Here is a 57671-nt window from a genome sequence, read left to right on the forward strand (position 1 = left end):
GCCCTACACCCCACGCCACAACGGGAAAATCGAACGCTACAACCGAATCCTGGCCGAAGAGTTCCTCTATGCCCGCGTCTGGACCAGCGAGCACCACCGCACCGCAGCCCTAGCGATCTGGAACGTGTACTACAACTACCATCGGCCACACACCGCCGCCGGAGATCAGCCACCAGCATCCCGACTCCCCACCGGCGTCACCAACGTCACGGCCTCATACAACTAGGCGACTGCTGGACGCCGAACGTCGAGGATGTTCGCCTGGTTCTCCTTGAAGCGTTCGAACAGCGCGCTCGGCCCCTCGCTGTGCACGACCCCGGCTTCACCGGAAGTGATGGGGATGAGCGAAATGATCTGCAGTTCAGGCTGATTGTTGTCTGGGAACACATCGAACGAGCCGCCGAAGAAGGGGCTTTGGTGGGCGAGGACGGCTTGAATTTCCGTGCCGTTGACGATCGGCTGGCGGTTCTCGATCACCATTCCGTATTCGAGTCCGCGACCGTTCTTCAAGATCATGGAAGCGGTCGAATCCACAAGGTACTGAGCCACGTTTTCCTGTCCGTCCCAGAGCGAGCAGGCGAGTTCTTCGGGCAGCATCGAGGTGATTGTCTGGAACCGAAGTCCATTCGTGACGATCGTGCTGATCGGCGGCTCGTCCCGGTGGAAGGAGGTCAGGTCGTATCCGCGGTTGCCTTGGTCGGACTGTGCGGACTCGACGCGCTGGACCGGCCCGAGGTGGTGTTCAAGGTGACCGAGCACTCCACTCGACCCTGTCGGCGTGCCCATGTAACTCTCCGATCGTCTCGGGTTTCGAAAGTGGCGTCCGCAAGCAACTTCAGTCTACGTGCGGACGTCCACCGGTGATCTTGTGGGCGTCAATGGCCATGTCTGGGGTCGCCCGGCTTCTTCGATCCCTTGTAAACCTCGTTCGGATCGGTTGGAGCAATATCGATCGATTTGAAGTCCGCCTCTGGGAAGAGTTGGCGGGCAAGATCCGGATAACGTCCATAACCCGGCTCGGTAGATTCATGCCCGTGTCCCTCATTTGCTGCTTTGGCTTCCAGCCGGTAGTGATCGGGGTTGTCGTAGATCGCCCGATACTGCTCCGTCGTCATCTCGTGGAAGAGTCCGAACCGCTGCTGTCGCCAGTACTCGTAGTCGTAGTCATGTCCCATGTGGGCGGATTCGGGTTCTGGAAGGGCGAACTTGGAGTGCGGCGGTGCAGGGGGCTGCTCACCGTTCAAGAACCAATCCGGGGGATCTGTCGCGGCTCGCTGTCCCTTGTCGTTGATTTCGTAGAACTGGGGGCCTGCGACCTTGTCATGCGGTGGTGGCGGGGGTTCTTCCCCCCGGGTGAACCATTCCGGTGGTTCGGTGGGAGTGCGGCGGCCATCGGCGGCCACCTCGTAGAACTGAGGTGGGGTTCCGGGCTGGACCGGGATTCGTTCGCCTGAGGTGGCACACACGTACGACCCGTCTGGGTTCATCTCTGTCCGGCTGTAGACCGTGTACCGGGTGGAGGCGGAGAAACTCGGGCGGTCTTGTCCGTAGACGAAATCAAGCATCTGCCCGTTGATGTGATCGGGTGTCACTCCAGGAATCGGCTGGAGCGGCCCATCAGGCGGCGCCACCCAATCACCGTTGCCGTTGTCGGCCGTTTGGTCCCACCGAAGTGGATTGCCTGCGTGGCCGGGATTGCCACGGGCTTCCGAATCTCCGTACATGCGGTGGGTGTCGGGCAACTTGTCCTTGCGCTGCTGCCGTTCTTCATCACTGAGGCGACCGTCGGTGTTGCGCTGCCCCCGAGCCTCAGCATCCTCCGGCCTCTGGCCTGGATCCTCCCCGTCGCGGGGCGGGTGGAAGCCGTCGTTGCTGGCTGACGTCGTGGTGCCGTCGGGGTGGTGGGTGTCCCAGCCTCCGTTCGGGGGCCAGCCGGGGCGGCCGTCGGGGCCCATGTCGGAGGCGAAGACCCGGCCGTTGCCGTCTGTCCAGGCGAGGCCTCGGGGTGCGGTGACCGGGGTGCCGAGTTCGTTGGCGAGGTCTCGGGCGAGGCCGCTGGTTCCCGCGTCGCAGGAGAGGAGGCGGACCGGTTTGCTGCCGTCGAAGTTGGGGTCGCGGCGGAGCATGTCGGCGAATTCCTTCGCGGAGAAGGTGTTGTCGCCGATGCGGACGCGGCCGTCGGGTAAGGCGTGGACGTCGACGGTGTGGTGGACGCCGTCGTCCGGGACCCGGTTGGCCAGGTCCCGCATGTTGGGGTCGTCGTGGAACGACGAGCCGGCCGGGGTTTCCTGCCGGTTGGCCTCGGCGGTGTCGATCTGCTCCTGGCGCTCCGGCGTGCCCGGATCGGCGTCCTTGGGCTGGTCGGCGTCGTCGTGGCGGTCCGGGCCGTCCTGCCTGTCGCCGTGCGGATCGGAACCGTCGTTGCCGTCGGGCTTGTCGCTGTCCGGGCGCGTGCCGTCGGTGTCGGGGCGCTGCCCGGGGCCGTCCTGACCGTTGGCGGGCTGTGCGCCCTCGGGCCGGGACGCCGGAGCGTCAGGACGCTGTGACTGGCCGCCGGGGCGCGAGGCATCGGGACGCTGGGACTGGCCGTCGGGTCGCGATGCCGGCGCATCCGGTCGCGGCGACGTGCCGTTGGGTTGCGAACCATCAGGTCGTGCCGGAGTGCTGTCCGGACGCGACGGCGTCGGGCCGGGCCTCTGCTGCGGGACGCCGCCGTCCGGCCTGGTGTTCGGGCGCGCGGGAGCGTCGGCGGAACCGCGAGGCGCGGCACCAGGTGAGCCTGCGGTGCCGGTCCATCCGCCGCTGCCGCCGGGACGGCCACCACCTGCGGAAGGCGTTGAGCCGCCCCCGCCCGCCGCGCCGGGGGAGCCGCCCATTCCGCCGCCCATCGCGCCACCGGAGGCCGGCTGGTCGCTGCGCGGTGCGGTCGGAGCAGGCCCCGCCACGCCCGGAGCGGCCGAGGCCGCAGGTGCTGCCGGAGCGTCCACGTTGGACGCTGTCGTGCCCGCGGGCGTGCTCGGCGTGCGGTCGGAGTCGTTGGGCAGCGTGCCGCTGAACGAGCCGCCACCGGAACCACCCGAGTGCGAGCTCGACGATCCCCCGCCGCCTGCGCTCGCCATTCCCGCGCCGGAAGTTCCTCCGCTGCCGGAGGATTCGCGTGATCCGGAGTCGCTCGAGTCGGTCGAGCGCGGGGAGCCGCCCCCATCGCCACCGGATGGTGCGGAACCGCCGGAGTCCGAAGGGGATGGGGCATCGCTTCGACTGGAACCGCTCTCGGACGGTGTGCCGTCGGAGCTCGACGCGGATCGGGAATCGGAGCTCGCCGAGCCGCTGTCCGAGGAGGTGGACGGCGAGTCGGAAGCCGACCGCGGCTCCGAAGGTGAAGAACCGCCGTCGGACGCGGACCTGGCATCGGGGCTGCTCGAGCTGTCCGGCGAGCCGCTGGACGAGCTCTCCGAGGAGCCGCCGGACGAGCGGTCCGAGCCGGATGAGGCCGAGCTGTCCGAGGGGCCGGAGCCGTTGGAGGAATCCGCGGTGCTCGCGGTCGAGTCCGAGGACCTGCTGGAGTCCGACGAACCGCCGGAACCCGAATCCGACGACGACCCGCCCGAGTCACCGGACGAGTCGGAACGGGAGGACCCGCTGTCGGACGAAGACGCGGACGTGCCTGAATCCGACGACGTGGAACCACCGGAATCCGACGTCGAAGAACTGCCGGAGTCGGAGGACGAACCACCCGAGTCCGAGTCGCTGGAGCCGGACGAGGACGAACCCGAGTCAGACGAGGAACCGCCCGAGTCAGACGAAGAACTGCCCGAGTCCGATGAGGAAGACGAGGAGCCGGAGCCCGACGAGCCTCCGTCGGTGTCGGGCACGTCGACGTTGCCGCCGAAGTGCTCCTTGCCCGCGCCGAGGCCGCCCATGCCGGCGCCGGTGGCGCCGCCGGACATCGCCCCGGTGCCGACATCGCCCCAGTCGATCTTGCCTTCCATGATCGCCTGCTCGGCGACGCTGCCCACCGCTCCTTGGGCGGCGCCCAGGGCGCCTTCCTTCAGAGCTTCCTTGCCGATGGACTTCGCGGCGCTCTCGGCGGCCTCACCGGCCGCGTCACCTGCGGCGTCGCCCGCCGCGCGCCCGGCGGCGGTGCCCGCGTTGCCCGCGGCGTCACCGGCCGCGTCGCCGACGGCGTCCCCGGCGCCCCTGCCGACGGACTTGCCGACGCCCTCGAAGACGCCGCCCACGGCACCGCCGATGGCGCCGCTGATCGCGGCTTCCTTGAACTTGCCGCCGTCGAGCCCGTCGCGGTTGCCCATGGCGACCTGCGTGCCCTGCACCGCGAACTCGATCGCGACCGAGGTGGCGACCTCGATGGCGACGTTCTTGAGGATGCTGAAGACCAGCTGCTTGAAGATCTGCAGCACCACCACGCGGGTGATGCCCTGAGCTGCGGCGATGCCGGCGGTGGAGGCGCCGAAGGTGACCGGCGCGGCGGCGAGCATCGCGGCGATCTGGATCGCCAGCGCGATCAGCGAGGCGATGATGGTCAGCTTGGTGTGCTCGACGTCCAGCGCCGCGTCATCGCACGACTTGGCGAGCTTCTCGCACGCCTCCTTCAGCTTCGGCAGCGCTGATTCGCCGCCGTCGCCGATGTCCTTCCACAGCTTGGTGAACGCCTCGCCGGTCTTGCCCTCCATCGCGGACTTGACCTGCTGGGCGCCACCGTTGGCGGAGCTCTGGACCCCGTCGATGCCGTCGGCGGCGGTGCGCCATGCGTCGGCCATCCGACGCATGGCGTCCTCGTCACCTTCGGGCCAGGATTGTCCGACGACGATCGGCAGCAGCCACTTGACCTCGTCGGGCATCTCGATGCTCAAGTGAAGTCAACTCCCTACCGGGGCATGTCCGAGCCGGCCTTGCCGATGCCGCCTGCGGACTGGGTGTCGCCGGACTCGGTGTCGTCGGCGGTGGCTTTGAGGTTGTCGTCGATGTCGCCGAGCGCTTTGACGACCTTCTTCAGGCTGTCCAGCACGCTGTCGCGGCCCTTGGTGTAGTCGCCGCCGAACGTCTGGCCGGCCTCATCGTTTCCCCAGCACTCGCCTTCACCGTCCAAAAAGGACTTCAGGGTGCTCAGGATCCGATCCAGGTCGTCCCCGGAGTTGCCGATCTTCTTGCCGCCCGAGCGAATCTCCTCGGGCTGCATCCGCATCTTCCCGCTCATCGGCGGCCCCCTCTGCGGTTGCTCTCCCAGTCGTCGTCCCAGTCGTCGGGTGCGGCCTGCACCTGCGGCGCGGACGCGGCCCGCCCGGTCTGGGCCTCCTCGCTGCGGCGCCGGGCGCGTTCGGCGCCGGGATCCGGCGGCTCGACCAGCGGTCCGCTGTTGAGCAGGCCCTGCAACGACGGAACCCCGGGAACCTCCGGCACGTTCGACACGTCGGCTTCCGCCGCGAAGGTGCTCTGCAGCTGCCGCTGCGCCGTCCCGGACGCCTCGCGGATCACGCTGGTGATGCTGCGCGCCAGCTTCTCCGGATTGGTGCGCTCGAACGCCTTGTCCGACAGCCGGACTTCCTGCACGGTCCCGGTCGCGTCCACCCTGACGTTGACCATGCCGTCGTCGGACGAAGCCTCGAAGGTCTGCTGAGCGGCAGCGGCCTGCTTCTCCTGGAGATCGGCGGTGCGCTTGCGCAGATCATCGAGCATGTCGTCGATCTGGCTCCGCAGCGCAGCGTTCCGCGCGACCTTCTCCTCGCTCGACCCGTCGAAGTCCCGTCCAGACATGTCCAGCCTTCCCCCGGCTCAACAGCACGTGCAGTGCGGATTTGATCGCTCCGGTCAGTTTGACGTGTGCCTCGGCGTATCGGTGCCACTGGTCCGCACAATGCGGCCGAACGATGCATCTCACTGGGCTGAACGGCCCAGCGCGACGCGGGTGGTGTCGTCCGGGAAGGGCGATCGGGCGGCCGGAAGCCGTCCTCGGCACACCTCGGCGAGGAGGGTCAGTTCCGCGTGCTGGGCGCGGACGAAGTCCGGGGTGACCGGGATGCCGTGGCCCGGGACGACGGTGGTGGGGTTCAGGGCGAGCAGGGCTTCCACCGCGGCGGGCCAGTGCTGGGGGTGGGCGTTTTCGAAGTCCGGGGGAGCGCCCTGCTCGACGAGGTCCCCGGCGAAGACGACAGCGGCGTCGGGAACCTCGACGACCAGGTCGTGGTCGGTGTGGCCGAGGCCGGGGTGGTGCAGGCGGACCGCGCGTCCGCCCAGGTCCAGCTCCGCCGCGTCCGTGACGAGGTGGTCGGGGGGTGCCGGGGTGGAGGCGGCGAGGGCGTCGGCCGTGTCGGGATCGCCCTGCTCCCGGTAGTGCTCGACCCAGTGCTCGCGCTGTGCGGAGGCGGTTCGGTCGAGGAAGTCCGGGCACCGGTGGTGGGCCCAGACGGGTGCGGGCAGGAACGCAGAAGTGCCGAAGCAGTGGTCGAAGTGCCCGTGGGTGAGGGCGATTCGCAGCGGTGCGCGCGTGATCTGGTGGACCGCCTCGGCCAGTTCGGCGCCCTGGCGGTGATCGCCCCGGGTGTCGATCAGCAGCGCGGCCTCGTCACCGACGACGAGGCCCGTGGTCAGGTCGAGTTCGGCGTGGCGGCGGGCGAAAACCCGCTCAGCCACCTCGATCCACCCGTTGCTCACGGGTGGATCCTAGTGCTGTCGCCGGATGATCTCTGGGAGACTTCGACGATGCGTCTCTACGTCGCCCTCACAGCACTGCTCGCGACCGCCGTCGGAGTCGGCGTGCTGTTCTTCGCCAACAGCGCCCTGTCCCCGATGCTGATCGGCGGTCCGGGTTCGACCTGCCCCGAGCCGGACTGCGGGCTGGGTGCGGGGCTGTGGCTCATCGCCGGCGCGGTCGCGGTGGTGCTGGTCGCGTTCCTCGCCGGATTCCTCCGCCACGTGGAGCGCCCGGTCCGTCGGGGCCTGTGGATCGCCCTGTGGTGCACGGTGATCTACCTGCTGGAATCGATCGTGGTCTGGGTCCTCATCTGAGGCTCCCCTGGCAGGGCCTTCCGGCGGCGTGTGCTTGACTTTTCTCCCGCGCACGACGAGTTCGGGAGGACGGGTTTTGCCGGAAGGCCACACGCTGCACCGGCTCGCCGGGGTGCACCACGAGCTGTTCGCGGGCACCGCGGTTCGGGTCAGCAGTCCGCAGGGACGTTTCGCCTCCAGCGCGTCGGTGCTGGACGGGGCCGTGTTCGAGCGGGCCGAGGCGCACGGCAAGCACCTGTTCCACTCCTACGGCGGCGACCGCGTCGTGCACGTCCACCTCGGGCTGTACGGCACGTTCACCGAGAGCGAGCTGCCGGTCGCCGAACCGCGCGGTCAGGTGCGGATGCGCATCGTCGGTCCCACGCACTTCACCGATCTGCGCGGACCCACCAAGTGCGAACTGCTCACCCCCGACGAGGTCACCGCCGTGCGCGACCGGCTGGGACCCGACCCGCTGCGCAACGACGCCGAGCCGGAGCGGGCGTGGGCGCGGATCTCGAAGTCGCGCACCAGCATCGCCGCCCTGCTGATGGATCAGAAGATCCTCGCCGGGGTCGGCAACGTCTACCGCGCCGAAGTCCTGTTCCGGCACGGCATCCCGCCCATGACCCCCGGCCGCGACCTCGGCAGGCAGCGCTGGGACCTCATCTGGGCCGACCTGGTGGAGCTCATGGCCGACGGCGTCAAGGTCGGCCGCATCGACACCGTTCGCCCGGAGCACCTCCCCGAAGCCACCGGCCGGGCCCCGCGCCAGGACCGCCACGGCGGCGAGGTCTACGTCTACCGCCGCGCCGGAATGCCCTGCCTGATCTGCGGAGACGAGGTCCTCACCACCGACCTCTCCGCCCGCAAGCTCTACTGGTGCCCCACCTGCCAGCCCGAGTGACCAGCGGCTCAGCCGAAACGTCGGCCCCACGCGCTCGGTAATCTGGATCACGCGCCCGCATAGGGCGAGTTCTCGGGCGGGAGGTGCGGTACCCATGACCGACGAGTCGTTCGGACGGATTTTGCGGCGGCACCGCGCGGCGTCGGGACTGACGCAGCCACAACTGGCCGAGCGCGTCCACGTTGACCAATCGGCCGTGTCCCGCTGGGAGAACGACCGCGCAGTCCCAGCTCGGGCTCTGGTCGAGCGCCTGGATGAGGTGTTGGACGGCGGCGGAGACCTCGTCCGCAGTGCCTTCCCGGCTGGACCCGCACTGCTTCCGCCCAGCGACGATCCTGTGACCGGCGACTACGTTGATCAACTGCGCGCGAGCATCGTGCACCTGGTTCAGCTCGACGGGCGGTACGGGGGTGCGGACCTCGTCCCGATGGCGACCCGCATGTTCCGGACTGCGTCCGCGCGGCTGGCAGCCGGGAAGTACCCGTCCGCGCTCGAAACCGACTTCACCGCCACCGTCGCGGAACTCGGGGAAGTCGCCGGATGGCTCGCCTTCGACGCCATGCAGCACGAGAAGGCCCGAACGCTCAACCTGGAGGCGCTTCACCTGGCCAGGCTCGCCGGAAACACCGGCATGGAACTGTTCTTGCTGGGCAACATGGCCTTGCTGGCGCAGGAGACCGGGCAAGCGCGGGAAGCCCTGCGCACGGTCGAGCTCATGGAACGGTTCCCGCTCAGCCCGCGGGTGCGAGTTATGACGGCGCTCCGCCGAGCCCGCGCCGCCGCCGATCTGGGCGACGACCGCGCGATCACGCTCATCCACCGGGCTCAAGCGGAGGTCGATTCCAGCGTCCAGAGCACGGACCCGGAATGGGCTTGGTGGGTGGACCTGCGCGAACTCACCGTTCACGAGGGCGGCATGTGGCGCGCGATCGGCCTCCCGGAACGTGCCGTGGACTGCTATGCCGCTGCGCTCGAAGGGATTCCCGCGGAGTACCGGTGGGCGTCCTACCTGGGCGCGGTGAGTCTGGTCTCCGCGCTGGTCGAAGTCCGCTCGTGGTCGGAAGCGGAACGTGCCGCGGAACAGGTCGCGAAGCTAGCAGCGGAGGTCACCTCAGCCCGAGCGAGCAAGCGATTGAGCGACGCCGCCACCACGGCGAGAAGGCTCCGCGCGCCCCACAGCCTCGAAGGCCTGCTCACCACGCTCGCCGCCCGCTAACGCATGCGGACCATGCGCGTGCCATGCGCATGACGTGCATGGCCTCCGCTCAACGCATGGCGACGACGACGTGGTGACCATGAACAGCGGCAACCCTTCTGAGAGCTCAGCGCGAATCGGGTCGCGATCGGAACGGCACTTCTGGCTGGTATCGAATCGTGAGCGGACCGGCGGAGTGCGTCACGCCTTCCGCGGAGCTCGTTGGGACGGCAAGCGCGCCGATCTCTCAGTGTGCGGCGAGCGCGTCGCCCTCGCCCAGCCCAGCGATCTCGACTGGATTCTGTTCCCAACCTGTGTCACCTGCAACGACATTCTCAAGGCCGAGAACCTGAGCCGTCATGGGTGAGGACTCAGAAGCCGAAGCCGCCGAAGTCGAAGCCGTCCATGCCTCCGGTGTCGGCGGCGCCGGGGTCTCCGCCGGGGCCGGGGGCGTCGCCTGCGGCTGAGCCGTCGGCGAAACCGTCCGCGTAGGCGGCCTCGGCCGGGACGCTGGTCATGCCCACGAACATCGCGGACATCATCACGTACGAGCCCGCGGTCCACATGCCCGCGGCCATCGCCGGCTTCCACCACGGATCGCTGTACCAGCCCTGCGGGACGGGTTTCCCGGCCACCGTGCCGCCCGGGTAGTAGTGCGGAGTGCGTTCGCTCGGCTCCGGTGAAGCCACCTGCACCTGGCCGTCGATCTCGACCTCGCGGTCCTCGCTGACGCGACCCGCGTAGCGCTGACCGGACAGCGCGGGCAGCTCAGGTCCCGGATCCATGTCCATCGCCACGCGCGCGGCGCGCACGTAGTAGAGCCCCTCCATCGCCGACTCCGAGGTCAGCCGGGCCTGCGTGGAGGTCGTGGTCTGGTCGAGCTGGGAGAGCGCGGCGCCGTGCCGCTCGGACGCGTCGGCGAGGGCCTGCTTGGCGGCCTCGTTGGTGCCGATCAGGTTGAGGACCTGACCGCCCAGACGCTCCACCCAGCGCCGGGCCTCGGCCTTGTCGTCCTCCAGCTGCTTGCGCTGGCGGGTCAGGATCTTCTGCCAGGACCACCACACGGTGGCGCCCAGCACGACGAGCACGATCAGCAGAACTACGAGTGCACTGGTCATCCCTGCCTCCCCGGGGCACCGATACCTCCGACGGTACCCGCGTGAGGGGGGCGCTAGAAGGCGTCCGGGCAGCTCGGAGCGTGATCGGTGGCCAGAGCGCGCGACGCGGCGCTCAGCGCACCCGGCTCCAGCTCGCGGACCCGCCCCGCGGCAGCGAGCTGGTGCAGCGTGCTGCCGCCCAGGTACGCGGCGGCCAGGTCGGCGACGTCCAGCGCCAGCTGAGCCGGGGCCGTGGTGGATCCGCCGTCGAGCCGCCAGCGGCCGTCGTTCCACTCGCAGAACGAGTCGTTGACCTCCACGACGACGTCGGAGCCCGTCTCGCGGGCGGCCAGGGCGGCGGGCACGTCGACCAGCCGGAGCCACAGACCGTCGACGATGCTCTGCTCGGCGGCGCGCGGGTCGGCCAGCATCCGCACGATCGGCTCGTCGAGGGCGGCCTTGTTCCACCGCACCTCGCGGACCAGGGCGAATTCCATCAGGTACCGCCACAGCGCGGCGTAGGCCTGCGGGGTCTCGGCCATCAGGTGGGTGATCTCCAGCTGGTAGTCGGGGCCGCGCTCGGTCCACTTCCGGGTCGGCCGGTAGATCACGTGTCCCTCGGGGTGCAGCGCGTAGCGGGACGAGGCGCCTCCGTTGCGGGACTGGCGCATCAGCTCCAGCGTTTCCCACGCACCGTCGCCGCGCTCGATCCACCCGATCCTGCTCGCGGCGATGCGCGCGTGCTGCTCGTGGATGACCGGCAGCGCGCTGTCCCGGTCGACCTCGCGCACCGGGCGCTCGTCGACCTCGACGTCGGGGTGGAACCGGGCGCGGGAGGGCAGGGTGAGGTGGTTCTCGAAGGTCGCCGTGCCGTAGCCGTAGCGGCCGTAGATGGCGCCCTCGGAGGCGTACAGCGCGGCCAGCGCGACGCCCGATTCGCGCAGGCCGTCGAGCTGCTCGCGCATCAGCGAGGTCAGCACGCCGCGGCGGCGGTGCCCCGGCTTGACGCCCACGAGCGTGACCCCGCCCAGCGGCGCCGCGCGCCCGCCGGGAAGCGTGATCGCGGTGCTGTAGTGACCGGCGGAACCGATCATCTCCGAGCCGTCGAAGGCCCCCAGGGCCGTGACGAACGGGACCGCCGGCCGGAACCGGGCCTGGTCCTCCTCCGCGTCCTCCAGGAACGCGGCCGCGAGCACCGCCACGAACTCGTCCAGCTCGCCGGCGCCGAGCTTCCTCGCTTCAAGATTCCCCATGAAGCATTGGTACAGCGCCGACGATCGGGAAGCGACCGGTTTTCAGCCGCCGAGCGGGACCTCGGCGATCGTCTCCCACTCGGTGCTGGAGTGGTCGCGGCTCATCTTGACCAGCGACAACGCCGAGACCTTCGCGGTGGCCGACTCGACGATCGTGGCCTGCAGGGTCGCGATGGCGAAGATCGCCGGGCCGTCGGTGGTGGAGTGGGCGAGGCTGACGTGCTTGTCGATGTCCTCGGGCTCCGACGGGACCGCGTCCGCGCCCAGCACCTCGGAGGTGGCCTCGCGGACGGCCGCGCGCAGGTCGAGCACGCTGGACTGCGGCTCGGCGGGCAGCGACAGCGACTCGGGCAGCACGACGGCGTGGTGGAACGCCAGCGTCAGCGGCAGCACCCCGGCGAGCTTCGGGCGTGCGGCCTCCAGCAGCGGTTCGATGCGGGAGGAGTCCACCTCGTCGGTGAAGCCGATCTCCTGCACGAGGATGTGCATCCATTCCAGCGGGACCAGGTCGAAACCGGGCAGATCGCGCAGCGCGTACTGGTAGTCGTTGACCAGTTTGCGCAGGCCGGCCTGGTCGGCCAGCGGCAGCACCCAGGCGTATCCGGTGCGGCCCGCGTGCCAGTCGGTGCGCCAGCGCGTGTGATTGCGAACCTGATCGGCATGTGGCATGTCGGTCACCCCTCACATAGTGCCCGGACGTGTCCGGAAGTGGGGCGCGCTTGACCTATCTCACGGTTCCGACGGCTCGGGTTCACCCTGCCGTGCTGCGGCTTTCGGGCGGTCGAGAGTGGCCGCGGCATCGGCGTCGCGCACCCGCAATGCCAGCACAATACCCAGCACCGCGAAGACCACCGAGACCAGGAACGCGCCGTGGAAGGCGCTCATCTGAGCGTCCGCCACCATCGCAGGCACGGTTGGGTCCACAGTGGATTCGCCGCGCTGCATCAGCACCGTGAGCACGGTCGCCACGACCGCGGTGCCCAGCGCCGTGGCGACCTGGCGGGTGACGTTGAACATCGAGCTGGCCATGCCCATCGCCGGGCCGGAGATGGCGGCGAACGTCGCCGTCTGCACCGGTGTCATGAGCAGGCCCATCGCCACGCCCTGGGTGGCCAGCATCAACGTCAGGACCCACAGCGGGGTGCTCAGGTTCTGCAACTGCAGCAGTCCGCCGATGATCAGCTGGACGACGAACCCGGCGATGATCAGCCGCTTCGGGCCGATGCGCCCGTAGGCGCGGCTGACGACCTGCGTCGTGGCCAGCATCGCGATGGCCTGGGGCATCAGCGTCAGCCCCGTGAACATCGGCGACACGCCGCGCAGCGTCTGCAGGTAGAGCGGGATGAGGAACAGCACGCCGAACATCGCGCCGGTCATGCACAGCAGCAGCAGGTTGCCGGTGCCGAACAGGCGGTCGGCGAGCAGCCGCAGGTCCAGCATCGGCGAGGTGACGGTGAGCTCCCGCCACACGAGGCCGCCGATGAGCAGCACCGACGCCAGGAGGCTCAGCCACACCGCAGGAGAGGTCCAGCCGATCTGCGAACCCTGGTCCAGCCCGACGAGCAGGGTGGCCAGGCCCGCGCCGGCGAGCACGAAGCCGGGCACGTCGAAGCGGCCCGGATCCCGGGTCGACTCCTCCTTGAGGAACAGGATCGTGAACAGCAGCGCGAGCGCCCCGACCGGCAGGTTGATGAAGAAGATCCACCGCCAGCTCGCGTACTCGACGAGCACGCCGCCGAGCAGCGGGCCGAGCATCGGCGCGACGGTGATCGGGATGGCCAGCACCGCTCCGGCCTTCGCGCGCTCGTGAGCGGGGAAGGCGCGGAACATCATCGCCTGCCCGACCGGGACGAGCATGCCGCCGCCGACGCCCTGGAGGATGCGGGAGCCGACCAGCATCTCCATCGACATCGCCATCCCGCACAGCATCGAGGCGAGGGTGAAGATGATCACCGCAGCCTGGAAGGTCTTCTTGCTGCCGAAGCGGTCGGCGATCCAGCCGGACGAGGGGATGAAGACCGCGAGGCTGACCATGTAACCGGTCAGCACCCACTGGAGCTGGGCGGGCTCGGCCTGGAACTCGCGCCCCAGCGTGGCCAGCGCCACGTTGAGGATCGTGACGTCCAGGATCTGCATGATCAGCGCCAGCACGAACGTGATGCCGACCAGCCACTTGTACTCGAGCCGCCGCACGTAACCCCCTGCTCGGAATCCGGATTCGCTTCCAGCATCCCCCACCCGGCGGCCAACGCCCAACGGGTTTTCCCAGCTGGTCACAAGGGCCTCGAAGGCCCACAGCCGCCTCACGCGTGCGGGGTCCGGACAAGACGAAGGGCGGAGATCCCGGTGGGCTCACCGGGGTCTCCGCCCTGTTCGGAGCGGGCGACGGGAATCGAACCCGCGTAGCCAGTTTGGAAGACTGGGGCTCTACCATTGAGCTACGCCCGCGTGCCGGTTTCACCTGGTCTTCGCGGGGTTGCCGCGGTCCGTTGGTGACCTTGCGTGCCCTAGCTTAACCGGTCGCGATAGGCTCTTCGCAACGCACCCGGTCGTCCCGGGTGCGTCGCACGTCGGACGGGGTGTGGCGCAGGTTGGTAGCGCACTCGCTTTGGGTGCGAGGGGTCGTGGGTTCAAATCCCGCCACCCCGACGTGTCGGCCGGCCGCTCGCAGGTTTCGCGAGTGGCCGGTTTCGCTTATCAGCGGAGCCCGCTCGGGAGTGATTCACACCGCAACGGGTGACTGGGCTCGGTAACGACCTGGTGAACCGGGCCGATTTCCCCTGCGTGCGTGATGCGATTCTGGCCGGGCCCGGCGTTCAGCGGTCGGCAGCCGTGGTGTGCGCGGTGCTGTGCGCCGCCGTGGTGGCGCTGATCGCCATCTCCCTGTGGGTTCCCGGCCCGCCCTCCGCTCCCGCGTCGTCTCCGGCGGCGGGCATCGTGACGGCGTCGACGCCGACGGATCTCGGTGGTCCGCCGGTTCGCTGAGCGGCTCGACGACCCAGCCCGACCCCTTTGTCGCAACCCCGGACCCCGTGCCCGGGTGGGAAGCAATAGACTCGGTGGTCAGCCCGGCATTGGACGTGGTGTTTGGCCGCGCCCTGAAGCCAGCGCCGGGGAATCAAGCACGTTCGCACTAGGAGACCACGTGAAGAGCACCGTCGAGCACCTGAGCCCGACGCGCGTCCGGATCAACGTCGAGGTGCCGTTCGACGAGCTCAAGCCGAACTTCGACCGCGCGTACAAGGCACTCGCCCAGCAGGTCCGCATTCCCGGCTTCCGGCCGGGCAAGGTCCCGGCGCGGGTGCTGGAGAGCCGCATCGGTCGTGGGCCCGTGCTCGACGAGGTCGTCAACGAGGCGGTTCCGGCCAAGTACCTGGAGGCTGTCAACAGCGACGAGCTGCGCACCCTCGGTCGCCCGGACATCGAGGTGACCAAGATCGAGGACGGCGCGGAGATCGCGTTCACCGCCGAGGTCGACGTCCGCCCCGAGATCACCGTGCCCGCCTTCGGCGAGCTGTCGGTGAGCGTTGACGACGTCGAGGTCGCGGAAGAGGACGTCAACGAGCAGCTGGACTCGCTGCGCGCTCGTTTCGGCACTCTGGCCGGCGTCGAGCGCCCGGCGCAGGAGGGCGACTTCCTCAGCATCGACCTGTCGGCCACCGTCGACGGTGAAGAGGTCGAGGACGCTCAGACCTCCGGCTTGTCCTACGAGATCGGCTCGGGTCAGCTCGTCGAGGGCATCGACGACGCGGTGATCGGCGCGACCGAGGGCGAGACCAAGACCTTCACCACGAAGCTGGTGGCGGGCGAGTACGCGGGCAAGGACGCCGAGGTCTCGGTGAAGGTGAACTCCATCAAGGAGCGCCAGCTGCCGGAGGCCGACGACGAGTTCGCGCAGATGGCCAGCGAGTTCGACACGATCGACGAGCTGATCGCCGACCTGCGCGAGCGCCTGGGCCGGGTCAAGAAGATGGAGCAGGGCATGCAGGCCCGGGACAAGGTCCTGGACGTGCTGCTGGAGACCATCGAGGTCCCGCTGCCGGAGAAGGTCGTCGAGCAGGAGATCGAGGTGCGCCAGCACGACGCGGTGCACCCGTTCGACCACGACGAGAAGGCCTTCGAGGCTTGGCTCGAGACGCAGGACAAGAACCGCGAGCAGTTCGACACCGAGACCCGCGACGAGGCTGAGAAGGCCGTCCGCACCCAGCTGGTGCTGGACACCATCGCCGATGAAGAGGGCGTGTCGGTTTCCGACGAGGAGCTGACGCAGCGGATCATCTACCAGGCGCAGCGCTTCGGCATGAGCCCGGACCAGTTCGTCCAGCAGGCCCAGGAGTCGGGCCAGATCGGCGCGCTGTTCGCCGACGTCCGCCGCAGCAAGGCGCTGTTCTCGGTGGTCCGCCAGGCCACCGTGACCGACTCGGCCGGCAACGCGCTGGACATGGACGAGCTGTTCGGCCCGCAGGAGGGCGAGGAGACCCCCGAGGTCGTCGAGGGCGAGGCCGCTGAGGCCGAGGCCACCGACGCGAAGGCGGAGTCCGCCAAGGAGTGACCCGGCTCTCGCCGAACAACTTGATATGCATGCTCTAAGCGAACGTGGGCGGTACTGGGAAGCTGGTGCCGCCCACGTTCGTTAGGGTCGGTTGTAGCGGATCACCCGAGTAGGGAAGCAGGACATCACCTGCGGTCACCGAGGACACCCGGTGGTTCGTCGGGTCCACTTTGGAAGGACTGCGACGAGCTCCGGCAAGACCCGACTGACCAGGGTGGACAAGGGCCCATTGTGGGAGAAGGCAGGGGAGACGTGACGCAGCACCTGACTGTTCCGGCGTCCAACGCGCAGGCGCCGTCCATGCGGACGGGCACGAACGGACTCTCGCTCAACGACTCGGTTTACGAGCGGCTGCTGCGGGAGCGGATCATCGTCCTCGGCTCCCAGGTCGAGGAGAACATCTCGAACCAGATCTGCTCGCAGCTGCTGCTGCTGGCGGCCGAGGACCCGGATCGCGACATTTCGCTGTACATCAACTCGCCGGGCGGTTCGGTCACCGCGGGCATGGCGATCTACGACACCATGGAACTGATCAAGCCGGACGTGGCCACGGTCGCGATGGGCATGGCGGCCTCGATGGGCCAGTTCCTGCTGTCCGCGGGCGCCAAGGGCAAGCGCTTCGCGCTGCCGCACGCGCGGATCATGATGCACCAGCCTTCGGCGGGCCTCGGTGGTACCGCGGCTGACATCGCCATCCAGGCGAAGATGTTCACCAAGCACAAGGAAGAGATGGCGGGCCTGATCGCCGGGCAGACGGGCAAGTCCGTCGAGACGATCATGACCGACTTCGACCGGGACCGGTGGTTCACCGCCGAGGAAGCCCGCGACTACGGACTCGTGGACTACGTGGCGAGCGCGGCGAACCTGCCGACCAGCTGATCACCCCTCCCGCACCCGGACCTAGTTACGAGGAGTCACCCGTCGTGAACCCTTACCAGTCTCTTCAGTCCCGGTACGTGCTGCCGTCGTTCGTCGAGCGCACCGCGTACGGGGTCAAGGAGTCCAACCCGTACAACAAGCTGTTCGAGGAGCGCATCGTGTTCCTCGGCGTCCAGGTCGACGACGCGTCGGCCAACGACGTCATGGCGCAGCTGCTGTTCCTGGAGTCCGATGACCCGGACCGCGAGATCCAGATGTACATCAACTCCCCCGGTGGCTCGTTCACCGCGATGATGGCCATCTACGACACCATCCAGTACGTTCGTCCCGACGTGCGCACCATCTGCCTGGGCCAGGCGGCCTCGGCGGCTGCGGTGCTGCTGGCCGCGGGCACCGAGGGCAAGCGCCAGGCGCTGCCCAACTCCCGCGTGCTGATCCACCAGCCGTCCGTGGAGGGCATCTACGGTCAGGTCTCCGACCTGGAGATCCAGGCCGCCGAGGTCCAGCGGATGCGCGACCTGATGGAGTCCTCGCTGGCCACGCACACCAAGCGCTCCAAGGAGCAGGTGCACGAGGACGTCGACCGCGACAAGATCCTCACCGCCGAGCAGGCCAAGGAGTACGGCATCATCGACGAGGTCGTGCCGTACCGGAAGCTCTCGGCACAGCAGTCCTGACGTGGCGTTTCCCGGGGGCTTGCGGGTCCCCGGGAAACGTTCCGGCTGGGTGAGTTCCGGTCGGTGGTCCTTCGGATGGACCGGGCGGCGCGCCCGGCCACCGGGACCGCGACACGCCGAACGCGAGGCTGGTCACAGCACGCTCGGCGATGGCGGACACTGTGAGTCTCCCCGAACTCGGGGAACGACAGGTACCGTCGGAGGCACATACGGTCAGGCGCGCTACTCGGAGGGCGCGCCGGAGGGGACGGGGTCAGCGGTCATGGCACGTATCGGTGACGGCGGCGACCTGCTGAAGTGCTCCTTCTGCGGGAAGAGCCAAAAGCAGGTGAAGAAGCTCATCGCCGGCCCCGGCGTGTACATCTGCGATGAGTGCATCGATCTCTGCAACGAGATCATCGAAGAGGAGCTGGCCGAGGCCGGTGAGGTCAAGCTCGACGAGCTGCCCAAGCCGGCGGAGATCCACGAGTTCCTCGACCAGTACGTCATCGGGCAGGACCCGGCGAAGCGCAACCTCTCGGTCGCGGTCTACAACCACTACAAGCGCATCCAGGCCGGTGAGCGGCGTGAGGCGCGTGGTGAAGAGGCCGTCGAGCTGGCCAAGTCCAACATTCTGATGCTCGGTCCGACCGGCTGCGGCAAGACCTACCTGGCGCAGACGCTGGCCAAGATGCTCAACGTGCCCTTCGCGATCGCTGACGCCACGGCGCTGACCGAAGCCGGGTACGTGGGCGAGGATGTCGAGAACATCCTGCTCAAGCTGATCCAGGCCGCCGACTACGACGTCAAGCGCGCTGAGACCGGCATCATCTACATCGACGAGGTCGACAAGATCGCCCGCAAGAGCGAGAACCCGTCGATCACGCGCGACGTCTCCGGTGAGGGCGTGCAGCAGGCTCTGCTGAAGATCCTGGAGGGCACCACCGCGAGCGTGCCGCCGCAGGGCGGTCGCAAGCACCCGCACCAGGAGTTCATCCAGATCGACACGACGAACGTGCTGTTCATCGTGGCCGGCGCCTTCGCCGGGCTGGAGAAGATCGTCGAGGAGCGGGTCGGCAAGCACAGCGTCGGGTTCGGCGCGGAGCTGCGCTCGAAGTCCGAGATCGACACCGCGGACCACTTCTCCGACGTGATGCCCGAGGACCTGATCAAGTACGGCCTGATCCCGGAGTTCATCGGTCGGCTGCCCACGGTGGCCAGCGTGACGAACCTCGACAAGGCGTCGCTGGTGCAGATCCTCACCGAGCCGCGCAACGCGCTGGTGAAGCAGTACAAGCGGTTGTTCGAGATGGACAACGTGGAGCTGGAGTTCACCAAGACCGCGCTGGAGGCCATCGCCGACCAGGCGATCCTGCGGGGCACCGGGGCGCGCGGTCTGCGCGCGATCCTGGAGGAGGTCCTGCTGCCGGTCATGTACGACATCCCGAGCCGCTCGGACGTGGCGAAGGTCGTGATCACCGAGCAGACCGTGCGGGAGAACGTCAACCCGACGATCGTGGCCCGTCAGGCATCGCGCCGGGAGCGCCGCGAGAAGTCCGCCTGAGCTGTCATTTCGCGAACGCCCCGTGCCGGTCTCGGCACGGGGCGTTTTCGCGGCCTGTCACCCGACCCGGTCATTCCGGGCAGGTCGCGGGCACCCGGTGCCGCGTTCTGCGGCGCCGCGGTGAATAGTTGATGTTGGATGGGGTGGCGACGACGAGTCCGGGGAGTGCCTGCGATGAGCGAGATGCACGTTCTGCTGGTCCACGGGATGACCGGTGCAGGCCCGTGGCACTGGCAGCAGTGGCTGGCCGGGCAGCTCCGCGATCACGACGTCGAGGTCCACGCACCGCTGCTGCCGGACCCCGACCACCCCGACCTGCGGCGTTGGTTGCCCGCGCTGCGCGAGGAGCTCGCCGCGGTGCCGCCGGAGGCGGAGCTGGTGGTGGCCGCGCACTCGTGCGGAGCGGCGCTGTGGCTGCACCACGCCGCCGGCGTGGGCCCCGAGCACCGCAGCGCGGACCGCGTCCTGCTGGTGGCCCCGCCGGACACCGAGTGGGACCACCCGGACTCCCGCGACATCACCCCGTACCCGGCTGATGCGACGTCGCTGCGCCGCGCGGCGGGCATGACCCGCCTGGTGGTCGGGACCGGGGACGCCTACCTGCCGATGCACCGCGCCCACGCCCTCGCCGAGGACCTGCAGGTCGAGATGGACGTCATCCTCGACGGCGGGCACCTCAACACCGACGCCGGCTACGGCCCCTGGCCCGCGATCCTGCGCTGGACCCTCTACGGCACGGCACCCCTCCACGACCGCTTCAACACCGACGCCTACACAGCAGGCCGCTCCCAAGAGCAACTCCGCCTCGTCTGACCCACCCACCCACCGACCCGCCGCACTCAGCCCTGATTACGGCAGCGTTCGGGCCATCGGTGGTTGGAGGCCGCCGCTGGGGCTACGGCCTGTTCAAGAATGCGGCGGAGCCGCTGTTTCAGGTGTGGGACTCAGCCGGCACCGCCGCAGGTTCTGGGCGGTTTCGTGGCGAGTACGCCGGGACGCCGTGTATTGGGCATACATCAGGAGCGGCGCACGGAGTCCACGAAACCGCTCAGGTTCTGCTACCCGCACCGCAAAGCAAACAAATCCTCAGCAGTTCCCTAGGGGTGGAGGTGGTCGCCGATGAAGTCGACCAGTTCTGGGAGGGCTTTGCGGAAGTAGGTCTTGTTGTGGCGGCCCGGGGTCGTCGAGGCGTAGGTGGGCCTGGCCAGCCGGATGAAGCGGCGGGTGCCCTCGATGAAGCGGTCGCCGTTGCCGCACCAGACGCCGATCGGCAGGTCACCGAGGCTGTCGATGTGGCGCAGCGGGTCGATCGCCGTCCACTCCGCCTCGTTGGTGAACGCCCGTCGCTTGCGCATCTCGCGCCAGTTGGTGTGCAGCGCGGGGGCGATGACACCGGCCGCCTGCAGCGGGTCGCCGAGCTCGCGGCGGCGCCGCGCGTACACCAGCGCACCGAACCCGCCCATCGAGATGCCCGCGGCCGCGACCGGGGCGTTGAGCCCGCGCTCGTTCAGCCACTGCGGGACCTCGTCGAGCAGCATGCTCATCGCGTCGTCACCGGGACGGCGGTGCCAGTAGTTGTTCGGACCGCCGTCCACCGCGAGCAGCATGAACGGCGGAATCTTCCCGGCCGCGACGGAGTTCGACAGCCACACCGGCAGACCGCTGACCGAGTCCATCGCGTCGCCGAACCGCCCGTGCAGCATCAGGCACACCGGAAGTCCCTCGGCCGGAACGTCCCTGGGGCGGATCGCCACCACGTCCACGTTCTCCTTGCGGGCCCGGGAGTAGAGCCGCTCCACGGAGACGTTCTTGGCCAGCGACACGCGCTGCTCGACCGGATGGCCCGCGCTGTCGGTGCTCAGCCCGAGCCCGACTGCCGCCAGACCGGCGACACCCGAGGTCAGCAGCGTGCGCCGGGGCAGCGGGGCGCCGATCGATCGTCGGTTGGGCAAACCAGTCCTCCTCGAACACCTCCGGACATCATCCCAACCGCATCACGTGCCCGTCACGCGGATTCGGTGACCGCCACGCGCTCCGCTCCCGTGTAGACGTTCATCGAGGACCCGCGGAGGAAGCCGATGAGCGTCATGCCCTGCTCCTCGGCCAGGTCCACGGCCAGCGAGGACGGCGCCGACACAGCCGAGAGCATCGGCACACCGGCCATCGCGGCCTTCTGCACCAGCTCGAACGACGCCCGGCCGGAGACCATCAGCACGCAGCCGGTGAGCGGCACGCGGCGTTCCATCAAGGCCCAGCCCATCACCTTGTCGACCGCGTTGTGCCTGCCGACGTCCTCGCGCACCACGAGCAGCTGGCCGCGCGCGTCGAACAGGCCCGCCGCGTGCAGGCCGCCGGTGGAGTCGAAGACGCGCTGGGCCGAGCGCAGCGCGTCGGGCAGTCCGATGAGGGTGTCGGGGGCGATGCTCAGCGGATCGGTGGCGGGGGAGTGGTGGGTCCGCAGCTTCACCGCGTCCAGCGCCGCCTTGCCGCACACCCCGCACGAGGAGGTGGTGTAGAAGTTGCGCTCCACGGAGGCGTCCGGCATCGGGACGCCGGGGGAGAGCGCGATGTCGAGCACGTTGTAGGTGTTGCGCCCGTCGGGTCCGGGACTGTCGCAGTAACGGGCGGTGGCCAGGTCGTCGCGGTCGGCGATGACGCCTTCCGTCAGGAGGAATCCGTGCGCCAGCTCCACGTCGTGGCCGGGTGTGCGCATCGTCACCGACAACGGCTTGCCGTTGACCCGGATTTCGAGCGGTTCCTCGGCGGCGAGGGTGTCCGGCCTGGTCCGATTGCCGTTCTCGGCGATCCGGAGCACCGGCCGCCGCACCGTGACCCGTCCCATTGCGCCTCCTCGGAACTTTGTTTCAGTTTGAAATTGAACGCCTCGTTCTGGCCGTTCCCAACAGTATGCTCGGCGCGCTGATCAACGTCGCGAGGCCGGGAGGCCCAATGGTTTCAGGGCTGCTGTCACCCAGTCGAATCGTCGCTCCACCGGATTGGAGCCGATGGCTGATCCCACCGGCAGCGCTGGCGGTGCACCTGTCGATCGGGCAGGTCTACGCGTGGAGCGTGTTCAAGCCGCCGTTGGAGGACGCCCTGGGGCTGTCGGGCACCTTGAGCGCGCTGCCGTTCCAGCTGGGCATCGTCATGCTCGGGCTGTCGGCCGCGGTGGGCGGCACGATGGTGGAGAGGCGCGGTCCGCGCTGGGCCATGACCGTCTCGGCGGTCTGCTTCTCGCTCGGGTTCCTGATCTCGTCGCTGGGCGTCGCGCTGGGCCAGTACTGGCTGGTGGTGCTCGGCTACGGCTTCGTGGGCGGCATCGGGCTGGGCATCGGCTACATCTCGCCGGTGTCGACGCTGATGAAGTGGTTCCCGGACCGGCCGGGCATGGCGACCGGCATCGCCATCATGGGTTTCGGCGGCGGTGCGCTGATCGCCTCGCCGTGGTCGACGCAGATGCTGGACACCTTCGGCGAGGACCGCTCCGGCATCGCGCAGACGTTCCTGGTGCACGGCGTGGTCTACGCGGTGTTCATGTCGCTGGGCTCCCTGCTGGTGCGGGTTCCCGCGCCGGGCTGGCGTCCCGCGTCGATGCCGAAGCAGGTCGTCAAGCCGATGATCACCACGGCCGACGTGACGGCCAACAACGCCTTGCGCACACCGCAGTTCTGGCTGCTGTGGGTCATCCTGTGCTGCAACGTCACCGCGGGCATCGGCATCCTGGAGAAGGCGTCGCCGATGATCGTGGGCTTCTTCTCCAACAGCGCGACCCCGGTTGCCACCGGAGCGGCGGCCGGTTTCGTGGCGCTGCTGTCGCTGACCAACATGGCCGGTCGGTTCGTGTGGTCGTCCGCATCGGACGTGGTGGGGCGCAAGAACATCTACCGGCTCTACCTGGGCGGCGGAACGCTGCTGTACCTGGGAATCCTGCTGTTCGGCGCGACCGGCGTCCCGGTGTTCGTGCTGTGCGCGATCCTGATCCTGTCGTTCTACGGCGGGGGTTTCTCCACCGCGCCCGCGTACTTGAAGGACCTCTTCGGCAACCTGCAGGTCGGCGCGATCCACGGCCGGCTGCTCACCGCGTGGTCGGTGGCCGGTGTGCTCGGACCGCTGATCGTCAACGCCGTCGCCGACGCTCAGGAGGCGAGCGGCGCGAAGGGGCCTGACCTGTACGCGGTCTCGCTCTACATCATGATCGGGCTGCTGGTCGTCGGCTTCATCGCCAACGAGCTGATCCGCCCGGTCGCCCCGAAGTTCCACGAACCGGCGAAGGGAGGAGACAAGTGACGACCGTGAACCGCCAAGTCCTCCTGGTCATCGCCTGGCTCTGGGTGGGCGTCCCGTTCCTCTACGGCCTCTACGAACTCATCACCAAGGTCACCAAGCTCTTCACCGGCTGACCTGGTTGCCATCGCGAGAGGGGCGCGGCTCGACGAGTCGCGCCCCTCTCGCGTGCGCGTGCCGCGCGTCACACGCCCGCTGGTCGCGGCCGGTGGTATGCCCGGGGAAACCGCCGTTCGGGCCCTCGTAGAATTCGACGTGTGACACAGACCCATGCAGCCGCAACCCGTGAACTCCCGTCGACCTGGAATCCGGCCGACGTAGAGGCCGAGCTGTACGAGCGCTGGGTAGCCGCCGAGTACTTCACCGCCGACCCGAACAGCGACAAGCCGCCGTTCTCGATCGTCATCCCGCCGCCGAACGTCACCGGCAGCCTGCACATCGGCCACGCCTTCGAGCACACGCTGATGGACATCCTGACCCGACGTCGCCGGATGCAGGGCTACGAGGCGCTGTGGCTGCCGGGCATGGACCACGCCAGCATCGCGGTGCAGGCGCTGGTCGAGAAGCAGCTGCGCGAGGAGGGCATCGACCACCGCGAGCTCGGCCGCGAGAAGTTCCTGGAGCGCGTCTGGGGCTGGAAGGAGAAGCACGGCGGGGCGATCCTGTCGCAGATGCGTCGCCTCGGCGACAGCGTCGACTGGTCCCGCGAGCGCTTCACCATGGACGACGGCCTGTCCCGCGCCGTCCAGACGATCTTCAAGAACCTCTACGACGACGGCCTGATCTACCGCGCCGAGCGGCTGGTCAACTGGTCGCCGGAGATGCGCACCGCGATCTCCGACATCGAGGTGGAGCACAAGGAGGTCGAGGGCGAGCTCGTCTCCATGCGCTACGGCGACGGTGACGCCGCGATCGTGGTGGCCACCACGCGAGTCGAGACGATGCTCGGCGACACCGCCATCGCGGTGCACCCGAACGACGAGCGCTACCGGCACATGGTCGGCACCGAGGTCGAGCTGCCGCTGACCGGCCGCAAGATCCCGATCGTCCCGGACGAGCACGTTGATCCGGAGTTCGGCACCGGTGCGGTCAAGGTGACCCCGGCGCACGACCCGAACGACTTCGAGATCGGCAAGCGGCACGACCTGCCGATGCTCACGATCATGGACGAGCAGGGCCGCATCGCCCACACCGGAACCCGCTTCGACGGCATGGACCGCTTCGAGGCCCGGGTCGCGGTGCGCGAGGCGCTGCGCGAGCAGGACCGCATCGTCGCCGAGAAGCGCCCGTACGTGCACAGCGTCGGGCACAGCTCGCGCTCCAAGGAGCCGATCGAGCCCCGGCTGTCCCTGCAGTGGTTCGTCAAGGTGGGCCCGCTGGCGCAGGCCGCGGGTGACGCCGTCCGCGACGGCCGCGTCGCCGTGCACCCGCCGGAGATGGCCAAGCGCTACTTCGACTGGGTCGACAACCTGCACGACTGGGCCATCTCCCGGCAGCTGTGGTGGGGCCACCGGATCCCGATCTGGTACGGCCCCAACGGCGAGGTCGTGTGCGTCGGACCGGACGAGGAACCGCCGTCGGGCGACGGCTGGCACCAGGACGAGGACGTCCTCGACACCTGGTTCTCCTCCGGCCTCTGGCCGTTCTCGACCATGGGCTGGCCGGAGCAGACGCCGGAGCTGGAGAAGTTCTACCCGACGTCCGTGCTGGTCACCGGCTACGACATCCTCTTCTTCTGGGTCGTCCGGATGATGATGATGGGCCTGTACGCGATGAAGGACCGGGACCCGGCCGAGGCCATCCCGTTCAAGACCATCGCGCTGCACGGCATGGTCCGCGACGCGCACGGCAAGAAGATGTCGAAGTCCGCGGGCAACACCGTCGATCCGCTGGAGTGGATGGACACCTACGGCACCGACGCGCTGCGGTTCACCCTGGCGCGCGGCGCGAACCCGGGCACCGACTCGCCGATCAGCGAGGAGTGGGTCTCGGCGTCGCGCAGCTTCGGCACGAAGCTGTTCAACGCCACCAAGTTCGCGCTGATGAACGGCGCCCGCGTGCCCGAGTCGCCGTTGCAGCGGGAGTCGCTGACCGACGCCGACCGCTGGATCCTCGACCGCGCCGATGCGCTGGTGTCCTACGTGGACGACATGATGGAGGACTTCCAGTTCGCCAAGGCCACCGAGGCGCTCTACCACTTCACGTGGGACGAGTTCTGCGACTGGTACCTGGAGCTGTCCAAGGTCCAGTTCGACGGCACCGAGGAGCGCGCCGAGCTGACCCGGCAGGTGCTGGGCCAGGTGCTCGACACGCTGCTGCGGCTGCTGCACCCGACGATCCCGTTCCTCACCGAGACCCTGTGGACGGCGCTGACCGGCCGCGAGTCCGTGGTGATCGCCGACTGGCCGAAGGCCACCGGCGCCGAGGCCGACAGCGGTGCGGCCGACCGGATCGCGGCGACCCAGAAGCTGATCACCGAGATCCGCCGGTTCCGCTCCGACCAGGGCCTCAAGCCCGGTCAGAAGGTCGCGGCGCGGCTCAGCGGGGTCGACGAGCTGGGGCTGGCCGAGCACGTCCCCGCGGTGCGCTCGCTGGCGAAGGTCACCGCGCCGGAGGACGGCTTCACCTCCTCGGCCTCCATCGAGGTCGGCCTGGCCGGCGGCAACGTCGACGTCGAGCTGGACCTCTCCGGTGCGATCGACGTCGAGGCCGAGCGCAAGCGCCTGGCCAAGGACCTCGCCGCCGCCGAGAAGGAGCTCACCGGCGCCGACAAGAAGCTCGGCAACGAGTCGTTCCTCGCCAAGGCACCGGCCGAGGTGGTGGACAAGATCAAGGCTCGTCGGGAGACCGCGGAGGCCGACATCGCCCGCATCACGGCCCGTCTGGAAGCCCTCCCGCAGGGCTGACGCGCATCGGGAAGGGGCCCTCCTGGCGAGGGCCCCTTCTCGCGTCCAGCGGGCCTGGGTGGGCGTCCACCAGGGAAGACGTAGACTTCAACCTCGGCATTTTCGTCGTTGGTAGGGGAGTGGGCACTTGACCGGCATGGATCCCGCCGCGTTGCACGAGCTGCGCGTGGTGGAGGCCGAGCTCAACGAACGCTGGCCGGAGACCAAGATCGAGCCGTCGCTGGATCGCATCCGCGCGCTCACCGATCTGCTCGCCGAGCCGCAGCGCAGCTATCCGGTCGTGCACATCGCGGGCACCAACGGCAAGTCGTCCACGACGCGCATCGTCGACGCCCTGCTGACCGGGCTCGAACTGCGCACCGGCCGCTACACCAGCCCGCACCTGCAGCTGGCCACCGAGCGCATCGGCGTCGACGGCGCTCCGATCAGCCCGGCTGGCTACGTCGAGGCGTACCGCGACGTGGCGCCGTACGTGTCCATCGTGGACTCCCAAAGCGACGTCAAGATGAGCAAGTTCGAGGTGCTCACCGGCATGGCGTTCGCCGCGTTCGCCGACGCCCCGGTCGACGCCGGGGTCATCGAGGTCGGGCTCGGGGGCAGCTGGGACGCCACCAACGTCGCCGACGCCAAGGTCGCGGTGATCTGCCCCGTCGCGCTGGACCACGCCGAGTACCTCGGCACCGACCTCGCCGGGATTGCCCGCGAGAAGGCTGGGATCATCAAGCCGGAGTCCATCGTGGTTCTGGCATCCCAGCCCGCCGAGGCGCAGCAGGAGATCATGAACCGGATCGCCGAGGTGGACGCGACCGTGGCGCGCGAAGGCCAGGAGTTCGGCGTGCTGGAGCGGACCGTCGCGGTCGGCGGCCAGCTGCTGAAGCTCCAGGGCCTCGGCGGCGTCTACGACGAGATCTTCCTGCCGCTGCACGGCGAGCACCAGGCCCGCAACGCGGCACTGGGGCTGGCGGCCGTCGAGGCGTTCTTCGGCGCGGGCGCGGAACGTCAGCTGGACGTGGAGCGGATCCGCTCGGCGTTCGCCTCCGTCATCGTGCCCGGCAGGCTGGAGCGGGTGCGCGCGGCACCGACGGTGCTGGTCGACGCCGCCCACAACCCGCACGGCACCCGCGCCCTGGCCGACGCGCTGAGCTCGGAGTTCTCCTTCCGCAAGCTGGTCGCGGTGGTGGGCGTGCTGGGCGACAAGGACGCGCGCGGCATCCTGGCCGAATTGGAGCCGGTGGTGGAGGAGCTGGTGCTGACCCGCAACTCCTCGCCGCGCTCGCTGGACCCGGACGAGCTGGCCGGGATCGCGCTGGACATCTTCGGCCAGGACCGGATCATGGTCGAGCCCCGGTTGGACAACGCGGTCGAGCAGGCGATCCAGCTGGCCGAGGAGACCGACGATCCCGGTGAGTCGGTGTCCGGCGGCGGTGTGGTGATCACCGGGTCCGTGGTGACCGCGGGAGAGGCCCGCGCCCTGTTCGGCAAGGAGCCCGCGTGAGCGAGACGGGAGCGGTCGTGGCCGATGAGTCCCAGCCCGAGAAGGGCCTGCCGGAGCCGCCGGAGGGCGTGCGCGACCCGTGGAAGGGCCTGCGCGGCATCATGGCGGCCACGCTGGCGCTGGAGTTCATCACGTTCCTGCTGGCGCTGCCGGTGGTGTGGAAGTTCGGCGGCGGGGTCTCCAGCGCCGGCTTCGTGATCGTCATCGGGCTGTCGGTGCTGATGCTGGTGGCGGCCTTCGTGCAGCGCCGCCCGTGGGGCCTGGGATTCGCCCTCGCCCTGCAGGCGGCGATGATCCTCTGCGCGTTCATCCACCCGTCGATCGGCATCATGGGCGCGATCTTCGCCCTGATCTGGGCCTACATCCTGCACCTGCGCAAGGACATCGCCAAGCGCATGCGCGAAGGCCAGCTCTACGACCAGCTCGGCCACCCACCCGGCCACCCCGAGGGCACCGACTAGCCCTCACCTGCGGAAACCCTGGGGCCATTCGAATTTCGCGCGAAATTGGAGGCTGAAAGTTCCGACTCGAATTTCGCGCGAAATTCGAATTTCCTCCCCCGCTCAGGTGAGGTCGACGACCGCTCGGCCGAGGATCTCGCCGCGGTTGAGGGCGTCGAAGGCCTCCTGGACCTCCTCGAACGGGTAGCGGCGGCTGATGGCGTCCTGCGGGCGGAGCTGCCCCCGGGCCACCAGGTCGAGCAGGACCGGCATGTCCCGGCGGGGTTTGGCGCCGTAGGAGCCCTTGATCTGGAGCTTGCGCCGGGCGATCGTGGCGAGGTCGAACTCGCCGGTCGTGCCCCGAGCGGCGATGCCGACGACCACGACCTGGCCGCCTTCGACGACCGAGTCCCTGGCGACGTTGAACGTCGGGACCGCGCCCAGCGCCTCGAAGGCGACGTCCACGCCGCGCCCGCCGGTCAGCTCGCGGATCACCGCGGGAGCGTCCACTTCGGACGAGTTCACCGTGTGCGTGGCACCCAGCTTCCGGGCGCCTTCGAGCTTGTCCTCGTTGATGTCGACCGCGATGATCGTCGATGCGCCGAAGATCGAGGCCAGCTGGATCAGCGCCGTGCCGACCCCGCCCGCCGCGACCACCGCCACGGTGTCGCCGACCTGCACGTTCGCCGCGTGCCGCAGCGCGCCGTAGGCCGTCATCGTCGAGCACCCGACCGAGGCCACGTCCGACAGATCGACCCCGTCCGGAACCCGGTACACCGAGGTCACCGGGGTCACGCAGCGCTCGGCCATCCCGCCCTGGGAGTACATCCAGACGGGCTCGCCGCCGGGCCGGTGCAGCCGGGTGTCGTCGTCGTAGAGCTTGCCCTGGCCCCGGTTGAACCGGAAGAACCGCTCGCAGATCTCCTCGTTGCCGCGCGAGCACTGACCGCACTGCCCGCACGGCATGATGAAGCTGGTCACGACCGGGTCGCCCACCGACAGCCCGCTGACGCCGGGACCCAGTTCGGAGACCACACCGGCCACCTCGTGGCCCAGCACGGCGGGCGTGGGGAACGGCAGCTCGCCCTTGATCACGTGCAGGTCGCTGTGGCAGGCGCCGCAGGAGCGCACGTCGATGGCGACCTCACCGGCCTTCGGCGTCGGATCGTCCAGCTGCTCGATCCGCAGCGGCTCGTTGGCGGCGGTGTGCACGGCGGCGCGCATCGGGACCTCCTCGTCTCCATAGGCCAGTCGGTTCGGCCGTGAAGCTAGCGGTCCGATCGGTCTCGCACCAGGGTCCGCGCGGTGCGGCGATTGAACACCGAAGTTTCACCTGCCCGTTCACCTGTGGTGATCGTGGCGCGGCCTCGCTCGATTAGAACCGGGACCATGACCCCCGAGAACCTGACTCGCCGCGAGCTGCTGCGCCGCGGTGCCACCGGTGCCGGTCTGCTCGCGGCCGGCGCGCTGCTCCCGGGCACCGCTTTCGCGCGGTCCGGCCGCCCCGTGCTGACCCACGGCGTGCAGCTCGGCGACCCGCGCCCGGACGGCGCCGTGGTGTGGACCCGGGCCGACCGCCCGTCCCGCATGTTCGTCGAGATCTCTGCGCGCGAGGACTTCCGCGACGCGCTGCGCATCCCCGGCCCGGACCTGACGCCCGACACCGACGGCACCGGTGAGCTGCGGCTCACCGGAATTCCGGCGGGCCGCGAGGTGCACTACCGGGTCACCGCCGAGGACCTCGACGGCCGGGTCGCCAGCGAGGGCCTGACCGGCGCCTTCCGCACGGTGCCGCAGGACCGCAGCGACGTGCGGTTCCTGTGGTCGGGTGACGTGGTGGGCCAGGGCTGGGGCATCAACCCCGACATCGGCGGCATGACGATCTACCGCGCGATGGCCGACCGCCGCCCCGACTTCTTCCTGCACAGCGGTGACACGGTTTACGCCGACGGGCCCGTGAAGGAGTCGGTGACGCTGCCCGACGGCCGGGTCTGGCGCAACGTCGTCACCCCGGAGAAGTCGAAGGTCGCCGAAACCCTCGCCGAGTACCGCGGCCAGTTCGCCTACAACCTGCTCGACGAGAACGTGCGCGCGTTCGCCGCCGACGTCCCGCAGCTGATCCAGTGGGACGACCACGAGGTCACCAACAACTGGTACCCGGGCGAGATCCTGGACAACGACGCCTACACCGAGAAGCGCGTGGATGTGCTGGCGCAGCGCGCGTTCCAGGCGTTCCACGAGTGGCAGCCGATCCGCAGGCAGGACGCCGTCGACGGCCGGGTGTACCGGAAGGTCTCGCACGGCCCGCTGCTGGACGTGTTCGTGCTGGACATGCGCAGCTACCGCGACGCGAACTCCACGGGGACCGAGCCGGAGAGCATCCTCGGCGAGGAGCAGGCCCGCTGGCTGGTCCGAGAGCTGACGAAGTCCCGCGCGACCTGGAAGGTCATCGCCTCGGACATGCCGATCGGCATCATCGTCCCCGACGGCGACAAGATCGAGGCCGTTGCCAACGGACTGCCGGGAGCTCCGAACGGCCGCGAGTCCGAGCTGGCGCGGGTGCTGCAGGAGATCAGCCGCCGCGAGGTGCGCAACGTCGTCTGGCTGACCGCCGACGTGCACTACTCGGCGGCGATCAACTACTCGCCGGAGCGCGCGGCGTTCACCGGCTTCGACGAGTTCTGGGAGTTCGTCGCGGGACCGCTCAACGCGGGTGCCTTCGGTCCCAGCGACATGGACCCCACCTTCGGCCCGGAGGTCGCCTTCGTCAGCGCCCCCACCCGCCAGGGCGCGTCCCCGATGGAGGGCTTCCAGCACTTCGGCGAGGTCAACATCGACGGCAACACCGGCCGGCTCACCGTCGACATCCGCGACCAGCGGGGCACCGCGCTGTGGACCAAAACCCTCGACCCCCAGCGCTGAGGACGATCCACCCCGATCTCAGTGGAAAACCCGATTTCAGTGGAAGTCGGCTACCCGATTTCAGTGGAAGTTGGGGACCTGATTTCAGTGGAAGTTGGGGACCTGACTTCCACTGAAATCGTGTTTCCACGACCGGAGGTGTGATCGTTCCGGGCCCCGGGAGAGGTGGGTTCACCTGCGTCGATACGCTGACGGTCAAATCGGGCGCTGGGATGTCGCGCCTGGCGCAACCGTGATGTGAGGAGAGAGAACGTGAGCGAGCGCACTCTGGTGCTGGTCAAGCCCGACGGCGTCGAGCGTGGCCTCGTCGGCGAGGTGATCAGCCGGATCGAGCGCAAGGGCCTGAAGCTGGTCGCGCTGGAGCTCAAGAACGTCGACCGCCAGCTCGCCGAGCAGCACTACGCCGAGCACGACGGCAAGCCGTTCTTCGAGAGCCTGATCGAGTTCATCACCGGTGGCCCGGTCGTGGCGGCCTGCGTCGAGGGCCCGAAGGCCATCGCGGCGTTCCGCCAGCTGGCCGGCGGCACCGACCCGGTCGACAAGGCCGCCCCGGGTTCCATCCGCGGCGACTTCGGCCTCGAGGTGCAGTACAACCTGGTCCACGGCTCGGACTCCACGGAATCCGCAGCCCGCGAGCTCAAGCTCTGGTTCCCGGAGCTCTGATCATCGGTGGTCGTTGTGCGTTGCGGTGCGGGTGGCGGAACCTGACACGTCTCCTGGACTCCGTGCGCCACGACTGATGTATGTCCAATACACGGCGTCGCGGCGTACTCGCCAGAAGACGTGTCAGAACCCGCGGCGGTGCCGGCTGCGAGGGTGGTCGCAACGCCTCGCGGCTGCGCCGCTTGCAGCCGCTTCGACCGGCGACTTGAGATGGCTGTGAGGTGGTTTCAGCCGGGCTTCGCTCGGCTGAAACGCCCCCGCTCGGCGCTCGGTCGAGGGACCTCTACCCTGGTCGCGTGGCTGTGGAGTCCGTTTTCGACAGGTTGGAACCCTTGCTGCCGCGGGTTTCCAAGCCCGTGCAGTACGTGGGCGGCGAGCTCAACTCGACCGTGAAGGCGTGGGAGGACGCCACCGTTCGGTGGTGCCTGATGTACCCCGACGCCTACGAGGTCGGGTTGCCCAACCAGGGTGTTCAGATCCTCTACGAGGTTCTCAACGAGCAGCCTGACGTGCTCGCCGAGCGCACCTACGCGGTGTGGCCGGACCTCGAAGAGCTGATGCGCGAGCACGAGATCCCGCAGTTCACCGTGGACGCGCACCGCCCGGTGGGCGAGTTCGACGTCTTCGGCGTCAGCTTCGCCACCGAGCTCGGCTACACGAACCTCCTCGGCGCGCTCGACCTGGCCGGAATCCCGCTGCACGCCGTGGACCGCACCGACGACCACCCGATCGTGCTGGCCGGTGGTCACGCCGCGTTCAACCCGGAGCCGATCGCCGACTTCGTCGACGCGGCGGTGCTGGGTGACGGCGAGGAAGCCGTCCTGGAGATCACCGAGGCGGTCCGGCGCTGGAAGGGCGAGGGCCGCCCGGGTGGCCGCGACGAGCTGCTGCTGCGGCTGGCCGAGTCCGGCGGCGTCTACATCCCGAAGTTCTACGACGTCTCCTACGGCGAGGACGGCGCGATCGCCGAGGTCGTGCCCAACCAGGAGCGCGCGCCCTACCGGGTGTTCAAGCGCACCACGATGGAGCTCGACGACTGGCCGTACCCGAAGCAGCCGCTGGTCCCGCTCGCGGAGAGCGTGCACGAGCGGATGAGCGTGGAGATCTTCCGCGGCTGCACCCGTGGCTGCCGCTTCTGCCAGGCCGGGATGATCACCCGTCCGGTGCGCGAGCGCTCGATCGAGGGCATCGGCGAGATGGTGCAGCGCGGCCTGGAGAACACCGGGTTCGAGGAGGTCGGCCTGCTGTCGCTGTCCTCGGCCGACCACTCCGAGATCGCCGAGGTCACCAAGGGCCTGGCTGACCGCTACGAGGGCACCAACACCGGTCTGTCGCTGCCGTCGACGCGGGTCGACGCGTTCAACATCGACCTGGCCAACGAGCTGTCCCGCAACGGCCGCCGCTCCGGGCTCACCTTCGCCCCGGAGGGCGGGAGCGAGCGGATCCGCCGGGTGATCAACAAGATGGTCTCCGAGGAAGACCTCATCCGCACCGTCTCGGCGGCCTTCGCCAACGGCTGGCGGCAGGTCAAGCTGTACTTCATGTGCGGTCTCCCCACCGAGGAGGACTCCGACGTCCTGCAGATCGCCGAGATGGCCAAGGAGGTCATCCGCGCAGGACGCGCGGCGTCCGGGCGCAAGGACATCCGGTGCACGATCTCCATCGGCGGGTTCGTGCCCAAGCCGCACACGCCGTTCCAGTGGGCCTCGCAGACCGATCCGGAGACCGTCGACGACCGGTTGCGCAAGCTCCGCGAGGCGATCAACACCGACCGCTCGCTGGGTCGCAACATCGGCATGCGCTACCACGACGGCAAGCCCTCGCTGATCGAAGGACTCCTCTCGCGCGGTGACCGCAGGCTCGGCCGGGTCATCGAGCGGGTGTGGCGCGAGGGCGGCCGGTTCGACGGCTGGAACGAGCACTTCTCCTACGAGCGCTGGGTGGACTGCGCCGAGGCCGAGCTCGCCGAGGTCGGCGTGGACCTGGCCTGGTTCACCACCCGCGAGCGCACCGAGAACGAGGTCCTGCCGTGGGACCACCTGGACTCCGGTCTGGACAAGGAGTGGCTCTGGGCGGACTGGCAGGACGCCCTGGAGGCCCGCGAGCAGGACGACTGCCGGTGGACCCCGTGCTTCGACTGCGGTGTGTGCCCGACCATGGGCACCGACATCGAGGTCGGCCCGACCGGGCGAAAACTGCTTCCGATCTCGCCGGTCGGACAGGGCTCTCCGGTGCGGAATCCGGCGTTCACGAACGGCTGACCTGCGTGTTCGTGCGCGGTCGTGCGATCGCGCACGAACGTGCGTGACACCGTCGGCCAGGTACGGTCTGGATCGAAAACTTCCCGCTGGGTGTTGTCACCACGCGGTTGAGCAAGCAAGCATCGTCGTCGACAGCGGTCCGGGGGGACCGGCGGTGACGATCATGGTCGGGGAGGCATTCTGAGTCGGCGAGATCACCCCAATCCTTCGGCGCCGCCGGTGCAGAAGCTGCGCCTGCGCTACGCCAAGCGGGGCAGGCTGCGGTTCACCTCGCACCGCGACGTGGCGCGCACCTTCGAGCGCGCGCTGCGCCGGGCCGGCGTACCGATGGCCTACTCCCAGGGCTTCAGCCCGCACCCCAAGGTGTCGTGGGCGGGAGCCGTGCCCACCGGTGTGTCCAGCGAGGCCGAGTACCTCGAGCTGCAGTTAGTCGAACGCGTCGAGCCCGAGTCGCTGCGCGCCGAGCTGGACGCCGCCCTGCCTGACGGGATCGACCTGCTCACGGCGGTGGAGGCGCGTCCGGGGCCGCTCGCGGACCTGCTCGTGGTCAGCAAGTGGCGCATCGACATGCCCGGCACGGGAGTGGCCGAACTGCGCCAGGCCGCGGAGCAGCTGATGGCGGCCGACAGCGCGCTGGTCGAGCGGATGACCAAGGACGGTCGCCGCACCATCGACGCGCGTGCCGCGCTGCTCAGCGCGGAGGTCTGGGAAGGTCCTCGGCCGATTGCGCAGCGTGATCAAAAACGCCACGCGACCGCCCAGGTGGACGATTGGCCCGAGGCGTCCGCACCGTATGGGATACTCGTAACGGTCGTGCGGCAGACAACACCCGTCGTACGGCCCGACGACGTACTGAGCGCCCTGCGTGTCGTCGCCGGTCTGGAACCGTCGGCCGCCGCGAGCGCGACCCGGCTGGAACAGGGTCGGCTCGATGACGGGGGAGGCATTGCCGACCCGTTGGCCCAGGACTCAGACGGCGACCGGACTCCGGCGGGTGAGCCCGCGGCCGGGTGACGGACGGCGTGACGTCGTCGACCCGCCGTACGGCTTCCCGGCCTGCAGGTCCGGGGCGGAGGGACCACGAAGAATTGCCGTCGCCCGCGGGCGGCGGAAACTAAAAGATCGCACATGCCTCTGTGCGGCCGCGTCCACCCGGACGCGCCCGGGGGCGGAGGAGCTGGATGTTGAACATGGATACGCCCGCTGGGAACAACGCCAGCGGGCAATCGCCCACACCCACCCAGGATGCGCAGGGCACCATCGAGTTGCCCGCGAAGCTCAGGGTGCACGCGCTCGCCAAGCTGCTGGGAGCCAGCAGCCGGGAGATCATCAAGGCGCTGGACGAGCTCGGTGAGCCCGTCCGCAGCGCCCAGTCGAACATCAACCGGGATCTGGCCCTGCGCGTCGTTCAGACGCTCAACCCCGAGCTGGTCGCCGAGGAAGGCGAGGACGCGGCCGAGGCCGCTCCGGCTTCCGAGGAACCGGCGACCGGGTCGAGCGAGGCCGCTGAGGCCGAGCAGAGCGCCGCGGTGCCCGCTGCGGACTTCGCGTCCCCGCCGTCCGAGGCGGAGGAGTCCTCGGTCGGCCTGACGCCGCTGTTCGCGGCTCCGGAGGCCATGTTCCTGGCCCCGCAGCCGCCGGCGCAGCGCCCGGCCGCCGCCGAGCCGGAGCCCGCCGAGGCCGCACCCGCGGCACCGGCCGCGGAGCCCGCCGCTGAGACCACCTCCGAGGAGGGGGAGTCCGACTCCGCCGCCGACGGCGATGACGACTCGGGTGACTCCGGCAGCCGCCGCCGTCGCCGTCGTGGTCGCCGGGGCCGCGGCCGGGGTCGCGGCGCCGACTCCGACAGCGAGTCCGGTGGCGAGGAGGGGTCCGAGGACAACCAGTCCGAGGCCGCCCAGGCCGAGACCTCCGGTGAGGGCTCCGAGGAGTCCTCCGACGAGCAGGCCGGTGAGTCCGAAGGCCAGTCCGAGGGCTCCCGCCGCCGTCGTCGCCGTCGTCGCCGCAAGGGCTCGTCGGACGACGAGAGCGGCAGCCGCGAGGACGACCCGCCGAACACCGTGGTGCACGTGCGCGAGCCCGCCGCCGAACCCTCGCGGCAGGACTCCAGCGACGACGAGGTCCGCGCGGTCAAGGGCTCGACCCGCCTGGAGGCCAAGCGCCAGCGCCGCCGCGACGGCCGCGAAGCCGGTCGGCGTCGCGCGCCTGTGCTGTCGGAGTCGGAGTTCCTGGCCCGCCGCGAGTCGGTCGACCGCAAGATGGTGGTCCGCCAGAACGGTGACCAGACCCAGATCGCGGTTCTGGAGGACAACGTCCTCGTCGAGAACTTCGTGACCTCCTCGGGCACCGGCTCGCTGGTCGGCAACGTCTACCTGGGCCGCGTGCAGAACGTGCTGCCCAGCATGGAAGCCGCCTTCGTCGACATCGGCCGGGGCCGCAACGCGGTCCTCTACGCCGGTGAGGTCGACTGGGACGCCGCCGGGCTGGCGGGCAAGGCCCGCCGCATCGAGCAGGCCCTGCAGACCGGCGACAGCGTCCTGGTGCAGGTCACCAAGGACCCGGTCGGTCACAAGGGCGCGCGGCTGACCACCCAGATCAGCCTGCCGGGCCGGTTCCTGGTCTACGTGCCGGGCGGCGGCGCCACCGGTATCAGCCGCAAGCTGCCCGACAACGAGCGCAAGCGGCTCAAGGAGATCCTCAAGCGGATCGTGCCGGACAACGCCGGCGTGATCATCCGCACCGCCTCCGAGGGCACCAGCGAAGAAGCGCTGGACCGCGACGTGCGGCGGCTGCAGGCGCAGTGGGAGGTCATCAAGGAGAAGGCCGAGACCCCCGGCGCGAACGCCCCGCAGCTGCTCTACGAGGAGCCCGACCTGCTGATCAAGGTCGTCCGCGACCTGTTCACCGAGGACTTCTCGTCGATGACCGTCCAGGGCAACGACGCGTGGGAGACCATCGAGGCCTACGTCCAGCACGTGGCGCCCGACCTGGCGTCCCGGCTGGACAAGCACGTCGGCAAGAACGACGTGTTCCACGAGAAGCGGATCAACGAGCAGATCGCCAAGGCGCTGGACCGCAAGGTCTGGCTGCCCTCCGGTGGTTACCTGGTCATCGACCGCACCGAGGCCATGACGGTGATCGACGTCAACACCGGCAAGTTCACCGGCTCCGGTGGCAACCTGGAGGAGACGGTCACCCGCAACAACCTGGAGGCCGCGGAGGAGATCGTCCGCCAGCTCCGGTTGCGCGACATCGGCGGCATCATCGTCATCGACTTCATCGACATGGTGCTGGAGTCCAACCGCGACCTGGTGCTGCGCCGGCTCACCGAGTGCCTGGGCCGCGACCGCACCCGCCACCAGGTCGCCGAGGTGACCTCGCTGGGCCTGGTGCAGATGACCCGCAAGCGGGTCGGCACCGGTCTGCTGGAGGCCTACAGCAGCACCTGCGAGCACTGCCGCGGGCGCGGGCTGATGGTCTCCACCGAGCCGATCAACCACCAGCACGGCAACGGCGGTGGCGGCAACGGCAGCGCCCAGAGCGGTGGTGGCAACGGTGGCCGCCGCAACCGCAACCGCGGCAAGCAGCAGGACGCCGACCAGCAGGCCCCCGAGCCCAAGGCCGAGCAGAAGACCGAGTCCAAGCCGGAGCCGAAGGCCGAGGTCAAGGCGGACACCAAGCCGGAGCCCAAGCCCGAGTCGAAGCCGGAGCCGAAGGTCGAGGCGAAGGCCGAGGAGCGCAAGCCCGAGCCCGCTCCGGTCGAGTCGAAGCCGGAGCCGAAGGCCGAGGAGCCCAAGGCTGCCGAGCCGAAGCCCGAGCCCGTCGAGGCCGCCAAGCCCGTCGAGCCGAAGCCTGAGCCCGAGGCCGCCAAGCCAGTCGAGCCGGTCGCCGAGACGAAGCCGCAGGTCGCCGAGACCCCGGCCGCCGCGGTCGAGCAGAAGCAGCCGGAGCCGGCCGAGTCGCCGGCGGAGTCCAACGGGGTCCGTCCGCGCCGCAAGGCCGTGCGGTCCGCCGGTAGCGCGGGCGCCCCGGTCCAGCCGCTGGTGGTGGCCAAGCCGGAGCCGAAGCAGTCGACCGACGACGGTCTGGCCAACATCGAGCCGGCCGCCCCGGTCCGCAGGGCCCGCCGCCGCGCGGTCTCGCGCCCGTCCGGTCCGCCGGTCGAGGGCTGACCCGATCAACACCGGAAATGGCCGATCCGTTCAAGAACGGGTCGGCCATTTCCGCTTAACGTCGGGGGCATGACTCGTTGCACACCGCAGCGCCTGGCGGACGCCGAGCGCTTCATCTGGCTCACGGCCCGCGTGCTGGAACAGCGCCGCTTCGAACACCTCCACGCCGAGGGTTCGGCAGCGGCGGTCCACACCGCTCTGGAGGCATACCGCTGCTCCGACGGCGGGTACGGCTACGGCCTGGAACCGGACGCGCGCGGCCCCATCAGCCAGCCGCTGCAGACCTGGACCGCGCTGACGATCCTGGACGAGATCGGCCGCTGCGCCGAGGACGCCCCCGCCATCTGCGACCACCTCACCACCATCACCCGCCCGGACGGCGGCGTGCCCGGCGGCGACGTGCGGCTCGGCGACTACCCGCACGCCCCGTGGATCCCGGTGGTCGAGGAACCCGAGGGATCGCTGCTGTCGACCGCGCTGCTGGCGGGCGTGCTGCACAAGAACGCCGTCGAGCACCCGTGGCTGTCGGGCGCGACCGAGTTCTGCTGGAAGGGCGTCGACGCGCTCACCGAGACCCACCCCTACGAGGCGATCGCCTCGGTCGCGTTCCTCGACCACGTGCCCGACCGGGAGCGGGCCGAGCGAGCGGCCGAGCGCATCGGCGGGTTGATCCGCGAGGCCGGCTACGTGCTGCTCGATCCCGAACGCCCGGAGCTGGCGCGGGTGGCTCCCGGCTACGCCTCCGGTGAGATCCCGGGGGTCTGCGACTACGCGGCGTCCCCGACGAGCCTGGCCCGTCGGTGGTTCAGCGACGCCGAGATCGAGCGGGGCCTGGACCACCTGGCGTCGCAGCAGCGCGAGGACGGCGGCTGGCCGATCCAGTGGCTGGAGTGGTCGCCGAGCACGGCGCTGGAAGGCAGGCCCCGGGTCACGCTCGACGCGCTGCGCGTCCTGAGCGCCTACGACGCGGCCTGATCCCGCGCGAAGTACCGCTTCGGGGTCAGGCCGGACAGCCGGCGGAACTCCCTGGTCAGGTGGGCTTGGTCGGCGTAGCCGCAGCGGTGGGAGAGGTCGGCGAGCCGGTGCTCGCCGCTGCTGCGCACGGCCCGCTGGAACCGCAGCACGCTCACCAGCGTCTGCGGCCCGTAGCCGACGGCGTCGGCGATCCGGCGCCGCAGCTGCCGCTCGGACATGCCGATCCGCCCGGCCAGCGCGCGCACCGACGGCGGTCGTGGATCGTCCAGGGCGGCGACCGCGACCGCCACGGCGGGGTCGGGCTCCCACTCGGTCAGGCGCTCCCGCGCGAAGCGCTCCAGCAGCGCGGGGGCCAGCTCGGGATGCTCGTCGACGGCGTCGGCGAGGTCGCGTCCTCGGGAGCCCCAGAGCTCGGTGGCGTCGACCCGCAGGTCCTGCAGCTCAGCTGCGGGGACGCCGAGCAGCAGCCGGGCCATCCCCGGTCGGGCCCGGATGCCGAACATCGGTGCTCCGGCGTCCAGCCCGGAGACCCAGGACCCTGTGTCGGGGCCGACGGCCTCGACCCGTCCCGCTCGCCAGATCAGGTCGACGCAGCCGTCGGGCACGACCAGCTGCGAGCCTCCGGCCGGAGCGGCTCCGTGCCCCCACAGGCAGGACACGAACCCTCGCAGCTCCGCCGAAGGCGACGACTCCCAGTACCGCACACCCAGCAGTATGCGATGCCCCCGGACAGGGCGACCCGCCACCGCGGCCGAGCGAAGGGGAAGCGCCGGCTCGCGGACCGGGAACGCGCGGAGCCCCGGTCCCTCGGGACCGGGGCTCCGCCTGGGTGGATCAGTTCTCCTCGGTGTCGAAGGACGGGATGTCGGTCCTGTCGTCGGAGCTGGGCATGTCGCCCGGCAGGTCCAGGCCCTGAGCGGGCGGCCCCGGGGACCACAGGCCCGAGTGCGTCTCGGTGTGCAGCTCCAGCGCTGCCGAGGCGGGCAACGCGTCCGGCGTGTAGGGGTGCACCTGGTACAGCGAGCCCCAGTCCTTCTGCGGGTCGTTGGTCAGGTAGGTCGGCAGGTTGCGCACGCTCGACGACACCGTCATCCAGCCGAACGGCCCACCGGCGTCCGGCGAGGACCAGCCCTCACCGATGCCCCGGACCTCCTCGCCCGCGCTGACCCGGAACTTCGGCATCTCCGCGATGCCGTTGTACAGCCCCGAGATCTCCAGGCACGGGTGCACCAGCCCGGCAGGCCACTCCACGAACGTCGGGTCGTTGCCGACGAACTTCGTGAGCTGGGTCAGCTTCGGCACGCGCGGTGCCGACACCGCCAGCCAGCCGCTCTGCCCCAGGGACTGGTCGACCAGCACCATCCGCAGCTTCGTCGCGCCCTCGGCCTCTCCGCCGAGCAGGTAGCGGTGCTCGCGCCATCCCGGCGGCGGGCCCTGCTGAACCGGGTACCGGTTGGTCAGCTGGAAGCCCTGCGGGGTGTCCTTGCCCAGTTCGAAGTAGACCTGGTTCGCGCCCGTCTCCGAACCGGCGATGCTGATCGCCACCGGCAGCTTGCCGGTCTGGGCCTCCTCCGGGATGTCGTACCACGGAGTGCGCAGCTCACCGGTGCCCTGCCCCTCTTCGTCGTAGCTGCCCCACACCGGGGCCTCGGGTCCGCCGAACTGGTTCGGCGGGCGCCAGCTCGGCGTGTCCGGTGAGGACTCGTCGGTCGGCGGCACGCCCGGGTCGGTGAAGCCGACCTGCTTGGGCTGCAGGTACTGCTGGGCGTTCTCCTGGTTGGCCAGGCGCTGCGGCGGCAGCTTCAGATCGGGCTGCTTGGCCGGGGCCGGCACGGTCGGCTGCTGCGCGGACGCCTTGAGCACGCCCTCGCGCGGGTTGGTCTCCACCCCGACCGAGTCGGACAGGCCGCAGCTCTGCTGGGTGAGCTGCTTGATGTTGTCGGTGCCCAGCGTGTAGCTCGGCCCCTGCTCGACGATGCCCTTGCCGAACGCGGCGAGCTCACCGAGCACCATCAGCGCGCACAGCACCGACAGCGGCGCCGTGCCCCAGCGCAACGCGAGGTTGCGCTTCTCCTTGCTCTCCCAGCTCTCGTCGACGACCTTCGGGTTGTTCTCGTCGATCCGCAGGTGCTCGACCACGGCGATGATGCCGGTGATCATCGCGAGCACCAGGATCATCGTGCTCGCCTTGTAGCCCTTGATCGACGGCGGCTTGTCGAACCACGGGACGCCCCAGCCGGAGACGTACCACCAGGCGTTCGGCCCGGTGGCGGCGAAGGCCAGGATCACCAGCAGACCGGTCACGAACGCCATCCGGTTGCGCCGCGAGCGCAGCACGGTGGTGCTGGTGGCCAGCGCGGTGAGCGCCGCGAGCGCGCCGCCGACCGCGGCGAAGATGCCGAAGTGGTGGGTGTGCTTGGTGGGCGTGAGCGCCAGCACCGCGAAGGACATCGCGGCCACCGCCAGCAGTCGGCGGCTCGGGCCCAACGCGGCACCGCGGATCCGGCCCCGGCGCAGCAGCACCACGCCGCAGGTCGCCACGCACAGGATCACCAGCAGCACCGGGAAGCGGCGGCTGAGCGAACCGTCCGGGCTCTCGCTGAACAGCAGCAGGTAGCGGCTGAGCTCCTCGTACCAGCGGCCGTTGGGGCCGAAGGTCGTCTTGAGCTCCATCGAGTCCATCACCGACCGCCACGTCTGGTCGTAGAACACCAGCGTGAGGATCACGAACCCGGACGCCATGAGCGGCGCCAGCACCGGGAGCCAGCCGAACTCCTGCGCTCGCTTGCGCACCATCCGGTGCAGCGGCTTGAACCCGGCGATGTAGGGGAGCACGGCGATCAGGCCGTGCGGGTTGACGCCCACCGACAGGGCGGCGGCGACCAGGCCCAGCGCGGCGGGCGTCAGCCGCTCGGTGCTCACCGCGCGCTCGACGGCGCACAGCGCGAGCAGCGAGAACAGCACCACGACCGGCTCGGCGCGCAGACCGTTGTTGTAGGGCAGCCAGAAGGCGAGGAACACCGCGGCCGCGGCCCAGCCGGCGGCGTTGCTGCGCCGGACCTGCTGGCCCAGGCGGGGGAGCACCTCGCGGGAGATCAGCAGCCAGCTGATGATGCCCATCAGCAGCGCCGGCAACCGGACCCACGGGGTCGCGGTCGACACCCTCACCCACAGCGAGTAGACCTCGTAGAACCAGCCGAACGGCGATTCCGGGTTGGCGAACCAGCGGTAGTAGTTGCTGACGTAGCCGGCGCTCTGCTCCGAGCGCACCATGCTCAGCACGTAGCCGTCATCGGAGGTCATCGCCCCGATCAGCCACCAGATCCCGAGCGCGACGAACACCGAGATGTCGCGCAGCGTCGGCTTCCACCAGCGCTTCGGCGCCAGGCGTGGAGCGCGCCGGCCGGCGAGGGCGTCCAGGCGTCGCAGGCACAGCACGGAGCCGATGAACGAGGCCAGGGTCAGCACGATGACGGTCGTCTTCAGCGGCGTCGCCCACGAGCTGAACCGGTTGTCCACCCTGGCCTGGAAGTCCAGCCCGCGCACGTCGTCGCGGGTGTTGTCCAAAGTGGAGTAGATGCCGGTCAGCTGGGGGCGCTGGTCGCCGGTCTGGTTGACCCAGCGCTCCTTGCCGATCGTGGCGGTGGTGCCTTCGGCGTCGGCGTGCACCTTCAGGGTGCAGTCACCGGCGGGCAGCGGTGTGGTGCCGATCTGCTGGCCCTTGGAGTAGAGCAGCGCCTGCCCGTTGTCGACCTGCAGGACGAGACCGGTGAGCTGACCGGAGTCCGAATCGGGCGAGTTGGTGCTCAGCAACAACCCCGGGCCTTCGGTTCTCGCGTCCAGGCTGCGCGCCGAGGCGCACGGGACCTTCGCGTCCAGCCACACCGGTGCGTAGGTCACCAGTGGGGCGGAGACCGACTTGGTTCCCTCCGCTGTCGGCCACCGCAACGTCCCCACCTTGTGGTTGACGGGGAGGAACGGGACAAGTAGCGCCAGGACGGTGCCCACCAGCCCGAGAAGCGTGGCGAGCAACCGCAATTTCTTCGCCGACTCTTGCTGCACGGGGGAGACCATACGGGCGATGACAGGGTGTGTTCTGCCGCCCCCTGGCCTATTTCGCATTTGCGTCAGGTAATGCGCAATCGCTTTGTCAGGAGCTCGTTACCGCGCTGTGTTCCGAGTTGAAATGTTCGGTCACGAAGCGTGTTGTGCTGAATTCGCAGTCCGCGTGGTCTGGTCCGCGACCAGCACCGTCACGTCGTGCTCACGACCGGTTCGGTGCAGCACGAGTTCGGCCAGAAGACCCAGCGAGATCATCTGAACTCCGAAAATCTCCAACAGGATCCCGAGCGTCAGAAGTGGACGAGTTCCGATCGATTCCTCGGTGAACAACCACACCCCGGTCAAGTACAGCAGCACCAGAGTTCCCAGCGTCCCCGCCAGCATCCCGAGCCCGCCGAACAGGTGCGCAGGACGGCGTCCGTAGCGGGTCAGCGCCATCACCGTGAGCAGGTCCAGCGCGCCGCGCGCGTAGCGCTCCAGCCCGTACTTGGACACCCCGTGCTGCCGCGCCCGGTGGTTGACCGTCCGCTCCACGACCCGGTATCCGAGCTGGTGCGCCAGCGCCGGGATGTAGCGGTGCAGCTCCCCGTACAGCGGAACCCGCCGGTACACCTCGGTGCGCGCGGCCTTCAGCCCGCAGTTGTGGTCCGACAGCCGCAGCCCGGTGATCAGCCCGGTGAACCAGTTGAACACCTTCGACGGCAGCCGCTTGCCCAGCGGGTCCTTGCGCTGCGCCTTGTGGCCGCTGACCAGGTCCGTCCCGGAGTCCAGCTCGGCCAGCAGCCGGGGGATCTCGGAGGGATCGTCCTGCAGGTCGGCGTCGAGGGTGACCATGAGCTCGCCGCGCAGCTCGGAGACCCCGGCGGCCAGCGCGGCGGCCTTGCCGAAGTTGCGGCGCAGCCGGATGCCCCGGATGCGCGGGTCCCGCGCGGCGTGCTCGGTGATGACCTGCCAGCTGTCGTCGGTGCTGCCGTCGTCGACGATCACCAGCTCCCACTCGCGGTGCTGGCCTGCCATGGCCTCGCTGATCTCGGCGAAGAGCTTCGGCAGGCTGTCGCGCTCGTCCTTGGCGGGAGCCAGCAGTGAGACTTCCGGGATCGTCATCGCGCCACCTGCGGTTTCTCCGTGAGCGGCCGGATCCACCAGCCGTCGGGGAACTGGAACGCCACGCGCAGCGGACCCGGTTGGGCGGGGGCGACGGCCTGGAAGCCGAGCCCGCTCTCGATGCCGGGCGTGGCCGCCTCGGCGTCCGAGCGCGGGAGGTCGACCACGCCGCCGCCGACGACCGTCCCGGTCTGGTCGAGCACGGCCACGCAGCGAGCGCGTTCGATGCCGGAGATCGCCCAGCCCTTGAGCATCCGCGCGCCGCCCTGGACCTGGTCGGTCTCGGCGTTGAGCACGACGTCGCGGCCGTCCGGTCGCGGTTCGCGCAGCGAGTCGACGCTGGGCGTGCGCCAGGTCGCGGTGCTGACCCGGTCGCCGACGTTGAGCCCGTCGGGGCAGCCGAGCGAGAACTCGGGGGAGAAGGGGTAGTGCCCGAGCGCCTGGAGGCGGGGCAGCAGCTGTCCGGGCGAGGGGAAGCGGTCGGTGAAGGCGTCGGGGTGCCCGATCCGCGCGGCGACCGCCAGCAGCTGCTGGTTGGGCGCGTCGGCCCGCACGCTCTGCGCCATCGGCGCCCCGAGCGCGACCGTGGCCAGCACCGCGCCGCCCACCGCGACCGCGCGGAACCGCGGCCAGCGCGCCCAGGCGACCACGATGACCAGCACCGCGATCCACAACGCGGCGGTCATGCTGTTGTAGCGGCTCTGCAGCCCGGCCGACTCGCCGAACGCGGCGCGCGAGCCGGAGATCATCACCGCGCAGCCCAGCGCGTACAGCGCCAGCCCCCACCACGGCGCGGCGATCCGCCGTTCGGCGGTGGTCTGGTTCGCGTGCAGCACCAGCACGCCGAGCCCGGCCACTCCCGCCAGCAGCGCGACCGAGGGGTCGGTGCCGGTCCACACCATGCCGAGCATGCTCAGCCCGGCCAGCATCGCCTGCGCCGGATCGTCGGTCGGCGAGCTCCCGCCGCCGCCCTGCGGGCCGCGCAGCACCAGCCAGGTCGCGACCACCACGAGCCCGACCACCAGCGGGGTCGCGATCCACTTCCGCCGGTCGCCGCGCAGCCACGCCACCAGCGCCAGCGCCGGCCACACCGCGAAGGAGGTGCCGTAGCTGATCGAGGCCAGCAGGCCCAGCACCACGGCGATCGCGCGGTGCTCCCGGTGCATCGCCAGCAGCGCACCCAGGACCAGCAGCATCGCCAGGATCCACGAGGCGCCGCTCATCGAGCGCACGTAGTTGTGGATGCCGTGCGGGTTGAACACCAGCGTCGAGGTCGCCGCGAGGAGTCCCGCCCGCTGCCAGGGGTCGAGGTGCTCGGGCAGCATCGCCAGCACCAGCAGGACGCAGCCCGCGCCCATCGCCAGCACGGCCAGGCCCAGCGGCTGGTTGAGGCCGTGGCCGAAGCGGGCGCTGAGCCAGAACAGCAGGCTGGGCAGCACGAACGGGTGCTCGTTGCGGAATCCCAGCAGCGCTTCGGGGCGCAGCGAGCCGTCGACGTCGGTGATGTCGAGCAGGACCCACCAGTAGTCGTAGAAGTGCATCTGCGGGTAGCGCAGGATCTCGCGCAGCATCATCAGCGGCGGCACGACGGCCGACAGCCCCAGCAGCAGCGGACCGAAGGGGTGCACCGGACCGGGGGCGGCTGGTGCGGTGGGCGCGGCGGCCTGGTGGTCGGTCTGCGAAGCGGTGTCAGTCACTCTGCGTTTCCCTAGATCATCACGGGCGGCCACTGACGGTAGCAAGGGCAGGTCACGATGGTTGCGGAACGGGGAAATCTGGCCGGGATGCGCCACGGCGGCGGGGGCGGTTCGCCGGTCCGCGGCGAGCTCGCTTATGCTGTTTCGGCTCGCCCGTCAGCGCGTGATCCGCGGATCCGCACTGGTGGTACCGCCCCGGTCGATCGGGGACGGAAACCTGGTCTGTATGATGGGTGAGAACTTCTCGCCGCCGGACGGGCGGAGAGATTAAACGCCTGTTTCGAGTGCGGTCGCTCGCGCGGTCCTCGCTGCTGAGACAGGAACCCACCGAGACGCTGCACCAGCGGCGTGGTAGGAAGCCCCGATCCTCGTGATCGTGGCGGACGTCCGCCGCAACCTGGTGAATTAGCGAAACCGAGCAGCAGGAGACTTCCGACTCATGTACGCGATCGTCAAGACCGGCGGCAAGCAGTACAAGGTGGCTGTCGGGGACGTCGTCGAGGTCGAGAAGCTCGATGGCGAGCTGGGCTCCGAGGTCGCGCTCCCGGCGGTTCTGGTCGTCGATGGCTCCGAGGTCACGACCGACGTCGACGCGCTGACCAAGGTGTCGGTGACCGGCGAGCTGGTCGAGCAGACCAAGGGCCCCAAGATCCGCATCCACAAGTTCAAGAACAAGACCGGCTACCACAAGCGCCAGGGTCACCGTCAGAAGCTGACCCGGGTGAAGGTCACCGGCATCAACAAGTGAGGACCTGAGTAGTCATGGCACACAAGAAGGGCGCATCCAGCTCTCGGAACGGCCGCGACTCGAACCCCAAGTACCTCGGGGTGAAGCGCTACGGCGGCCAGGTCGTCAAGGCCGGTGAGATCCTGATCCGTCAGCGTGGGACCAAGTTCCACCCGGGTCTGAACGTGGGTCGGGGCAACGACGACACCCTGTTCGCGCTGTCCGCCGGTACCGTCGAGTTCGGACGTTACCGCGGCCGCAAGGCCGTCAGCGTGCAGCTCGTCGAGGCCTGATCCGGCTCTCGACGCAGGCCAGCAACTTCCCGGCGAGGGGCGGAACCGGCATGACCGGGCCGCCCCTCGCTTTGTGTTGTCCGGGGTGACCTGCACCGCGGTCGGGAAGCACGCCGGTCGCGCCGCTGTTGCAATCGAGACCAAGAGCTCTACCCGCCGGGCGGCCGCTCGGCTTGATCTTCCTGGAGGCATTCGTGTCGCGGTTCGTTGACCGCGTGACCATCAGCGTCGCCGCGGGCGACGGTGGAAATGGCTGCGCCTCGGTGCACAGGGAGAAGTTCAAGCCGCTGGGTGGTCCGGACGGCGGCAACGGTGGCAAGGGCGGCGACGTCCGCCTCGTCGTCGACTCCGGCGTGCACACCCTGCTCGACTTCCACTACCGGCCCAACGCCCGCGCGGTGAAGGGGCAGCCCGGCAAGGGCGGCCACCGCAACGGCGCCCAGGGCGAGGACCTGGTGCTGCCGGTCCCGGACGGCACCGTCGTGCTGACCCCCGACGGTGAGGTGCTGGCCGACCTGGTCGGCACGGGAACCACCTTCATCGCGGCGGCCGGCGGTCGCGGCGGCCTCGGCAACGCCGCGCTCGCATCCAAGGCCCGCAAGGCGCCGGGCTTCGCGCTGCTCGGCGAGCCCGGCGAAGAGCTGGAACTGGTGCTGGAGCTGAAGTCGGTCGCCGACGTCGGCCTGCTCGGTTTCCCGTCGGCGGGCAAGTCCTCGCTGATCTCGGTGGTCTCGGCCGCGAAGCCGAAGATCGCCGACTACCCCTTCACCACCTTGGTCCCCAACCTCGGCGTGGTGACCGCGGGCGAGACGGTGTTCACCGTCGCCGACGTGCCCGGCCTGATCCCCGGCGCCAGCCAGGGGCGCGGTCTGGGCCTGGACTTCCTGCGGCACATCGAGCGCTGCGCGGTGCTGGTCCACGTGGTCGACTGCGCCACGCTGGAGCCGGGCCGCGACCCGATCTCCGACATCGACGCGCTGGAGAACGAGCTCGCCGAGTACACCCCGGCGCTGGCCGCCGAGCAGGGCGGCGCCGACCTGGCCGACCGCCCGCGCATGGTGGTGCTGAACAAGATCGACGTGCCGGAGGCCCGCGAGCTCGCCGACTTCGTGCGCGCGGAGGTCGAGGAGCGGGGCTGGCCGGTCTTCGAGATCTCCACCGCCTCCCGCGAGGGCCTGCGCGAGCTGAGCTTCGCGATGGGTGCCGAGGTCGAGCGCTACCGCGAGACGCTGCCCGAGCCGGAACCGGCGCGCGTGGTGGTCCGGCCGACCGCGGTCGACGACGGTGGTTTCACCGTCGAACCCGACCCGGAGGACGAGGACGCCTTCATCGTTCGCGGCGAGAAGCCGGAGCGCTGGATCCGGCAGACCGACTTCAACAACAGCGAGGCCGTGGGCTTCCTCGCCGACCGGCTGGCGAAGCTGGGCGTGGAGGACGCGCTGGCCAAGCAGGGCGCCGAGCCCGGCAGCCAGGTCACCATCGGCACCATGACCTTCGACTGGGAGCCCTCCACCCCGGCGGGGATGGCCAACCTGCTCGGTCGGCGCGGTCACGACCTGCGGCTGGAGTCCGACGACCGGGTTTCGGCGCACGAGCGCAAGATCGCCAAGCAGGCGCGCCGCGGTAGCGGGCTGGACGAGTTCGGCCGCTACGTCGGGGGCGAGGAGGAGGACGACGAGTGAGCCTCTCGGCGACTCGGCAGGCGGTCGCGGCCGCGCAGCGGATCGTGGTGAAGGTCGGTTCGTCCTCGTTGACGACCACCGAGGGCGGCTTGGACTCCGAGCGGCTGTCGGTCCTGGTGGACACGGTCGCGAAGCGGGTCGCCGCCGGGGGACAGGTCGTGCTGGTCTCCTCGGGCGCCATCGCCGCCGGGATCGCGCCGATGGGCCTGCGCCGCAGGCCGAAGGACCTGGCGACGCAGCAGGCCGCGGCGTCGGTGGGGCAGCTGGCGCTCGCGCACGCCTACGCCGAGTCGTTCGCCCGCTTCGACCTCACCGTCGGCCAGGTGCTGCTCACCGCCGATGACGTGGTGCGCCGCAGCAACTACCGCAACGCGCAGCGCACCCTGAACCGGCTGCTCGGGCTGGGTGTGGTGCCGGTGGTCAACGAGAACGACACGGTGGCCACCACCGAGATCCGCTTCGGCGACAACGATCGGCTGGCGGCGCTGGTCTCGCACCTGGTCGGTGCCGACGCGCTGATCCTGCTGTCCGATGTGGACGCGCTCTACGACGGCGATCCGCGCAAGGGCGGATCGAAGGTGATCCGCGAGGTCACCGGCGCAGCCGACATGGCCGGTGTCGACGCGGGCAGCTCGGGTGCGTCCGGGTTGGGCACCGGCGGCATGGCGTCGAAGGTCGCGGCGGCGAAAGTCGCCTGCACCTCCGGCATTCCGGTCCTGCTCACGTCGTCGGCCAACGCCGAGAGCGCCTTGGGGGCGGCGGACGTGGGAACGGCGTTCGCCGCGACCGGGAACCGCCTGTCGGCTCGGCGGTTCTGGCTCGCCCACGCCGCCGGGGCCAACGGCCGCCTCTGGTTGGACGACGGTGCCGTCGCCGCGGTCGTCAAGCGCCGCCGGTCCCTGCTGGCCGCCGGGATCACCGCCGTCGAGGGCGCTTTCGACGGCGGCGACGTGGTTGAACTCCTCAGCCCGACCGGCAAGGTCGTGGCCCGCGGCGTCGTCGCCTACGACGTCGAAGAGCTCCCGACCCTGATCGGTCGCTCCACCCACGACCTCCCGCCGGAGCAGCGCCGAGAGGTCGTCCATGCCGACGACCTCGTGCCGATGCGCTGACTCAGCGCAGTTCGGTGGCCCGGGTCTCGGGCAGCGTGCGGATGACGAAGAACGCGATCACCGCGCCCACCGCGATGTACCAGAAGAAGCCCGTGGCGATGCCGAACTCGGCGAAGGCCTGGATGACCAGCGGTGCCGTGCCGCCGAAGACGGCGACCGTGAGGTTGTACCAGGCGCCGATGCCCAGCCCGCGCAGCTCGGTGGGGAACAGCTCCGACATGATCGCCGGCGCGATCGAGGTCATCGCGGTGTAGAGCCCGACACCGACGCAGAACACGACGAGCAGGCCGCCCAGGCCCGGCCGCACCAGGCTGGACAGCGGCACGATGAGGATCGCGGTGGCCGCCGACCACACCAGCAGCTGCGGTTTGCGGCCGTAGCGGTCGGACACCGCGCCCATCGGGTACTGCAGCGCGATGAACAGCGCCGTCGCGATGGACAGCGCGAGGAACACGTCGGTGGCGTCGGCGTCGCGGTTCTTCACCGCGAACGGCGTGAGCGCGCTGAAGAACGTGTAGTAGCACAGCGTCGAGAGCATCGAGAACCCGATGAGCTGCCCGACGGCCTTGGGGTGCTCCCGCAGCGTCAGCATCAGCGGGTTCTTCAGGGCCTTGGCCTTGGTCTTGTTCTCCTCGTACTGCTCGGTCTCGGTCAGCGTGCGCCGCAACCAGATGCCGACGAGCCCGAGCACGCCGCCGACGATGAACGGGATCCGCCAGCCGTAGGAGGTGAGCTGGTCCTCGCTGAGCACGGAGGTCAGCAGGAATCCCAGCAGCGAGGCGATGAGCAGCGCGGCACCCGTGGAGATGTAGAAGAACGACGAGTACCGGCCGCGCCGCGACGGAGGCGCGATCTCGGCGAGGTAGGCCGAGGCGTTGGAGACCTCGCCGCCGAGCGAGAGGCCCTGCCCGATGCGGGCGAGGATGAGCAGGATCGACGCCAGCCACCCGATGGACTCGAAGGTCGGCAGGACACCGATGATCAACGAGCCGCCGGCCATCAACGCGATCGTCACCAGCATCGCGGTCTTGCGCCCGCGCAGGTCGGCGAAGCGGCCGAGCATCCAGCCGCCGAGCGGGCGGAAGAAGAACGCGAGCGCGAACGTGGCCAGCGTGTTGATCAGGGCCCATTCGCCGGGGAAGAAGGCGGAGGCGAAGTACACGCTGAACGCGGTGTAGATGGTCCAGTCGTACCACTCGATGGCGTTACCGATGCTCGCCGCGACCAGCGTTCGGACCGGGAGCTTGTGGGCCACGGCTTCGTCCTGGGACATCGCAACCTCCGCGTCGCGCCCGAGAATGGGGTGTCGACACGGTATGCGCTCGACTGCTTGGGTGAAAGGTCCGAGTCCTAACTGGAATCGGGAAATCCAGGTGAGCGGGACGCGTCCGCTGATGCAGACTGCCGGGATGACCGAGGTGCGCGCGCTGGCGGACGAGCTGGTAAAGGTTCTCGTCGCCGAGAACCCGCTCAACGAGTTGCTGCAGGGCTTGCCCGGAACGGCCGACCGGCTCAACGATCCGGACGAGGACGCCGAGGCTGTTCTGCGCTCTCGCGCCTCGCGCATCGCCGCCGCAGCCCGTGACCTCGATGGCGACGACCTCACCCGGGAGGTGGTGATCGCCGAGGCGGAGGCCGTGGCCACCCGCATCGGTTCCCGCCTGGTCGAGCACACGATGCACGACTCGGCGGTCTCACCGCTGGGCAGGCTGATGGAGATCCTCCCGCAGCGGCAGCCCGAGAACCCCGATCAGGAGCGGGACTTCCTGACCGCGCTGGAGGCGGTTCCGGACTTCCTGGCCAAGAGCGGCAGGCGGCACCTGGCCGGTGCGCGGGCAGGACGGCTGCCGGTCGCCCGCCGGGTGCGCGTCGCGATCGAGCACCTCGACGCCCATCTGGCCGCACCGCAGGACGACCCGCGCGCAGGCCACCGCTGAGCTCCGAGGAGGAGCGGGATCGCCTGCTGGCCGAGGAGATCAGGCCCGCGTTCGCCGCCTACCGGGACGTCTTGCGGGAGCTTCCCGGCAGGTCCGACGACGAACCCGGCCTCTGCTTCCTCCCCGACGGCGGCCAGACCTACACCGCCCTCGCCCGAATGCACACCACGACCGACCGCACGCCCGAGGAGCTGCACCGCACCGGGCTCGACCTGCTGGCCGAGCTCGACGAGGAGTACGCCGAGATCGGCTCCCGCGTCTTCGGCCTGCGCGATGCCGCCGAGATCCGCGACCGGATGCGCACCGACGTGGCGCTGCGCTGGTCCAGCGGCGAGGAACTGCTCGCGGCCGCGAAAGCCGCTGTGGCCAGGGCGGAAGCCGCCGCGCCCGGGTGGTTCGGCCGGACGCCGAAGCACCGCTGCCGGGTCGAGCCGTTCCCCGCGGACCAGGCGCCGGACGCCGTCGGCGCCGCGTACCTGCCGGGCCCTGTCGACGGGTCCCGGGCCGGAACCTACTTCGCCAACACCCACGCGGCCGAGCAGCGGCCGCGATTCCTCGCCGAGGCGCTGGCGTTCCACGAGGCCGTGCCCGGCCACCACTTCCAGATCAGCCTCACCCAGGAACTCACCGACCTCCCGATGATCCGGCGGATCGCCGGTTTCAACGCCTACATCGAGGGCTGGGGCCTCTACGTGGAACGGCTGGCCGACGAGATGGGGCTCTACAGCGACGATCTCAGCCGCCTGGGGATGCTCGCGATGGACTCCACGCGCGCCGCCCGGCTGGTCGTCGACACCGGTCTGCACGCCTTCGGCTGGCCCCGGTCGAGAGTGGTGGACTTCCTGCGCGCCCACACGCTCCTGCCCGAGGTGGAGGTGCAGAGCGAAACCGACCGCTACGTTGAAGCTCCCGGACAGGCGCTGTCCTACATGGTCGGACGGCTGGAGATCCAGCGGCTGCGCGCGCAGGCCGAACGCCATCCGGGGTTCGACCTGCACGCCTTCCACGACCTGGTGCTGGCCCACGGCCCGCTGCCGCTGCCGGCGCTGGCCGAGGCGGTGGTCAGCTGGTCGAGGCGAGGGTGAACGGCAGCACCGCGGGCGCACCGGCCCGGCGGATCATGCGGCCGACGACCGTTGCGGTCCAACCGGTGTCGGCGTAGTCGTCCATCAGCAGCACCGGACCGTCCAGGGCCGCCAACTTGCCCGCCAACTCCTCGTCGATCTTGAACTGGCGCCACAGCGACGCCACCCGCTGCGCGCTGTTGGTGGCGCGGTTCGGCGTCGTGTTCGGGTTGGTCAGGACCTCGCCGAGCAGCGGCAACCGGCCGATCCCGGCGATGCGCTCGGCCAGGCTGCGCACCAGCTTCGGCCGCGTCCGCGAGCCCAGGGCCACGACACCGACCGGGCGCTGCTCCCACTCCCACGCGGCCAGCACCTTGATCGCGGCCTGGAACAGGTCGTCCGGCAGCTCCTGGTCGGGAGCCCCGGCGGCCAGCAGTTCTCGCAGCCGGTTGCCCCAACCGATGTCGGTGAGCCTGCCGATCGCGCGACCCGTGGTGGCCTGCTCGTCGGCGGGCAGCTTGCCGGAGGCGTCCACACCCAGCGCGGACATGCCGCTCGGCCACATCTTGCGCGGCGCGATGTCCACGCCCGGCCGCTGCAACCGCTCCTGCGCCTGCTGCACGGCTTGCTCGTCGACCTCGGCGGAGTAGCCCGACCCGGTGCAGTTGTCGCAGCGCCCGCAGGGTTCGGCGTGCGGGTCGTCGAGCTGGCGGCGCAGGAACTCCATCCGGCAGGACGACGTGGTCTCGTAGTCGATCATCGCCTGCTGCTCGGCCTGGCGCTCGGCCTCGATCCGCCGGTAGCGCTCGGCGTCGTAGTGCCACGGCTCGCCGGTGGCCTCCCAGCCGCCCTTGACCCGCTGGACCGCGCCGTCGACGTCGAGGACCTTGAGGACCATCTCCAACCGGTTGCGGCCCAGCTCCACGTGCGGTTCCAGGGCGGCGGTGGAGAGCTTGCCCTGCTCGGCGAGGGTGTCGAGGACGGCGCGCACGGTGTGCTCCGGCGGGAACGCCAGCGAGGCGAAGTAGCTCCAGATCTCGCGATCCTCCGGGCCGGGCAGCAGCAGCACTTCGGCGCGCTGCACGCCACGACCGGCACGACCGATCTGCTGGTAGTAGGCGATCGGCGAGGACGGCGCGCCCACGTGCACCACGAAGCCGAGGTCGGGCTTGTCGAAGCCCATCCCGAGCGCGGAGGTCGCCACCAGGGCCTTGACCCGGTTGTTGAGCAGGTCCGCTTCGGCCTGCTCCCGCTCCGCCGGGTCGGTCTTGCCCGAGTAGGCGGCCACCTCGTAGCCCTGTTCCCGCAGGTAGGAGGTGATCTCGTGGGCCGCGGCGACGGTGAGCGTGTAGATGATGCCCGAGCCGGGCAGCTCCTTGAGACGTCCCGCCAGCCAGCCCAGGCGGGCCTGCGCGGTGGGCAGCCGCACGACCCCGAGCCGCAGGCTCTCGCGATCCAGCGTGCCGCGCAGCACCAGCGTCTCCTGCGGATCGGTGAACTCGCCGCCGACGCCGAGCTGATCGGAAACGTCGGCGACCACGCGGTCGTTGGCGGTGGCGGTGGTGGCCAGCACCGGAACGCCCTCGGGCAGTTCGGTCAGCAGCGTGCGCAGCCGCCGGTAGTCGGGGCGGAAGTCGTGACCCCAGTCGGAGATGCAGTGCGCCTCGTCGACCACCAGCAGCCCGGCGTTCTGGGTGAGCTCGGGCAGGATCGTGTCCCGGAAGTCGGGGTTGTTGAGCCGCTCGGGGCTGACCAGCAGCACGTCGACCTCGCCCGCGGCGACGCGCTCCTCGATGTCGGTCCACTCCTCGGGGTTGGCCGAGTTGATGGTGGCGGCGTGCACCTCGGCGTTGGCCGCGGCGGCGACCTGGTTGCGCATCAGCGCCAGCAGCGGCGAGACGATCACGGTCGGTCCCTCGCCGAGCTCGCGCAGCAGCGCGGTGGCGATGAAGTAGACCGCCGACTTGCCCCAGCCGGTGCGCTGCACGACCAGCGCGCGGCGGCGTTCGAGCACCAGCGCGCGGATCGCCGCCCACTGGTCCTCGCGCAGCGCGGCTTCGGGGCCGGCCAGTGCTCGGAGTCGTTCTTCGGCGAGTTCCCGCAGCGCTTCTTCGTCCACGTCCCGAATTCCTACCGGACGCCGCTGACGCCACGCGCCCGGGGCAGCGCGGGCGTGTCGGGAACCGCTTGGTCGGACCCCGCAGAGCATCGCGCGGGTCGGAGCTGTTCGAAGCCGTGGCAGCGGAGCTGGAGCGGTCGCCGGGATTCCGGATCCGGCGGTTCTAGGTGCTGCAGGTGGGGTGTCCTGAGGGGCGGGAAATGCGTTGCCGGGCTCGTGCGGTCACGGATTAGGCTGGTGGGGTGACCGTCATCGAGTTCCCCACCTCTGACAAGGCGACCGGCGACGACCTGCGCGACCAGGTGCGCGACGCCGCCCGCCGCGCCCGCGAGGCCTCCGCCGAGCTGGCCCAGGCCACCCGCGGCGCCAAGGACGCGCTGCTGCAGGACATGGCCGACGAGCTGGTCAAGCGCGCGCCGGAGATCTTGGAGGCCAACGAGCGCGACGTCGCCGCGGCCCGCGAGTCCGGGATGACCGAGGCCCTGATCGATCGGTTGATTCTGAGCACCGGTCGGGTCGAGGCGATGGCCGACGGTCTGCGCACGGTCGCCGGGCTGCCGGACCCGGTGGGGGAGGTGCTGCGCGGCCAGGTGCTGCCCAACGGCGTCCAGCTGCGCCAGGTGCGGGTGCCGCTCGGCGTGGTCGGCATCGTCTACGAGGGCCGCCCGAACGTGACGGTCGATGCCGCCGGTCTGACCTTGAAGTCGGGCAACGCGGTGCTGCTGCGCGGCTCGTCGTCGGCGGAGAGCTCCAACACCGCCCTGGTGTGGATCCTGCGCGACGTCGTCGCCCGGCACGGCCTGCCGGTGGACGCCGTCCAGCTGCTGCCCTGCCACGACCGGGCCTCGGTGCACCACCTGATCACCGCTCGCGGACTGGTCGACGTCGTCATCCCGCGCGGTGGCGCCGGCTTGATCGCGGCGGTCGTCGAGCAGTCCACGGTTCCTGCCATCGAGACCGGTGTGGGCAATTGCCACGTCTACGTCGACTCCAGCGCCGACCTCGACATGGCGCTGCGGATCCTGCTGAACTCCAAGGCCCGCCGCCCGAGCGTCTGCAACTCCGCGGAGACCTTCCTGGTGCACGCCGACATCGCCGAGGAGTTCCTGTCCCGCGCGATCGCCGAGCTGTCCGAAGCAGGCGTGACGGTGCACGGAGACGAGCAGGTGGTGGCGGTCGGCGGGCCGAACGTCGTGCCCGCCACCGACGAGGACTGGGACACCGAGTACCTGTCGCTGGACATCGCCGCTGCCGTCGTCGAGTCGCTGCCCGCCGCCGTCGAGCACATCCGCGAGCACGGCTCCGGGCACACCGAAGCCATCGTGACCAGCGATTTCCGCGCCTCTCAGCAGTTCACCGCGCAGGTCGACGCGGCCGCGGTGATGGTCAACGCCAGCACCGCCTTCACCGATGGCGGGGAGTTCGGGATGGGTGCCGAGATCGGCATCTCCACCCAGAAGCTGCACTCGCGGGGCCCGATGGGGCTGCCGGAGCTGACCTCCACCAAGTGGCTCGCGTTCGGCGACGGCCACGTGCGGCCGGGTTCCGCTCCGGCCAAGCCGGGGAGCTGAACTTGACGCAGGCGCCGCGACGCAAGCGCGACTCCGCCGCCACCAAGGAAGCCCTGCTGCAGGCCGCCTCGGAGCTGTTCACCGAGCGCGGTTTCAGCGCGACGACGGTGCGCGACGTCGCGGCGCGCGCCGGGGCCAACCAGGCGCTGCTGTTCCGCTACTTCGGTTCGAAGCAGGAGCTGTTCGCGGCGGTTCTGACGCGCAACAGCGAGCAGGTGATCGCGGAGCTCTCCGCTGAGGAGCTGCCCCGGCAGCTCCTGATCAACCTGCTCGACAGCGCCGAGCCCAACGGGGAACACCCGCTGGTGGCGATGCTGCGCTCGTGGAGCGACGAGCGGGCGGCGGAGATGCTGCGCGGCGAGTTGGGCGCCCGCTACACCGAGCGGCTCTCGGAGCTCTCCGACGCCGAGGACGCGCAGCTGCGCGCCGATCTGGTGCTGGCGTGGGTGTTCGGCATCGGGATGGTGCGCTCGGTGCTCGGGAAGAGCCCGCTGGCGGACGCCGACCCCGAGGTCATCGTCCGTTACGTCACCCGTGCGGCATCCGTCCTGCTGGAGCGAACGGACCTTTCGGACGATCGCTGATCGCGGCGTGCGCAGCGTCTTCCCCGGGCGTACCGTGCGTTTGTAAGCGACTGCTTACAAACGAGATGTCCCCGGGGAGCTGCGCATGACCACCACGGAGCCGCGGACGTATCCGTTCAACGTCGCAGAGGCGCTCGACCTCGACCCGCTCTACGCCCAGTTGCGCGCGCAGGAGCCGTTGAGCCGCGTCAAGCTGCCCTACGGCGAAGAGGCCTGGCTGGCCACCCGCTACGAGGACGTCAAGGTCGTCCTCGGCGATCCGAGGTTCAGCCGCGCCGAAACGATGGAGCGCGACGAACCGCGACTGCGACCGCGCCAGCAGGTCGGCGGCATCCTGAGCATGGACCCGCCCGACCACACCCGCCTGCGACGGCTGGTGGCCAAGGCGTTCACCCAGCGCCGCGTCGAGAAGCTGCGCCCGCGCACCCAGGACATCGCCGACGACCTGGTGAGCGCGATGATCGAGCGGGGCGGCCCGGTCGACGTGGTCGAG

At 69.9% G+C, this 57671-nt stretch carries 47 protein-coding genes, 2 tRNA genes and 2 pseudogenes (1 of these 51 running past the window's edge); 32 read left to right on the plus strand and 19 right to left on the minus strand.

The genetic code is table 11. The features are described from left to right. Positions 1–226 (plus strand): integrase core domain-containing protein (locus tag E1181_RS17230; protein ID WP_132675991.1); only part of this gene is annotated, 226 nt, incomplete at its 5' end. Here the strand turns inward: E1181_RS17230 and E1181_RS17235 are convergent. From E1181_RS17235 to E1181_RS17255, 5 genes are all read right to left on the minus strand, one after another. Further along, positions 223–786: a suppressor of fused domain protein gene (locus E1181_RS17235; protein ID WP_132675993.1), complete on the minus strand. Its 564-nt coding sequence runs from the start codon at positions 784–786 to the stop codon at positions 223–225. The genes E1181_RS17230 and E1181_RS17235 overlap by 4 nt on opposite strands. Positions 787–875: 89 nt before the next feature. Continuing rightward, on the minus strand, positions 876–4874 hold the full coding sequence (locus tag E1181_RS17240) for a WXG100-like domain-containing protein (protein WP_132675995.1): 3999 nt from the start codon (positions 4872–4874) through the stop codon (positions 876–878). Between the two features lie 14 nt (positions 4875–4888). Continuing rightward, positions 4889–5218: a WXG100 family type VII secretion target gene (locus E1181_RS17245; protein ID WP_235876840.1), complete on the minus strand. Its 330-nt coding sequence runs from the start codon at positions 5216–5218 to the stop codon at positions 4889–4891. Beyond that, a complete protein-coding gene (locus E1181_RS17250) occupies positions 5215–5775 on the minus strand; it encodes a YbaB/EbfC family nucleoid-associated protein (RefSeq protein WP_132675997.1) in 561 nt (186 codons plus the stop codon). Before E1181_RS17250 ends, E1181_RS17245 begins: the two co-directional genes overlap by 4 nt. Before the next feature lie 120 nt (positions 5776–5895). Then, positions 5896–6672 carry an MBL fold metallo-hydrolase gene (locus tag E1181_RS17255; protein WP_132675999.1) on the minus strand — a complete coding sequence of 259 codons (777 nt, stop codon included), beginning with the start codon at positions 6670–6672 and terminating at the stop codon, positions 5896–5898. Between the two features lie 48 nt (positions 6673–6720). Here E1181_RS17255 and E1181_RS17260 point away from each other — a divergent pair, with 48 nt between their 5' ends. From E1181_RS17260 to E1181_RS17275, 5 genes and pseudogenes are all read left to right on the plus strand, one after another. Further along, on the plus strand, positions 6721–7026 hold the full coding sequence (locus E1181_RS17260) for a hypothetical protein (RefSeq protein WP_132676001.1): 306 nt from the start codon (positions 6721–6723) through the stop codon (positions 7024–7026). Between the two features lie 76 nt (positions 7027–7102). Continuing rightward, positions 7103–7912 (plus strand): Fpg/Nei family DNA glycosylase, encoded by an 810-nt coding sequence (locus E1181_RS17265; protein ID WP_132676003.1) that lies wholly within the window; start codon positions 7103–7105, stop codon positions 7910–7912. 94 nt (positions 7913–8006) lie between these two features. Then, positions 8007–8189, plus strand: a pseudogene (locus E1181_RS32930) (helix-turn-helix domain-containing protein); the annotation flags it as partial. Between the two features lie 60 nt (positions 8190–8249). Continuing rightward, positions 8250–9128 (plus strand): hypothetical protein, encoded by an 879-nt coding sequence (locus E1181_RS17270; protein ID WP_235876841.1) that lies wholly within the window; start codon positions 8250–8252, stop codon positions 9126–9128. A gap of 79 nt (positions 9129–9207) precedes the next feature. After that, positions 9208–9474 carry a hypothetical protein gene (locus tag E1181_RS17275; RefSeq protein ID WP_132676007.1) on the plus strand — a complete coding sequence of 89 codons (267 nt, stop codon included), beginning with the start codon at positions 9208–9210 and terminating at the stop codon, positions 9472–9474. A 4-nt stretch (positions 9475–9478) separates the two neighbouring features. Here E1181_RS17275 and E1181_RS17280 read toward each other — a convergent pair whose 3' ends face one another. The 5 genes from E1181_RS17280 to E1181_RS17300 form a co-directional block, all read right to left on the minus strand. Continuing rightward, complete coding sequence (locus E1181_RS17280; RefSeq protein ID WP_132676009.1) at positions 9479–10225, minus strand: hypothetical protein; 747 nt, start codon at positions 10223–10225, stop codon at positions 9479–9481. Between the two features lie 53 nt (positions 10226–10278). Further along, complete coding sequence (locus E1181_RS17285; RefSeq protein WP_132676011.1) at positions 10279–11457, minus strand: GNAT family N-acetyltransferase; 1179 nt, start codon at positions 11455–11457, stop codon at positions 10279–10281. 42 nt (positions 11458–11499) lie between these two features. Further along, positions 11500–12126 carry a 2'-5' RNA ligase family protein gene (locus E1181_RS17290; protein WP_132676013.1) on the minus strand — a complete coding sequence of 209 codons (627 nt, stop codon included), beginning with the start codon at positions 12124–12126 and terminating at the stop codon, positions 11500–11502. 60 nt (positions 12127–12186) lie between these two features. Further along, complete coding sequence (locus E1181_RS17295; RefSeq protein ID WP_132676015.1) at positions 12187–13650, minus strand: MDR family MFS transporter; 1464 nt, start codon at positions 13648–13650, stop codon at positions 12187–12189. Positions 13651–13834: 184 nt separating this feature from the next. Then, a tRNA-Gly gene (locus E1181_RS17300) sits at positions 13835–13905 on the minus strand. A gap of 127 nt (positions 13906–14032) precedes the next feature. Here E1181_RS17300 and E1181_RS17305 point away from each other — a divergent pair. The 7 genes from E1181_RS17305 (at position 14033) to E1181_RS17335 (ending at position 19921) form a co-directional block, all read left to right on the plus strand. After that, positions 14033–14106 (plus strand) — tRNA-Pro (locus E1181_RS17305). A gap of 135 nt (positions 14107–14241) precedes the next feature. Beyond that, positions 14242–14442: a hypothetical protein gene (locus tag E1181_RS17310; protein ID WP_132621001.1), complete on the plus strand. Its 201-nt coding sequence runs from the start codon at positions 14242–14244 to the stop codon at positions 14440–14442. Positions 14443–14602: 160 nt separating this feature from the next. Next, a complete protein-coding gene (gene tig, locus E1181_RS17315; protein ID WP_132676017.1) occupies positions 14603–16009 on the plus strand; it encodes a trigger factor in 1407 nt (468 codons plus the stop codon). A gap of 252 nt (positions 16010–16261) precedes the next feature. Then, positions 16262–16888 (plus strand): ClpP family protease, encoded by a 627-nt coding sequence (locus E1181_RS17320; protein ID WP_132676019.1) that lies wholly within the window; start codon positions 16262–16264, stop codon positions 16886–16888. Positions 16889–16932: 44 nt separating this feature from the next. Beyond that, the gene (locus E1181_RS17325; protein WP_132676021.1) at positions 16933–17565 is read left to right on the plus strand and encodes an ATP-dependent Clp protease proteolytic subunit; all 633 of its coding nucleotides are present in this window, start codon (positions 16933–16935) and stop codon (positions 17563–17565) included. Between the two features lie 262 nt (positions 17566–17827). Then, positions 17828–19108 carry an ATP-dependent Clp protease ATP-binding subunit ClpX gene (gene clpX, locus E1181_RS17330; protein ID WP_132621009.1) on the plus strand — a complete coding sequence of 427 codons (1281 nt, stop codon included), beginning with the start codon at positions 17828–17830 and terminating at the stop codon, positions 19106–19108. 174 nt (positions 19109–19282) lie between these two features. Next, positions 19283–19921 carry an RBBP9/YdeN family alpha/beta hydrolase gene (locus E1181_RS17335; protein WP_132676023.1) on the plus strand — a complete coding sequence of 213 codons (639 nt, stop codon included), beginning with the start codon at positions 19283–19285 and terminating at the stop codon, positions 19919–19921. A 284-nt stretch (positions 19922–20205) separates the two neighbouring features. On the opposite strand, the gene E1181_RS17340 is transcribed toward E1181_RS17335, so the two are convergent. Further along, positions 20206–21060, minus strand: a complete 855-nt coding sequence (locus E1181_RS17340; protein WP_235876842.1) for an alpha/beta hydrolase — start codon at positions 21058–21060, stop codon at positions 20206–20208. A gap of 53 nt (positions 21061–21113) precedes the next feature. Next, the gene (gene fdhD / locus E1181_RS17345; RefSeq protein WP_132676025.1) at positions 21114–21950 is read right to left on the minus strand and encodes a formate dehydrogenase accessory sulfurtransferase FdhD; all 837 of its coding nucleotides are present in this window, start codon (positions 21948–21950) and stop codon (positions 21114–21116) included. 107 nt (positions 21951–22057) lie between these two features. Here fdhD and E1181_RS17350 point away from each other — a divergent pair, with 107 nt between their 5' ends. The 5 genes from E1181_RS17350 to E1181_RS17365 all read left to right on the plus strand — a co-directional run bounded on the left by E1181_RS17350 (position 22058) and on the right by E1181_RS17365 (position 28254). Then, positions 22058–23395: an L-lactate MFS transporter gene (locus tag E1181_RS17350; RefSeq protein WP_132676027.1), complete on the plus strand. Its 1338-nt coding sequence runs from the start codon at positions 22058–22060 to the stop codon at positions 23393–23395. Beyond that, a complete protein-coding gene (locus tag E1181_RS33060; RefSeq protein ID WP_443706188.1) occupies positions 23392–23508 on the plus strand; it encodes an MFS transporter small subunit in 117 nt (38 codons plus the stop codon). Before E1181_RS17350 ends, E1181_RS33060 begins: the two co-directional genes overlap by 4 nt. A 141-nt stretch (positions 23509–23649) precedes the next feature. Then, positions 23650–26298 carry a valine--tRNA ligase gene (locus E1181_RS17355; RefSeq protein ID WP_132676029.1) on the plus strand — a complete coding sequence of 883 codons (2649 nt, stop codon included), beginning with the start codon at positions 23650–23652 and terminating at the stop codon, positions 26296–26298. A gap of 136 nt (positions 26299–26434) precedes the next feature. Further along, the gene (gene folC, locus E1181_RS17360) at positions 26435–27793 is read left to right on the plus strand and encodes a bifunctional tetrahydrofolate synthase/dihydrofolate synthase (RefSeq protein WP_132676103.1); all 1359 of its coding nucleotides are present in this window, start codon (positions 26435–26437) and stop codon (positions 27791–27793) included. Next, positions 27790–28254, plus strand: a complete 465-nt coding sequence (locus E1181_RS17365) for a DUF4233 domain-containing protein (protein ID WP_235876843.1) — start codon at positions 27790–27792, stop codon at positions 28252–28254. Before folC ends, E1181_RS17365 begins: the two co-directional genes overlap by 4 nt. A 102-nt stretch (positions 28255–28356) precedes the next feature. On the opposite strand, the gene E1181_RS17370 is transcribed toward E1181_RS17365, so the two are convergent. After that, positions 28357–29457: a zinc-binding dehydrogenase gene (locus E1181_RS17370; protein WP_132676031.1), complete on the minus strand. Its 1101-nt coding sequence runs from the start codon at positions 29455–29457 to the stop codon at positions 28357–28359. A gap of 165 nt (positions 29458–29622) precedes the next feature. On the opposite strand from E1181_RS17370, the gene E1181_RS17375 reads away from it, so the two are divergent. The 6 genes from E1181_RS17375 (at position 29623) to E1181_RS17400 (ending at position 39226) form a co-directional block, all read left to right on the plus strand. Continuing rightward, entirely contained in the window at positions 29623–31155 is a 1533-nt protein-coding gene (locus E1181_RS17375; protein WP_132676033.1) for an alkaline phosphatase D family protein, read from the plus strand. A 252-nt stretch (positions 31156–31407) separates the two neighbouring features. After that, on the plus strand, positions 31408–31818 hold the full coding sequence (gene ndk / locus E1181_RS17380) for a nucleoside-diphosphate kinase (protein ID WP_132621025.1): 411 nt from the start codon (positions 31408–31410) through the stop codon (positions 31816–31818). Positions 31819–32114: 296 nt separating this feature from the next. Next, positions 32115–34079 carry a TIGR03960 family B12-binding radical SAM protein gene (locus E1181_RS17385; RefSeq protein WP_132676035.1) on the plus strand — a complete coding sequence of 655 codons (1965 nt, stop codon included), beginning with the start codon at positions 32115–32117 and terminating at the stop codon, positions 34077–34079. A gap of 219 nt (positions 34080–34298) precedes the next feature. After that, a complete protein-coding gene (locus tag E1181_RS17390; protein ID WP_132676037.1) occupies positions 34299–35093 on the plus strand; it encodes a TIGR03936 family radical SAM-associated protein in 795 nt (264 codons plus the stop codon). 167 nt (positions 35094–35260) lie between these two features. Next, complete coding sequence (locus tag E1181_RS17395; protein WP_132676039.1) at positions 35261–38251, plus strand: translation initiation factor IF-2 N-terminal domain-containing protein; 2991 nt, start codon at positions 35261–35263, stop codon at positions 38249–38251. A gap of 69 nt (positions 38252–38320) precedes the next feature. Then, positions 38321–39226, plus strand: coding sequence for a hypothetical protein (locus tag E1181_RS17400; RefSeq protein ID WP_132676041.1), 906 nt, complete (start codon positions 38321–38323; stop codon positions 39224–39226). On the opposite strand, the gene E1181_RS17405 is transcribed toward E1181_RS17400, so the two are convergent. The 4 genes from E1181_RS17405 to E1181_RS17420 all read right to left on the minus strand — a co-directional run bounded on the left by E1181_RS17405 (position 39211) and on the right by E1181_RS17420 (position 46089). Next, entirely contained in the window at positions 39211–39930 is a 720-nt protein-coding gene (locus E1181_RS17405; protein WP_207922192.1) for a helix-turn-helix transcriptional regulator, read from the minus strand. The two genes, E1181_RS17400 and E1181_RS17405, sit on opposite strands and share 16 nt — an antisense overlap. 130 nt (positions 39931–40060) lie before the next feature. Beyond that, positions 40061–43288, minus strand: coding sequence for an arabinosyltransferase domain-containing protein (locus tag E1181_RS17410; RefSeq protein WP_235876844.1), 3228 nt, complete (start codon positions 43286–43288; stop codon positions 40061–40063). Between the two features lie 132 nt (positions 43289–43420). After that, positions 43421–44392, minus strand: coding sequence for a glycosyltransferase family 2 protein (locus E1181_RS17415; protein WP_132676045.1), 972 nt, complete (start codon positions 44390–44392; stop codon positions 43421–43423). Beyond that, positions 44389–46089, minus strand: coding sequence for a hypothetical protein (locus E1181_RS17420; protein WP_132676047.1), 1701 nt, complete (start codon positions 46087–46089; stop codon positions 44389–44391). Before E1181_RS17420 ends, E1181_RS17415 begins: the two co-directional genes overlap by 4 nt. 439 nt (positions 46090–46528) lie before the next feature. On the opposite strand from E1181_RS17420, the gene rplU reads away from it, so the two are divergent. From rplU to proB, 4 genes are all read left to right on the plus strand, one after another. Then, positions 46529–46837, plus strand: coding sequence for a 50S ribosomal protein L21 (gene rplU / locus E1181_RS17425; protein ID WP_132676049.1), 309 nt, complete (start codon positions 46529–46531; stop codon positions 46835–46837). A gap of 14 nt (positions 46838–46851) precedes the next feature. Continuing rightward, positions 46852–47109: a 50S ribosomal protein L27 gene (gene rpmA, locus E1181_RS17430; RefSeq protein ID WP_132676051.1), complete on the plus strand. Its 258-nt coding sequence runs from the start codon at positions 46852–46854 to the stop codon at positions 47107–47109. Positions 47110–47291: 182 nt separating this feature from the next. Then, a complete protein-coding gene (obgE, locus tag E1181_RS17435; RefSeq protein ID WP_132676109.1) occupies positions 47292–48791 on the plus strand; it encodes a GTPase ObgE in 1500 nt (499 codons plus the stop codon). Then, positions 48788–49903, plus strand: a complete 1116-nt coding sequence (gene proB, locus E1181_RS17440; RefSeq protein ID WP_132676053.1) for a glutamate 5-kinase — start codon at positions 48788–48790, stop codon at positions 49901–49903. Before obgE ends, proB begins: the two co-directional genes overlap by 4 nt. Position 49904: 1 nt before the next feature. On the opposite strand, the gene E1181_RS17445 is transcribed toward proB, so the two are convergent. Next, positions 49905–51176 (minus strand): MFS transporter, encoded by a 1272-nt coding sequence (locus E1181_RS17445; RefSeq protein ID WP_132676055.1) that lies wholly within the window; start codon positions 51174–51176, stop codon positions 49905–49907. A 136-nt stretch (positions 51177–51312) separates the two neighbouring features. Between E1181_RS17445 and E1181_RS33065 the strand changes: the two are divergent. Beyond that, positions 51313–52925 (plus strand): annotated as a pseudogene (locus E1181_RS33065) (DUF885 domain-containing protein). Here the strand turns inward: E1181_RS33065 and E1181_RS17455 are convergent. Then, a complete protein-coding gene (locus E1181_RS17455) occupies positions 52903–55023 on the minus strand; it encodes a RecQ family ATP-dependent DNA helicase (protein WP_132676057.1) in 2121 nt (706 codons plus the stop codon). The pseudogene E1181_RS33065 and the gene E1181_RS17455 overlap by 23 nt on opposite strands. Before the next feature lie 242 nt (positions 55024–55265). On the opposite strand from E1181_RS17455, the gene E1181_RS17460 reads away from it, so the two are divergent. From E1181_RS17460 to E1181_RS17470, 3 genes are all read left to right on the plus strand, one after another. Next, a complete protein-coding gene (locus E1181_RS17460; protein ID WP_132676059.1) occupies positions 55266–56594 on the plus strand; it encodes a glutamate-5-semialdehyde dehydrogenase in 1329 nt (442 codons plus the stop codon). Positions 56595–56596: 2 nt separating this feature from the next. Next, complete coding sequence (locus tag E1181_RS17465) at positions 56597–57178, plus strand: TetR/AcrR family transcriptional regulator (RefSeq protein ID WP_132676061.1); 582 nt, start codon at positions 56597–56599, stop codon at positions 57176–57178. Positions 57179–57263: 85 nt separating this feature from the next. Continuing rightward, positions 57264–57671, plus strand: the 5' portion of a protein-coding gene (locus E1181_RS17470; RefSeq protein ID WP_132676063.1) for a cytochrome P450. It continues 801 nt past the right edge of the window; only the first 408 of its 1209 coding nucleotides appear in the window; its start codon is at positions 57264–57266; the stop codon falls past the right edge of the window.

The organism is Saccharopolyspora terrae (genome assembly GCF_004348435.1).
GTDB classification, from domain to species: Bacteria; Actinomycetota; Actinomycetes; order Mycobacteriales; family Pseudonocardiaceae; genus Saccharopolyspora; species Saccharopolyspora endophytica.

Coding starts and splice junctions, on each gene's coding strand:
- clpX (WP_132621009.1), top strand. CDS start 17,828: ATGGCACGTATCGGTGACGGCGGCGACCTGCTGAAGTGCTCCTTCTGC.
- E1181_RS17235 (WP_132675993.1), bottom strand. CDS start 786: ATGGGCACGCCGACAGGGTCGAGTGGAGTGCTCGGTCACCTTGAACAC.
- E1181_RS17275 (WP_132676007.1), top strand. CDS start 9,208: ATGAACAGCGGCAACCCTTCTGAGAGCTCAGCGCGAATCGGGTCGCGA.
- E1181_RS17415 (WP_132676045.1), bottom strand. CDS start 44,392: ATGACGATCCCGGAAGTCTCACTGCTGGCTCCCGCCAAGGACGAGCGC.
- E1181_RS17400 (WP_132676041.1), top strand. CDS start 38,321: ATGACTCGTTGCACACCGCAGCGCCTGGCGGACGCCGAGCGCTTCATC.
- E1181_RS17245 (WP_235876840.1), bottom strand. CDS start 5,218: ATGAGCGGGAAGATGCGGATGCAGCCCGAGGAGATTCGCTCGGGCGGC.
- rpmA (WP_132676051.1), top strand. CDS start 46,852: ATGGCACACAAGAAGGGCGCATCCAGCTCTCGGAACGGCCGCGACTCG.
- rplU (WP_132676049.1), top strand. CDS start 46,529: ATGTACGCGATCGTCAAGACCGGCGGCAAGCAGTACAAGGTGGCTGTC.
- E1181_RS17370 (WP_132676031.1), bottom strand. CDS start 29,457: ATGCGCGCCGCCGTGCACACCGCCGCCAACGAGCCGCTGCGGATCGAG.
- E1181_RS17280 (WP_132676009.1), bottom strand. CDS start 10,225: ATGACCAGTGCACTCGTAGTTCTGCTGATCGTGCTCGTCGTGCTGGGC.
- E1181_RS17290 (WP_132676013.1), bottom strand. CDS start 12,126: ATGCCACATGCCGATCAGGTTCGCAATCACACGCGCTGGCGCACCGAC.
- folC (WP_132676103.1), top strand. CDS start 26,435: ATGGATCCCGCCGCGTTGCACGAGCTGCGCGTGGTGGAGGCCGAGCTC.
- E1181_RS17285 (WP_132676011.1), bottom strand. CDS start 11,457: ATGGGGAATCTTGAAGCGAGGAAGCTCGGCGCCGGCGAGCTGGACGAG.
- E1181_RS17375 (WP_132676033.1), top strand. CDS start 29,623: ATGACCCCCGAGAACCTGACTCGCCGCGAGCTGCTGCGCCGCGGTGCC.
- E1181_RS17335 (WP_132676023.1), top strand. CDS start 19,283: ATGAGCGAGATGCACGTTCTGCTGGTCCACGGGATGACCGGTGCAGGC.
- E1181_RS17350 (WP_132676027.1), top strand. CDS start 22,058: ATGGTTTCAGGGCTGCTGTCACCCAGTCGAATCGTCGCTCCACCGGAT.
- E1181_RS17250 (WP_132675997.1), bottom strand. CDS start 5,775: ATGTCTGGACGGGACTTCGACGGGTCGAGCGAGGAGAAGGTCGCGCGG.
- E1181_RS17445 (WP_132676055.1), bottom strand. CDS start 51,176: ATGTCCCAGGACGAAGCCGTGGCCCACAAGCTCCCGGTCCGAACGCTG.
- E1181_RS17260 (WP_132676001.1), top strand. CDS start 6,721: ATGCGTCTCTACGTCGCCCTCACAGCACTGCTCGCGACCGCCGTCGGA.
- E1181_RS17395 (WP_132676039.1), top strand. CDS start 35,261: ATGTTGAACATGGATACGCCCGCTGGGAACAACGCCAGCGGGCAATCG.
- fdhD (WP_132676025.1), bottom strand. CDS start 21,950: ATGGGACGGGTCACGGTGCGGCGGCCGGTGCTCCGGATCGCCGAGAAC.